Consider the following 55,261-nt stretch of genomic DNA (forward strand, 5'->3'; position numbering starts at 1 on the left):
ACGACCGGGAGACCGTCGAGGAGAAGTTCGCGGGCATGCTGCGCGCGTTCCGCTTCGGCGCCCCGCCGCACGGCGGTATCGCCCCGGGTGTCGACCGCATCGTCATGCTCCTCGCGGACGAGCCGAACATCCGCGAGACCATCTCCTTCCCGCTCAACGGCAACGCCCAGGACCTGATGATGGGCGCGCCGACGGAGCTGGAGGAGGCCCGGCTGCGGGAGCTGCACCTGTCGGTGCGCAAGCCGCAGCCGAAGTAGACGCCACTTTCCGAAGGGGCCCGAGACCGACGCCGGTCTCGGGCCCCTTCGCGTTCGCCCCCGCCGCCGCACAGCAAGCCACAGTCCGCTCCCACGCTCAGGACAGGCTTCTTACCTAGCTTCCATGTCCATGACGGGAAACCAGACGGACCATCAGCAGCCGGCCCATCAGCCGAAGCACAAGAAGGACCTGACGCGGCGCAAGGTCGTCGTCGCCGGAGCGGGCGCGGCCGTGGCGGTGGGCGCGGCGGGCACCCTCGCCGCGTCGGGTGCCTTCGCGGGCGAGACGAGCGCGAGCGCCGCCGCGAGCGGCAGCTCCAGTGCGTCGGAGGCCTGCTACAAGCTCACCTCGGAGACCACCGAGGGGCCCTACTACATCGACGCGGACAAACTCCGCCGGGACATCACCGAGGACAAGGAGGGCATCCCGCTCACCCTCGCCCTCAAGGTGATCGACTCCGAGACCTGCAAACCGATCGCCGACGCCGCCGTCGACATCTGGCACTGCGACGCGCTCGGCATCTACTCGGGCTACGAGGCATCGTCGACCGGTGGTGGCGGCACCGCCCCGACCGGCGCGCCCTCGGGCACACCGAGCGGGACCCCGACCGGTGCACCGCCGTCGGGCGCGCCGACCGGGGGCAGCGGTGGCGGTGTCCACCAGGAGCCCACCGACGACGAGCGCTATCTGCGCGGCACCTGGAAGACCGACAGGCACGGCCAGGTCACGTTCAAGACGATCTTCCCGGGCTGGTACCGGGGCCGTTGCGTGCACATCCACACCAAGGTGCACGTCAACGGCGAGTGGACGGACGCCGGTTACGAGGGCGGCAACACCTGCCACACGGGCCAGTTCTTCTTCGACGAGGAGTCCGTGCTGGCCTCCGCCGAGGTCGAGCCGTACTCCACCAGCACCACCGAGCGCACCACGCTCACCGAGGACACGATCTACGACCAGAGCGGCACCACCGGCGGCCTGCTCAAGCTGAAGTACAACAAGAAGGACATCGCCAAGGGCGTCATCGGCTCCCTCACGATGGGCGTCGACCCGGACGCGACGAACGACAACAACTGAGCCAACCCCGCGACCCACGTGGGAGAGCGCCCGGAACCCTTGCGGTCCCGGGCGCCCTCATTCGCGCCCCCCCTGTCCAGGAAAGTAACTCCGTCTAGGAAAGGAACTTGTAGCCCTGCCAGCCGGTCGAGATCTTCGTCCGTGCCCCGAACGACCCCTTCCCGTCACCGTTGTTGCGCCACAGCGTGCCGCCGGTGTCGCGGGAGACGAGGTCCGCCCTGCCGTCGTCGGTGATGTCCCCGACGCCGACGACGACGTTGTAGGAGCCGCCCCAGTTGGTGAAGAGCTTCACGCGGGCCTTGAAGGTGCCCGCGCCGGTGCCGTCGTAGCGGTAGAGGGTGTTGGACGTGTCCTGGGCGAGCAGGTCGCCGACGCCGTCGCCGTTGAGGTCGCCGGCGCCGACGATCTTCTTGTAGCTCTTCCAGTTGTCGTAGAGCTTCACGCGCGCGGAGAGCTTGCCGGTGCTGGTGCCCTTGTAGAGGTAGACCGTGCCGGTGGAGGTCCCCCGTGCGATCAGGTCGGGGCGGCCGTCGCCGCTGATGTCACCGGGCGAGGTCAGCACGTCGTACTGGTTCCAGCCGCTGGTGTTCAGCGTGGTGTACGACGTCGACGGCTTGACCGCGGATCCGCAGCCGGGCTTGTACAGGCGCAGGGCGCCGCTGCTCAGCCGGACCAGGACGTCGTTGCAGCGGTCGCCGCTCAGGTCGCCGAAGGGGATCGCCCTGATGGTGGTGGGCCAGCCGCCGGCACTGACCTTCTCGCTGAACCTGCCGGTCCCGGTGCCGCTCTGGAAGGTCAGGCCGCCGGAGGAGTTGAGGGTGAGCAGGTCGCCGCGGCCGTCCGGGCCGTCGGGGCTGACGAAGTCCCGGTGGACCGCCGAGCCGTGCAACAGGTAGCCCTCGCTGCTCGTCACCGTGACCGGGGCGGCGGTGCCCAGGCCGGTCGCCCTGAGCGTCCAGGTGAAGGCGCCGTTGGGGAAGGGGACCCCGCTCGACGTCTTGCCGTTCCAGTTCGCCGTCACTTCCGCCGAGGCGGCCCCGCCGGTGATCGTGCGGGTGGCCCTGCCGGTCGCGCCGCTCTGCACCGAGGTGAAGGTCAGGGACCAGGCGGTGACCGGACGGGACAGCTCCCACCGGCCGGTCCAGGCGGTCGTGGAGCCGGGCTCCACATAGCCCTCGGCCTCGGTGCGGAACGCCGTCACCGCGGACGGGGTGACACCGGTCGTGGCCACGTGCGTCTGCTCGAACGCGTCGAACCAGGCGACCAGACCCGTGTACTCGTCGACCGTCCACCGGAAGCGGCGATCCACGGCGAGCCCCGAGTCGGGCAGGCCGGAGGCGACCACGCGGGTGGTACCGGTCGTGGTGTCCGTCAGGACCAGCTGGTCGGCCTCGTGGTCGTGGCGGACCGTGAAGCCGTCGCCGAGCAGGACGTCACCGGGGGTGACGGGGACGGACTTGGCCGCCTTGGTGTCGTACACGCCCGCCGAAGCGCCCGAGCAGGACCAGTACACCCAGCGGCCCGCCGCCTGGAGCTCGCTCGGCACACAGCCGAGGTTCGGGACGTCGACCGTGGAGAGGGTCTTCCTCGTGGTCAGGCTGTACGAGGTCAGCCTGCCGGGCGTCGTGGTCGCGCTCCAGAGCGTGGAGCCGTTGAGGGCGGCGGCGCGGACCGAGCGCTTGAGCGGGTCGCCGTAGCCGAACTCGCCGATGTACTGCGTCGGGGTCGTACCGCCCGAGTTGTAGACGGCGTAGTTGTCGGAGACGTCGACGATCGCGCCGTCCGTGGTGCCGTAGGCCAACGTGTGGCCGGACCAGCCGTCGTGGAGGGCGACCAGCCGGTCGGCGTTCGGCAGACCGGTGCCGCCCTCGTTGGCGTCGTCGAACGTCTCAAGATGGACGTCCTCGGGGCTGTTGCCCCACAGGGCGGAGCAGGTGGTGCCCGGGTAGGGGCACTTCGCGGAGATTCTGTCCCCGTCCGTGGCCGCGGAGGCGGTCAGCTCGGTGCTGCCGTCGGTGGTGAGGGTGCGGACCGAGGTGGTGTCCATGGAGCTCGTGGAGCTGTCCTCGGCCACCCGCAGGCTGCCGCGGCTCAGGGCGATGCCCGTCTTGGCGTTCTCCAGCGGCGGCACCTTGACGATCTTCTTCAGCTGCGGGGTGCCGTCCGCGCCGGTGACGACTTGCTGGACCCACCAGTCGGCCGCGCCGGTGCCGCCGGTGACCAGCGCGGTCCCGTCGGGGGCGGCCAGCGGGGTGCCGTAGGACCGGGTCAGCAGCGTCTTCGTGGTGCCGCCGGCCAGGGAGACGGCCCGGACGGAGCCGCCGTTGGTGGCGAGGACCAGCCAGTCGCCGGCCAGGACGGGCACCGGGGTGCCGGGCAGGTCCTCGCCGGCCACCGGGGTGGTGTCGGCGGCGGAGAGGTCGGTGCGGGGCTTGAGGTGCAGGCCGGAGGCCTCGGTGTACCAGCCGACGCGGTCGTCGGTGAGCACGACCTCCGGCACCGTCTCCCGGGGCAGACCGGTGAAGGCCGGGGTCAGCTCGGCGGTGGCGAAGTCGAGGTAGCCGACGGTGTACGACGTGAAGTCGCCGTTCCCGTCGCGGACCGGGTAGGTGAGCAGTGCGCCCTTGGCGTCGCCGGTGCGCCCGAGGTTGCCCTCCCAGGTGCCGTCGGCGGGCAGGCCGGAGACCACGCGGTCGCGCTGCTTGCCGTCGACCAGGTCGACGAGGTGCAGCACATAGCCGTCCAGCTCCTGGCCGTCGACGACGCCGTTCCGCTCGACGGTGACGGTCGTCTCGCCGTACGTGCCCACGCGGGTGGCCGACTGGCTGAGGTCCACGGTCCTGAGGGCGCCGCCGCCCGGGCTCCACAGCGACACGGGGTCGCCGTAGGTGCGGTGCGGCAGGGCCACGGTGTCGGCGGCCTGCCCGAACACGCCCGAGGCGCAGCGCGCGGAGATGTCGTAGCAGCTGGTGGTGGTCGGCTGGTAGACGCCGGTCGGGCCCTCGACGGGGACGGTGGCGCCGTCCCCGTACCCCGTCCACAGGAGGCCTGCGACCCCTGACCTGCGGTGCAGGAAGCCGGTCGCGCCCGCGGCGAGCAGGCGGTCGGTGCGGGGGGTGTCGCTGCGGGGATCGTCCAGGACGATCTCGGTGGTGCCGGCCACGGCGGCTGTCGCCGCCTGCGCGCCGGTGTCCTCGGTGCTGGAGAACAGGGTGATCGAGCCGGCCGCCACCGCTACGGCCAGGGCGGAGACGAACGTGGCACGGCCCGCTCGTCCCGGGGCGTGTCTGCCCAACTGAGGGTCCTTTCCTATGAGTCAGCACACCTTATCCGCAGGTAAGAGAGGGGTGAAGGGCGGGTAAAGAGGTGCGGGTGGGGCGGTTGTGACACGTGTGCAAGAAAATTCGTGCGCTGCGGCAACCTCCCTGATTCCGGCGGCTACTTGAGGACGGAAGCGCCTTCACCGGTGCTCCACGAAACGCGCATGTCCCACCACCGCTCGTAAGGAATCCCCGTGGCTTCTGCCTCCCACCGCCGGTCTCTCCGCAAGCGCCGTACCCTCCTCGTCTCCGCCGCCGTGGTGGCCGCGGGCGTCGGCGCCGGTGCCGTCGTGATGAACGCGAACGCCCAGGCCGTGGACCTGCCCCACCAGACGCTCGCCGCGAAGGACGGCTGGGCGTCCTCCGGCACGGGCACGACCGGTGGCACCAAGGCCGACTCCGCGCACACGTTCACCGTCTCCACCCGGGCACAGCTCGTGAAGGCGCTGGGGTCCGCGTCCGACACCACCCCGCGGATCATCAAGGTCAAGGGCACGATCGACGCCAACACGGACGACGCCGGCAAGAAGCTGACCTGCGCGAACTACGCGTCGGGTACGGGCTACTCGCTCACCTCCTACCTGAAGGCGTTCGACCCGGCCACCTACGGCCGCTCGAAGCTGCCGTCGGGCACGCAGGAGACCGCTCGTGCGGCCGCGCAGAAGAAGCAGGCCGCGAACATCGTCTTCAAGGTGCCCGCCAACACCACGATCGTCGGGGAGCCGGGCACGAAGGCCGGGATCTCCGGTGGCATGCTCCAGATCCAGAACGTGGACAACGTCATCGTCCGCAACCTCACCTTCGCCGGCACCGAGGACTGCTTCCCGCAGTGGGACCCGACGGACGGCGACGACGGCAACTGGAACTCGAACTACGACTCGGTGACCCTGCGGGGCGCCACCCACGTCTGGGCGGACCACAACACGTTCACCGACGCGCCGCACCTTGACTCCGCCAACCCGAAGTACTTCGGCCGTGAGTACCAGATCCACGACGGCGCGCTGGACATCACCAAGAGCTCGGACCTGGTGACCGTCTCCCGCAACCAGTTCACCAACCACGACAAGACGATGCTGATCGGCAGCAGCGACAGCGAGCCGAGCGGCAAGCTGCGGGTCTCGATCCACCACAACGTGTGGAAGGGCATCGTCCAGCGGGCGCCCCTGTCACGCGTCGGCCAGATCCACATCTACAACAACTACTACGACGTCACGACCTTGAACGGCTACGCGGTGCAGTACAGCATCAACTCCCGCGCCAAGGCCCAGGTCGTCGCCGCGAACAACTTCTGGACGGTCCCGTCGAGCGTGAAGGTCTCCAAGCTGCTGTCCGGCGACGGCACCGGCGCCATCGCGGGCTCCGGCAACCAGGTCAACGGCACGGTGACCGACCTGGTCGCCGCCTACAACGCCGCGTCCTCGAAGGACCTGAAGACGACCGTGAACTGGACCCCGACCCTGACGACGGGCCTGGAGACCTCGGCCACCGCGGTGAAGAACCTGCCTGCGTCGCTGGCGACGACGACCGGCGCCGGAGTGCTCTCCTAGCTCACGTGTCGTAGGTCCCGTCCCAGGGTTCCGCGAAGGCGAGGCGGTCCGGGTAGAGCTCTGCCCACTGCTCGCCCTCGTCCTCGCGGATCACCAGGCCGAAGCGGACGCCGTCGTGGGTGACGCTGAAGGGACGGATCGCGATGTCCGTGTAGGAGCGGCGGGGGAGGCTGCGGAGCAGGGTCGCCCGGTGGACCTGGGCGCGGGTGAGGGGCGAGGCGTCGCCGCGCGGGTCGCGCTGCTGCTCGCCCCAGGTGCCGGCGCACCAGATGTCCGAGTCGCGGTAATTGCCCTCGGAATCGAAGGTGTGCAGAACCGCGTACAGGCGCTTCTGCTCTTCCCAGCCTTCCTCGAGGTGGAATCCCTCAGGGAAGGCAAATGTGATCGACGCCAGGAACTGACCCTCCGCATACCGCCCGATCGTCTCGGTGCGGTGCTTCGGCTCGTACGCGACAGGAATGACCCCGGGCACTGCCATGGCGCAAACCATACGGCTTGGCGCGGACACGGCAGTAGCGGGGTCCTTCCGATCGGTGTCCTCGGGCGATCTATTCGCCGCCGAAGCGCTCCTTGTACGTCTCCAGGTCCTCGTCCGTCAGCTTGGCGAAGAGGACCGGGGGGACGGTGAAGGGGACGCCGGGGGTGAGGGCGGTGAGGGCGCGGGCCTCGTCGGCGGAGATCCAGGTCGCGGTGTCGTCCTTCAGGGCGAACGCCTGGCGCATGGCGGACGACGTCGCCGGGATGAACGGCTCCGAGACCACCGCGTACAGGTGGATCAGGTTCATCGCGGTGCGCAGGGTCAGGGCCGCGCCGTCCTGGTCCGTCTTGATCTGCAGCCAGGGGGCCTTCTCCTCCAGGTAGGAGTTGCCCGCCGACCACAGGGCACGCAGCGCCGCCGCCGCCTTGCGGAACTGGAGCGCCTCCATCTGGGACTCGTATTCGGCCAGCAGTCGCGCGATCTCCTCGCCCAGCCTGGTCTCCGCCTCGCCCGGCTCACCGCCCGCCGGGACCTCCTCGCCGAAGCGCTTCTTCGAGAAGGACAGGACGCGGTTGACGAAGTTGCCGAGGGTGTCGGCCAGGTCCTTGTTCACCGTCGCCGTGAAGTGCTCCCAGGTGAAGGACGAGTCGTCCGACTCGGGGGCATTCGCGATCAGGAAGTAGCGCCAGTAGTCCGCCGGGAGGATGTCCAGGGCCTGGTCGGTGAAGACGCCCCGCTTCTGGGACGTGGAGAACTTCCCGCCGTAGTACGTCAGCCAGTTGAACGCCTTGACGTAGTCGACCTTCTTCCACGGCTCGCGCACACCGAGCTCGGTGGCCGGGAACATCACCGTGTGGAAGGGGACGTTGTCCTTCGCCATGAACTCGGTGTAGCGGACGGTGGTGTCGACGTCGTACCACCACGACTTCCAGTCGCGGTTCTCCGGGTCCAGGTCCGCCCACTCCTTCGTCGCGCCGATGTACTCGATCGGGGCGTCGAACCAGACGTAGAAGACCTTGCCCTCGGCCGCCAGCTCCGGCCACGTGTCGGACGGAACGGGGACGCCCCAGTCCAGGTCACGGGTGATCGCGCGGTCGTGCAGGCCTTCGTTGAGCCACTTGCGGGCGATGGAGGCGGCGAGCTGCGGCCACTCCTCCTCGTGCGCGGCGACCCACTCCTCGACCTCGTGCTGGAGCTTCGACTGGAGCAGGAAGAGGTGCTTGGTCTCCCGGACCTCCAGGTCGGTGGAGCCGGAGATCGCCGAACGCGGGTCGATCAGGTCCGTCGGGTCGAGGACCCGGGTGCAGTTCTCGCACTGGTCGCCGCGGGCCTTGTCGTAGCCGCAGTGCGGGCAGGTGCCCTCGACATAGCGGTCCGGGAGGAAACGGCCGTCGGTGGGCGAATAGACCTGGCGGATCGCCCGCTCCTCGATGAACCCGTTCTCGTTGAGGCGGCGGGCGAAGTGCTGGGTGATCTCGACGTTCTGCTCGCTGGAGCTGCGGCCGAAGTAGTCGAAGGCCAGCGCGAAGCCGTCGTAGACCGCCTTCTGCGCGTCGTGCGCCTGCGCGCAGAACTCGTCGACCGGCAGGCCCTGCTCCTTCGCGGCCAGCTCGGCCGGAGTGCCGTGCTCGTCCGTCGCGCAGATGTAGAGGACCTCGTGGCCGCGCTGGCGCAGGTAACGGGAGTAGACGTCCGCCGGGAGCATGGACCCCACCATGTTGCCCAGGTGCTTGATCCCGTTGATGTACGGAAGGGCGCTGGTGATGAGGTGTCGAGCCATCGGGGGCTGCTCCCAGGTTGGTCGTGCGGGTGAGTCGCTTCGCGAGTCTTGAAATCGTATCCGACATGGGTGGGCCGCCCGCTTCCCGTTTTACGGGGTGGGAAGCGGACGGCCCGGTGGTGCGCTGTGGTGATCTTCGGGCGTTACGGGCGCCAGTTCGCCAGGATGCCCTCGTAGATCTCCGCGTCCGTGAGTTCCTTCGGGGTCGCGCCCGCGAGGAAGTGGGACGTGTTGGGGAGCTTGAGCTTGCGGAGGTAGTCGAAGGCCTTGTTCTCCGGGTCACCGAAGGCGACGAAGGAGAAGAAGACGGCGGGGTGGGTCTTCGCCGCCTCCGTGAGGGCCTGGGTGGCCGGGGTCTTCGCGTCCGGGGCGCCGTCGGTCTGGAAGACGACCAGGGCGGGGGTGTCCGGGGACTCCTTGGTGTGGTGCGCGAGGACTTCCTCGACGGCCGCGTGGTAGCTGGTACGGCCCATGCGGCCCAGCCCGGCGTGGAGGTCGTCGATCTTGTTCTCGTGCTCGGCGAGGGTGAGCTCGCCGGTGCCGTCGAGTTCGGTGGAGAAGAAGACGACGTGGACCTTGGACTCGGGGTCCAGGTGCGCGGCGAGAGCGAGGGTCTGCTCACCGAGGGCCTGCGCGGAGCCGTCCTTGTAGTACGGGCGCATGCTCGCGGAGCGGTCCAGGACGAGGTACGTCTTCGCGGCGGTGCCGGTGAGGTCGTGGGCGGCGAGGGTGGAGGCGGCGGCGTCGTAGGCGGTGCGGAGGGTGGCGGGTACGGCGAGGGCGTCCCCGGCGGGACCGCCAGCGGGGGTCGCTTGCGGTTCTACGGCGGTCTCGGGCTCCGGAGTGGCGGCGACCTCGGCGACCGGCTCCGGCTCGGGTGCGGACTCGGTGGCCTGCGGCTCCGCTGCCTCCGCCGCCACGACGGCGGGCTCCTCTACGGCCGTGTCCTGCGCCACCGGTTCACCGGCGGCGGGCTCCTCGGCAACGGCCTCTTCGGCGACGGCTTCCTCGAGCGCGGTCTCAGCGGCCGGCTCCTCGGCCACGGGCTCGCCGGAAGGGGCCTCCTCGGAGGTCGTTCCCTCCGTGACCTGCTCCGAGGACGTGGCGTCCTCGGCGGGCGCCTCGGGTACAGCCACCGGCTCTTCTACGGCGGTGTCCTGGGCCACCGGTTCATCAGCGGCAGGCTCCTCGGCAACCGGCTCCTGGGCCACGGGCTCCTTGGCAACAGGCTCGCCGGAAGGGGCATCCCCGGCGACCTGCTCCTCGGCAACAGGCTCGGCGGACGTGGCGTCCTCGGTGACCTGCTGCTCAGCGGGCGCCTCGGGCACAGCCGCCGGTTCCTCCACGGCCGCGTCCTGAGCCACCGGTTCATCGGCGGCAGGCTCGTCAGGCGCCGCTTCCTCAGCGGTCGGCTTCTCAGCGGTCGGCTCCACGGTGGAAGCCTCGGCCTCTGCCGCCGGCTCGTCCGTGGGCTGCCCTGTCTCGGCCACCGGTACCTCAGCCACCGGTACCTCAGCCACCGGTTCCTCGGCTGCGGGGGTCTCGGCCACCGGTTCCTCGGCGGCCGGCTCCTCAGCCGCTGGTGCCTTAGACGCCGTTGCCTCGACCTCGGGCGTCTCGACCGCCGCCGCTTCCGCAGTCGCCTCATCCGCCCCCGCCGGAGGCGTCTGCTTCGGGACCGCTACGTGGTCGAAGGCGGCCGCGACCAGTTCGTGCTCGGAGTCGGTGGAGAGTGTGGCGGTGCGCGGCTCGGGGACCGTGGCTGCCGGTGGAGTCGGCTCCGGGACCGTGGCCGCCGGTGGGGTCGGTTCGGTCGCCGGGGACGGGAGCTTCGGCTCCGTCGCCTCCTGCGAAGGAACCGCACCCTCTGCCTCGGTGGCAGCGCCCTTGCGTGATCGACCGCCGAACGCGTTCCGCAGGAGAGTGAGAATGCCCATGTGCGCAACCCTTCGCATGAGTTGTAGCCCGTCAATCCCTGGCCAGGACGGACACGTAAGGTTAGCGGCCCCGGAACGCGATCTTGGGCAGGGGCAGGTGGCCGGGACCCCGGGCGTCAAGACCTACTTCCGGACTTCACTCGCGCGGGACGTCAACCGCATGGACAAACCCACGCCTACCGTGTCTGAACGGCCGGGGACTCGTGCAGCGTGACTTCCACCAGCAGGGCGCGGTGGTCGGTGTCCGCCAGGTCCAGGAAGCGGGCGTCGCTGGCGGAGAAGTCCGCCGACACCAGCACGTGGTCGATCTGCGCACCGATCGCCGGGGCGGTGCGGGCCGGCCAGGTGGACGTGCGGCCGGAGCCGGCGAGGCGGGCCGCGTCACGCAGTCCGGTGTCGAGGATCGCGCGGAAGGCCGCGTGGTCCTGGGAGGCGTTGAAGTCGCCGGCCAGGACGGTCGGGGCGTCACCGGCCGAGGCGGCGAAGTCCCTCAGCCGGCCCAACTCCCGCCGCCATAGGTCCAGTTGTCCGGGCAGCGGCGGCATCGGATGCGCGAGTTGCAGGCGTACGGCGTGCCCGCGTACGTCGGCGACGGCCCCCGGCATGCCCATGGTGCTGTTCTGGACCCCGGCGGCGGGCTTCAGCGGGAAGCGGCTGAGGACGACGGACCCCGTCGAGCCGGCGCCCTCCACGGACCGGCGGTACGGATAGCGCTCGGCCAGGGACCGCCGCAGCGTCGCCGAGCAGCCGTACTCGCACTCCTGTACGAACACGACGTCCGGCCTCTCCTCGCGGACGGCGGTGACCAGGGCGGCGGTGGCCCGCCCGAACTCGACGTTGGAGGTGAGGACCTCCAGTGAGGCGATCACCCGTCCGTCCGGTTCGGCGCTCTTGCCGTAGGGCGCGGGCGCGAGGAACCACGCCAGCAGCCCGAGGACGACCGCCGCCCAGATCGTCCCGGGCCACCAGCGGGTGAGCAGGGCGAGCGCCAGGCCCGCTGCGGCGGGGACAAGCAGCCACGGGAGGAAGGCGAGGAGCTGGGGGACGGGCGTGACGCCGTCCGTGTCGGCGAGCCGGCATCCGACGACCGCGCTCACGGCGGCGAAGAGCAGGGCTGCGGTCCAGATGCCGAGGCGCCGTCGGGTCACCGTCCCGAGCCTACGAGCGGGCGTCGACCTTCGCCAGGAACTCCCCGAGCACCGCGTTGAACTCCGCCGCCCGCTCCAGGTTCGGCAGGTGCGCCGCCCCCTCGAAGACGTGCAGCTGCGACTCCGGGAGCGCCGCGTGCATGGCCTCGGCGTCGGCGACCGGTGTGTAGGTGTCGTCGGCGCCCACGGCCACCAGCGCCGGGACCGTGACCCGGGTGAGCAGCTCCCGGTAGTCGGGGCGGGCGGCGCGGGCACGCAGGGCCGCCGCCGCGGAGGCGGGACGGGTGGCCGTCATCATGCGGTGGACGTGTGCCTTGACCTCGGGGGAGGCGTACGGCGCGACCATTTTCTCCAGCACCTCGTCGGCGTACCCGTGCATGCCCTCGCGCAGCAGCCGGTCCGCCATGGTGTGCCGGACCCGCACGCCCTCGGGGCTCTCCGCGGCCGGGAAGGTGTCGGCGAGGACCAGGCCCCGGATCCGCTCGGGGAAGAGCCGGTAGCAGTCCATGACGATCTGGCCACCCATGGACAGGCCCGCGAGAACGCAGGTCGGTACGTCGAGTTCGTCCAGCAGTGCCTCGATGTCCCGCGCGAAGCGCTCGAAGCGGTCGACCTCCTCGGTCGCCGCCGAGGCGCCGTAGCCGCGCAAATCCGGGGCGAGCACGCGGCGGGAGGCGGCGAACGCCTCGATCTGCGGGCGCCACATCGTGTGGTCGAAGGGGTGGCCGTGGACCAGGACCAGGGGGATCGCCGTCATGACGCCGACCCTAGGTCGGCCCGACTTCTCGGTGCAATAGAATCTTTGCCCTCAGTGCAATCAGGGGGTTCTCGTGCACGACTACCGGCGTATCGCCGACCGCATCGCCGCCGACATCACGACCGGGCGGCTCCGGCCGGGCGAACGCCTGCCGCCGCAGCGGAAGTTCGCCCGCCGGCACGGGATCGCCGCGTCGACGGCGGAGCGGGCGTACGGCGAACTCGTCCGGCGGGGGCTGGTCGTCGGGGAGGTCGGACGCGGCACCTTCGTGAAGGCCACCGCGCCCGGCCGGCCCGGCAGGGGGCTCATCGAGGACGCGGGCACGTCCGTCAACCTGGAGCTCAACTACCCCTCCGTCGAAGGCCAGTCGGAGCTGCTCGGTGACGGTCTCGCGCCGCTGCTGCGGCCCGACGTCCTGACCGAGGCCCTCCGTCCGGCCGCCGCCACCGGCACGCCGGCCGCGCGTGAGGCAGTCGCCGCTCTCCTCGCCACCCCCGGCTGGCGGCCCGACCCGTCCCGGATCCTGTTCACCGGCAATGCCCGCCAGTCGGTCGCCGCCGCCCTCGCCTCCCTGGTGCGGCCGGGCGGCCGGGTCGGCGTCGAGGAGCTGACATATCCGGTGGTCAAGGAGATCGCTGCCCGGCTCGGCATCACCCTGGTGCCGCTGGCCACGGACGAGGACGGCCCGCTCCCCGAGTCGGTGGCCGCCGCCCACCGCACGGCTGCTCTGTCGGCCCTCTATGTGCAGCCCACCCTGCACAACCCGACGTCCGTCACCATGAGCGCCGGGCGCAGGCGCCAACTGGCGGCCGTGGTGGGCGACTTGGACATTCCCGTCGTGGAGGACCGCATCTGGTCGTTCCTGGCGAAGGCCGACGATCCCTTCGCCGCGCACGCCCCCGCCCTCACCCACGTCGTCGACGGCCTGTCCAAGCGGGTCGCGCCCGGGCTCACCGTCGGCTTTCTCGTCGTACCGGAAAAGCGGGTGGACGCGGTGGCGGACGCCGTCCGGTCCGGGGGGTGGAGTGCGGGGCGGTTCGCGCTGGAGGCGGGGACGCGGTGGACGGTGGACGGGACGGTGGCGCGGCTGGTCGAGGCGAAGCGGGCGGACGCGGCGCGCAGGCAGCGGGTGCTGGCCAAGTGCCTGGACGGGTTCGCCGTACGGTCCGATCCGCGCGCGTACTACGCCTGGTGGGAGCTTCCGGTCCCCTGGCGGGCGGACACCTTCACGGCCGCCGCCGCGGCGCTCGGTATCGCCCTGACGCCCGGGCCCTCCTTCGCCGTCGACCCGAGCCGCACCCCGGACGCGGTCAGGCTCGGGCTCGCGTCGGTTGCTGTGCCGGATCTGGAACGGGCCCTGCGGTGCCTCGCCGGCCTCGCGGCCCGCCGTACCGGCCGGTGAGCCAGCAGGTCAGGGCCACCGCCAGGCCGACGGCCACGAGCAGCCAGGAGACCGTGCGCAAGGTGCCCGTCAGCGCGTCGTAGACGGCGCCCGCGGCGGGGCGGCGCACCGGGTCGGGCAGGTCCGTCAGGGTGAGGCGGCGGCCGACGGCGACGGCGAGGGCCAGCAGCGCGCCGCCGAGTGCCGTGCCGAGGGCGGTCGCGGTGAGGGCGCGGCGGCGGCAGGCGGCGACCGCGATACCGGCGACGGCGAGAAAGGCGGCCGAGACGGGCAGCCAGAAACCGGCGACTTCGAGCACGTCGTAGCCCTTCCGGAGACGATCGAGTTCGGGCGCCGGGAGCACGGCGACCTCGGTGCGGGGCAGGACGGCCCGGTGCTCCACCCGGGCGGCGATCGGGGCGATGTCGACGGTCACGTCCTGGTGGCCGCCCTCCCGGACGGCCCTCAGCACGGCCCGGTGGATCGCCCTGTTGCCGGCGTTCCACGCGGTGCCGAAGGCCGGCGTCCGGGTGAGGGAGCGGACCAGGGGCCGGACCGGATCGCCGACCTCGTCCCCCACCGCGTCGGCGACGCTGTCCCGCACGGCGGGGTCGGCGGCCAGCGGCGCCAGCGCCGTGACGTACCGGTCCGTGTCGGCGAGGCCGTACGCCGCCCAGGCCGCCGGCGCGCCGAAGGGCACGAGCAGACAGGCCAGGGCGATCAGGGCGGCCGACAGGGCGCCACGGACACGGGAGGTCACCCTTCCAGGCAAGACGGTCGCGGGCGGCCGCGCGAGTCGTGGAGCCGGGGATTGAGCCCTCCGGGGGAGGGCTCACCCGAACGGATGTCCCATGCCCCTACGGGCGTCTCGTGCTCCTAGCGGATCCGGTTCCCCTCCGCGTCCTCGTGCGTGTAGTAGCGGTAGAAGAACACGACGAAGATCCCCGCCGCGACCACCAGTCCCAGGGCCGTCGAGCGCAGCACGCTCTCCCCCGTCTGGCTGTACAGGAACCCGACGGCCGCTCCGGCGAAGCCGGACTTCACGGCCGAGTGGAGTTCCCGCTTCAGCAGCGGGGCGAACGTCGCCACGGCGATGCACAGCACGATGAACGCGATCGCCGTGACACAGCCGAACAGCACGTTCCAGCCGGTGATCGGCCCGCCGTCACGGCGGTTCGCCGCGGCCCAGTAGCCGTAGACAAGACCGAGCACGACCGGGACGCCGTACCTGGCGGCCTTGTGCACCGTGGCGCCGAAGACATCGGGTGTCCGGGCGAATCCGCCCGCGGGTGCCGTGTGAGCCATGAGAGCACTCCTCTCTGTCCACCCCGATCCGCCCCCGACTACCAGAGCACACCTGGGACGGGGCGCGGGCAAGTCGAATGGCGCCGGAAAGTTCCCCGTGTTTCGCTGACCCCATGAGCGGTGTCGGCCCGGGACAGGTGCTCCGCGTCCGCGACCGCAGCGTCGCCTGGGTGCCGCCCCTCCTGCTGCTCGCCGCGATCACCGTGATCGACTTCAACACGGGTGCCGAGTTCCGGATGCTCTCCTGGGTCGTGCTGACGCCCGGCATCGCGGCCGCGATCTGCGGCGTCCTCGGAACCGCAGCCTTCGCCGCGCTCGCCCTCGTCACCTACGTGGTCGCCGACAGCTTCTGGCCGCACCAGTACCGGTCGGGCCTGCCCGACTTCATCCTGGTCGCCGTCGGCGGCATCCTCGCCGTGCTGGCCTGCGCGGTACGGCTGCGCGGCGAGCGCAGCATGCTGCACATGCGGGACGTCGCCGCCACCACCCGCCGTACCGTGCTGCGCCCGCTCCCGCCGGTGTGGGGCGGCCTGGAGCACGCGGAGGTGTATCTCGCCGCCGACAGCGAGGCCCGCGTCGGCGGCGACTTCTACGACATCCAGCCCGGCCCGCACGGCACCCGCGTGCTCGTCGGAGACGTCCAGGGCAAGGGCCTGGGCGCGGTCGAGGCGGCGGCCGCGCTGCTCGGCACGTTCCGTGAGGCGGCGTACCACGAACCCGACCTCGCGACGGTCGCCGAGCGGCTGGAGATCCGGGTGAACCGGCACGGCGCCCATGTCACCGCGCTCGGCCGCGACGACGGCGACCGCTTCGCCACCGCCGTCCTGCTCGGCTTCCCCGAGGCCGGCACCGGCACGGTGGAGGCCATGGTCTTCGGCCACGAACCGCCGCTGGTGGTCGGCCCGTCGGGGGTACGGGCGCTGCTGGCAGCCGGCGGACTCCCGCTGGGCCTTTCCGCCCTGTCCGCCGACGGCCCGCCCACGGTCCACCGCGTGCCCCTCGACCCCGCCGAGACGCTCCTGCTGACCAGCGACGGCGTCACCGAGGCCCGCGACGGCACCGGGGAGTTCTACGCCCTCGCCGACGACGTGGCCCGCGCCCTCGCCGCCGACCCGCGTGCCGTCGAACCGAGCCGCCTGGTGGCCCTCGTCCGCGACGGCACCCTCGGGCACTGCGGTGGGCGGCTGCTCGACGACACCACGGTGTTCGCGGTGCGCCGGGCCGACGAGCGGGCAGGAAAGGGACGTTTGCCGTCCTGAGAACTCCCCTTCGCAGCCGCACCGGTTACCGTGCTGCCGTAAGTGATCGACGGGGGATGGGGAGGGACCGATGCCCGGAACCGTGCTGCTGCTCGCCGCCTCACCGGTGGGCAAGAGCCGTCTGGTGGACGCGGCGTCCGTGCTTCCCGTCCTCGCGGCCGTGCCGCCGGCCGTGCTCTCGGGCACCGACACCGCCAACGTCGTCGAGCTCGCCGACCCCCTGGAACCGCAGGCCGTCCTGACCCGCCTGCGTGCCGTTGCGGCCACCCCGGGCCCGCTCACCGTGTTCGTCACGGGTCAGTTGGCCCTGGACCGCCGCCAGCACCTGCCCCATCTCGCGCTGGCCCGCACCACACCGGCCACCGTGCGCTACACGGCACTGCCCTGGCAGTGGATCCGGGAGGAGTTCCGGCTGCGGTCCCCGGGGTCGACGACGCTCTTCGTCGATCTGCACGCCGACGCGGAGGCGTGGGGGTGGCTGCACACGCACGCGCTCGACTCCGGCCGCAACAACGCGGTGTTCGGGCGGATCGCGCCGCCGCCGTCCCGGCGCACGGTGGCCGGGCCGGCGTACATGAAGACGATCGCGACGATCCTGCGCAGCGGGTGGCGTCCGCCGGTCGAGCAGCTGCATCAGCAGGCCTTCACCAGGCTGGGCCCGGAGGCGTACGGGGACATCGTGCTGACGGTGCCGCCGGCTCCGGTGGCCGTCCCTGGGGGCTTCGCCGCGAGGCCCGCGTACCGGCCCGAACGGCCTCGACCACAGGGATCACAGGGATCACAGGGATCACAAGGACCACAAGGACCCCGAGTACCGGACGGGCCGGTGGCCCCCGCGCAACCTCCTCAGGCCCCTCAGGACCCGCACGCCTATATCGCCGCCGCTGTCCAGAACGACCGGCACCAGGACGCCGAAGCCGTCGCCACCGCGCACGAGGAGGCCGCCGCCCGTGTGCACGGCCCGGCCTCCGAGCAGGCCCTGCACTGGTCCGAGGTCCGCGCGGATCTCGCCATGTTCGCCGGGGACCCCGTGCGCAGTTGCCGGATCTGGCTGACCGTGGCCGAGGCGCGGCTCAGCGCCGGGCAGACCGTGGACTCCAAGCCGGTGGAGACAGCCGTCGACCGGGCCCATCACCAGTGGGCCCAGGTTCGTGACGTGGAGCAGGTCCGGCAACTGGGCATCGTGCTGGCGGGCCTGCGCATGCGGGTGCCGGGCCGCCGCCGGGGCGCCCTGGAGAACGTGCAGACACAGCTGCGCAGACTGCAGACGCAGAGCTGAGGTGCCGTACCGGCGCGTGCGCGGCTGAGCGTGCGGGCAGGTCGGCCCGGTCGGCTTGGGGGAACCTTTACTCGGGGCCGGGCGTTGCCGGGGTGAGATCACTCAGACGAGCACCGAGGTGACGGCAATGGCACTGTTCGACCGGCTCAAGGACCAGGCCAAGAGCCTCCAGCAGCAGGCGCAGGGCGGGCGCGGCACGACGAGCGCCGGGCACGGACACGGGCATGGCCAGGGCAGCTCGCGCGGCGGTTCGCGCGCTCAGCTCGTCGGCGTGCTGAAGACTCAGCTGGGCTCCCTCAAGACCGAGTTGAAGAGCGGCGCCTACCGGGACGCGAGCATGGCGATGTGCGCCCTGGTCGCGGCGGCGGACGGCCAGGTGGACGCGGCCGAGATCCAGCAGACGGAGTCGCTGATCCTCAGCAACGAGGTGTTGCAGAACTTCCCGCCGGAGCAGCTGCGCACGCGCTTCCACAAGCATGTGGACCAGCTCACCCGCAACTTCCCGCAGGGCAAGGCGGAAGCCCTCCAGGAGATCGCCAAGGCCGCCAAGAAGCCCACCGAGGCGCGCGCGGTGATCCAGACCGGCATCGTCATCGCCGGCGCGGACGGTCACTTCTCCCAGGCGGAGCAGGCGATCCTGAGGGAGGCCTGCGCGACCCTCGGCGTCTCGCCGGCGGAGTTCCAGCTCTGAGAGGCGGGTGTTCTGGACGGTTTCCACCCCATACGCCGCCCCACGTACGATGGGTCCGACCAGCGGCTCCCGAAGGAGATGGCGGGATGAGCGAGCAGACCGCCGCCTACCGGCATCTGCGTGAGCTGCGTGAGCACTTCACGCCGCCGCCCGGCTTCACGTATCCGGAGATCAGCGACGGGACGCTCGTCATGATGACGAGCCCCCGCCCCCGTCACCAGGTCACCGCGAAGGACGTCACGCGTCAGCTGGACCCGCAGCTTCCCGAAGGGATACTCACCTTCGAAGCCACCGACACCGACGACGACGTCCTGGGCAAGCTCCGGGTCCCGGACCTCATTGTCACCGCACGCGAATCCATGCTGACCGACGGTCCGCTGGACCCGCGGGAGATCTTCCTCGCCATCGAGATCGTCTCACCCTCCAACCCGAGCAACGACTACGAGGTCAAGAGCCGCGACTATCCCGCCATGGGCATTGGCCACTACCTCATCCTCGATCCCCGCGACGGCACCTGGACCTACCAGTGGGGCATCGACACCAGTGGTGGGCGCCCCTGCTACGCCAACCGTCTCCACAAGCAGCCGTACGGCACCCCGCTCGCCATGACGACCGAGCTCGGCACCTGGAAGCTCGACACTGGTGAGCTGCCGCTCTACAGCCGCAAGGACATGATGCTCGGCCCGGAGGTCGACGGGACGTGACGCTCCCGGCCGCTCTCATTCCGATGGGTGCGCGGTGATCCGCTGGACCTGGTCCGTGCGCTCCGCCGGTCTCTCCCCTGTCGCCTTCGCCGGTCCCGCGTTGGCCGCCAGGACCAGTGTGGCCACGGCCACGACGGCGGCGGCGAAACCCCTCGTGTAGCGCGCGGTGGTGCTGGTGCGTTCGAGCACGGCGACCTCGCAGCGGTGGCGGTGAGTACCCAGGGTGGTGACGGTGTATTAAGCACGGTTAATACGCCGTTTAACCTAGGGGCTGCGGGAGCCGAACGGCAAGAGGGGCTTGGGGAGTTGGCCATGTCGGAGCGGGACGACCCGGGCGTCATCGGGCGACGGGTGCAGCAGCTGCGGGTCCAACGCGGGCTGACACAGAAACAGCTGGCCGAACCGGCCTACACCCCGGCCTACATCTCCACCCTGGAGTCCGGGCGGGTGCGGCCCTCCGACGACGCGCTGCGGCATCTCGCCGACCGCCTCGGCGTCGGCTTCGAGGAACTGGCCACCGGCCGCCCGGCCCGTCTCGTCACCGATCTGCGCCTGCGCCTCACCGAGGCCCAGCGCACCCTCGCCACCGGGGAGGCCGAGGAGTCCGCCGCCCAGTACGGCCGTCTGCTCACCGAGGCCGAGGCGCTCGACCTCGACGAGGTGCGGGCCGCCGCCCTGCTCGGGCTCGGCGAGTGCGCGGTGGAGACCGGCGAACTCGCCGCCGCACGCGCGTACTTCGAGCGGGCCGAGAAGGCCCTCGGCGACGACGTACCCCTGCCCGCCCGGGTTCCCGCCCTGCGCGGACGAGCCCTCGCCCACTACCTCACCGGTGAACTCCGCTACTCCGTCTACCTGCTGGAATCCACCATCGACGAGCTCAACCGCGGTGGCCTGCACGACCCGGACGCCCTGCTCCTCCTCTACGCGAGCGTCATCGGCCCCTACATGGACATGGGCGCCCACGCCCGTGCCGCCCAGGCCGCCGAACTCGCCCTCGCGCTCGCCCCGCAGGTCGGCGACCCCGCCCTCGTCGCCCGGATGCACCGCTCCGTCGCCCGTACCCTGCTCGCCGAGGGCCGCCTCGCCGAGGCCGACGCCTCCCTCGCCAAGGCCGCCGAACTGTACCGGCAGCTCCAGATCCGCACCGAACTCGCCAACTGCCACTGGATGCGCGGCTACGTCTACGCCCAGAACGGCGAACTGGAGCGCGCCGAAGCCGAGTTGAGGCAGGCCCTCGCCATGCTCTCCGCCAAGCGGGCCGCCCTCTACTCCAGCCAGGCCGCCGTCGAACTCGCCGACGTGCTGCACCGGCGCGGCAAGTCCGACGAGGCCGCCGCCCTGCTCCACGACGTGCTCAGCGACCTCAGCTCCGAGCGCGGCGCGCTGCACTCCGCCGCCGCCCACCGTCTCCTCGGGATCATCGCCGAGGACGCCCGGGACACCGAGGCCGCCGAGGAGCACTACGTCCGCGCCCTGAGCCTCCTGGAGCGGGCCGGCGCCGTCGGTGACCTGGCCGACCTGTGCCGCCTCCTCGGCGATCTGTTCCGCCGTACCGGAAGGGTCGAGGCGGCACTGGACGCGTACCGGACCGGCCTCGGACACCGCACGGCCCCCGGCACCACCACGCTCGGACCCGCACCCGCACAGCCCCCTCTATGACGATTCCCGGCTTGTGCACAGGGGTGCCCGGTTAGCCTGCGCGGGGACATCACAGGGCGGGCGGGACAGGGCGCGTGGAGAACCAGAGGACGGTGGCCGGGCGGAGCGTGGCCGACGGGCTGCGGCTCCTCGCGTTCGGCCTGCGGGTGCTCGTGTACGTCGTTCTCGGCGGCGCCGCGCTGATCGCGATCGCCACCGTCGCCTCGGTCCTCGGACCCACCCTCGCCCTCGACCTCTACACCCCGCCGGTCGCCGCCTGGTGGACCGTCTTCACCGCGGTCGCGGTCCAGGGCGTGCCCTTCCTCCTGCTCGGCACTGGGTGCGAGTGCGCGTCCGTGCCGGTGGCGGGGAGTCTGATGCGGCGGGGAGTGGCCCCGGCGGCCGCGCTCGCCTTTCTCCTGTCCGCGCCCGCGATCAACCCCGTGGTGCTCGTCGCCACGTCCATCGCCTTCCCGGGCAGCCCCGCGATGGTGCTCGGCCGGCTGGTCGCCTCGCTCACCACGGCCGTGATGATGGGGTGGCTGTGGGCGAGGTTCGGGCGCGAGGAGTGGCTGCGGCTGCCGAAACGATCAACCGGGACGTCCGTCCGCGGCCTGCGGGCCTTCGGCGCCGGGCTCCAGCACGACTTCCTGCACGCCGGCGGCTTCCTGGTGCTGGGCGCGGCGGCCGCGGCGACCTTCAACATCGTCGTCCCGCGCTCGGTGCTCGACGTCTTCACCGGCTCGGCCTGGCTGTCGGTGCCGCTGCTGGCGGTCCTCGCCGTCGTGCTGTGCGTGTGCAGCGAGGCGGACGCGTTCGTGGCGGCCTCCCTGAGCGGCTTCTCGCCCACCGCGCGGCTGGCGTTCATGGTCGTGGGACCGATGGTCGACCTCAAGCTGATCGCCCTCCAGGCCGGTACCTTCGGACGGGCCTTCGCCGTCCGCTTCTCCTCCGTCACCTGGGCGGTGGCCGTGCTGAACAGCGTGCTCGTGGGGTGGTGGCTGCTGTGAGGCGCTACGGCCCCTGTCTGCTCCTCGTCCTCGTCGGCGCGGCGGTCCTGCGGATCTCGCTCTTCAGCGAGCTGTATCTGCGGTACGTGCAGGCGGCGTTGCGTCCCTACCTGGTGGTGTCGGGTGCGGTGCTGGTGGTGCTGGGGGCGGCGATGGCGTTCGTACGACGGACCGCGGACGACCACGAACACGGAGCGGACCACGAACTCGGAGCGGACCACGAACTCGGAGCGGATCACGAACACGGTGGCGCCGGACCCCGGGTCGCCTGGCTGCTCACCCTGCCCGCCCTCGCCCTGCTCCTGTTCCCGCCGCCCGCCCTCGGCTCCTACAGTGCCGGGCGCGAGGCGGCGCAGCGGGCGGCTCAGGGCGTGGGGAGCTTCCCGGCCCTGCCCGCCGGGGACCCGACCGAGCTCACCCTCGGCGAGTTCAGCTCCCGGGCGATCTACGACAGCGGGCGTTCCCTGAAGGGCCGTACGGTCCGGATGACCGGGTTCGTGACCCACGGCGACGACGGGACCTGGTACCTCACCCGGCTCCTCGTCACCTGCTGCGCGGCCGATGCCACCACCGGCAAGGTCGAGGTGCGCGGCGCCGCGGACGGGGCCCCGCCGGTCGACACCTGGGTCACCGTCACCGGCACCTGGCACCCCAGGGGCGAACTCGGTACCGACGGTGCCTGGCCGCCGGTCGTGGACGCGAGTGCGGTGCGGCACGTGCGGCAGCCGGCGGATCCGTACGAGAAGCGCTGAACGGGGTGCCGGGCCGGCCGCCGTCCTTCTTCGGTGGACGGCGGCCGCCCCGGTGGGACTCGTGCTGTGCCGCGCGGTCCCCCTGGAAGGTCCCCGGCCCGCTCGGGGCGGCGGGAGACGCCCCGGTCGGCATCGCGGAACGGGGACGAAGAGCACCGCACGCCCAGGTCGCCGGGGAGAGGGAGGACGAGCAGGGCACGCGGGCGGCTCCGGCACGGTTCGACGCCGTGCGGCCGCCCCCTGACCGTCACCGAAGACCGTGGTGAACCGGCGTGCGGTCTGTGAAGGGCACCCGGGGACCCGGCGTCGAGTCGGGCCGGGCGGGTCGGCACAGGGGTCCTGGTCCCGGGGTACGGGTCACGGGCGTTTCGCCCAGGGGACGAGGGGTAGCCGGGCGGTGCCCCCGGGCGGGTACGCCACGAGCGGCGCCCCCCACTCCCGGTGCGCCCTGCCCGGGGGCGACGACGGACAGCTCCGCGTCGACCGAAGGAGGCGGTGACCGTGGAGCCCAGAGACGCGCACGGTGATGCCCACGGTGACGAGCCCGGCTCGTACGGGCTACCGGGGCAGGGGCGGGAGCGCGGAGCCGGCCACGACTCCGAAGCCGGACCCCAGCCGCTGCGGGAACAGGTGCGGGCCGCCGAGGTGCTCGCCGCCGGGGTGCGGGGCGCCGAACCCGGGGAGATCCCGGGCAAGTTGTGCGTGGCCGCCGTCGAGTTGCTGCCGGTGACCGGTGCGAGCGTGTCGCTGCGCAGCGACGGCATGCCCGTCCAGCTCAGTGCCAGCGATGACCGGGCCGCCCGAATGTCGGACATCCAGGCCACGCTGGGGGACGGCCCGTGCACGTCCGCCGGGGCGACCGGCACCACCGTGTACGCCACCGATCTGATGTCCGAGCGGGACGCGGGCCGCTGGCCGGTCTTCGCCCAGCAGGCCGCCGCCGCCGGGATACGGGCGGTGTACTCGATGCCCCTCGGCAACGACACCGTGTGCGTGGGCACCCTCGACCTCTACCGCGACGTCCCCGGTGAACTCACCCGGCGCGAGGTGCGCCTCGCCGAGCTCGTGGCCGGCGTCATGACGGTGGCCCTGACGGCCCTGCCCCGGGGCGAGGAGGACGGCCCCGAGGGAGACGCCCTCTGGCTCAGCGGTCTGGCCCCCGCGCACGGCGAGGTGTACCAGGCCATCGGCGTGATCATGGTGCAGCTCGGCGTCGACTCGGACGAGGCGCTCGCCCGGCTGCGCGCGCACTCCTTCGCGCACAACCGCACCGCGCTGGAGGTGGCGCACGACGTGGTCCGCCACCACGAGCGGTTCGACCGGGACTGACCGGAACTGCTCACACCTCCACCCGCCCCTGCCTCCTCACCTCCGTGAGTCGGTCGGCGCCCAGTTGCACGGCCGTCTGCGTGGCCTGCGTCTGCACCTCGCCGAAGCCGCCGTTCGTCACACTGATCGCGCCTTCCCCCACGCGGAGGGCGGCGACGTCCAGCGTGAGCGTCGTCGGCCGGCCGTCCGGGGACTGTCCGGTCAGCAACACCCGCAGGCCCTGCCGGGCGTCCCCCACCTCCGGCAACGGCATCTCGCCGACCTGCACCCCCAGGACGGCTTTCGTGGTCGTGGTGGCCGCGAACTGCGCGCACGTCCGCGGCAGGCCTTTGAGCCAGGCCAGGGTCTTGTCGATCTCCGCGGGCGGACGCGCGAGCACCTGATACCGCATCTGCGCCTGGTTCCACTCGTCGTCCATCCCGACGACCGCACGGGGCTGCGCGTCGGCCCCGAACAGTTCGTCCGCGTACAGCGCGTCGAGCAGCCGCTGGCAGTCCGGCCGGTCGGCCTTCGCCTTCAGCACCCCGTCGTGCCAGGTGGCCACCCCCTGGCTCGGTGTCCAGGGCTCGCCGAGGTCCGCGTCGGTGACGAGCGCGGCCTGCGTCATGGCCTCGGTGAGGGCCGACGACGGGGCGGGGGACGCCTTCGGGGACGGAGGCGGCGCGCTGCTGGGCGGCGTGATCGGCGGCTTCGCAGCGGTGGGCGGCGTGGAGAGCGCGGAACAGGCGGTGGCGGCGAGGAGCCCGCAGAGGGCGAGAGCGGAGGCGGCGGCGCGGGGCGGGGTCATGCTTCAAGTGATCACCGGGTTCGCCGAGGTCACCAGCGGTCCGGGCCGTACGGGTTACGGGGTGCGCCGGTCCGCGCCTACGCCGAGCCCCGCCTACTTCGAGCCGCGGCTACGCCCCCTGCCCGCCGACCAGTGCGGTCGCCTCCTCGCGGGCGTACCCGATCGGGTCGGCGAAGACGCGCAGCCCGTGGGCGACCATCGCGCCCTCGTGCAGCAGCATGAGCGTGCGGGCGTGCTCGGGGGCCAGGTCGGTGAAGAGGCGGAGCATCCACTGCTTCTGGCCGGTGATGACGGCGTACGCCGGGTGCGCGGGGTCGCTGATCTCGGCGTGGGCGTTGACCATGGCGCACCCCTTGGGGCTGCTGTCGTCCATCCATTCCCGGGAGGCGTCGAAGACCGCGCGGACCCGCTCGACCGCCCCCGGTCCCGCCGCCTCCAGCCGCTCCAGGACATACGTCCGCCAGCGCTCGTCCCGGGCGGCGAGGTACTCCACGACGATCTGCTCCTTGGAGCCGAACCGGTCGTAGAGCGTCTTCTTGGTCACCCCGGCCTCGGCGGCGATCAGGTCCACGCCGACCGCATGGATGCCGCGCTCGTAGAACAGCCGGGACGCCGCCGCGAGGGCGCGCCGCGCGGCCGGGGTCATGCCGACCCGCCGAACCTGCCCTACGCCGTTGTCTCCGTTGTCTCCCACCCTCCCGACTATACCGATCTGTATAGTGGTCGAGGCAAGGAGGTATACAGATCGGTCTAGTCACGGGTGGTGACTTCCATGAACGTCCTCCTCTCCGCCGCCTTCGTCGTGTGCTGGAGCTCGGGGTTCGTCGGCGCGAAGCTCGGCACGCAGGACGCGGGTGCGACGACGCTCCTGATGTGGCGGTTCCTGCCGCTGGCGGCGGTCCTGGTCGCGTTCGCCTTCCACCGGGGCGGGGCGTCCTGGCGCGCACTGGCGCCCCGCGACCTCGGCCGCCAGGCCCTGATCGGACTGCTCTCCCAGAGCGGCTACCTGCTCACCGTCTACTACGCCATCCAGCTCGGCGTCTCCAGCGGTACGACGGCACTGATCGACGGCACCCAGCCGCTGGTCGCGGGAGCGCTCGCCGGCCCGCTGCTGCGCGAGTACGTCTCGCCCCGGCAGTGGCTGGGCCTGTGCCTGGGTCTCGGCGGAGTCGCCCTGGTCACCACGGCCGACGCGGCGGCGACGACGGGAGTGGCCTGGTGGACCTACCTGGTCCCGTTCGCCGGGATGCTCTCGCTGGTCGCGGCCACCTTCCTCGAACGGCGCTCCCGCACCCGGGTGACCCCGGCCGTGTCCATGACCGTCCACTGCGCCACCAGCGCCCTCGTCTTCACGGCCGTCGCGCTCGCCACCGGCACCGCGACCCCGCCCACCACCGGGTCCTTCTGGCTGGCCACGCTCTGGCTCGTGACCCTCTCCACCTTCGGCGGGTACGGCCTGTACTGGCTCGTCCTCCAACGCTCCGGAGTCACTGAGGTCAACACCCTCATGTTCCTCATGGCCCCGGTCACGGCCGTCTGGGGGGCGTTGATGTTCGGCGAGCCCTTCACCACGCAGACCGCGGTGGGTCTGGCGGTCGCCTTGACGGCGGTGGGGGTGGTGCGCGGGGCGGGTTCCCGCAGGGCGGAGGCGGAGGCAGAGGCGAAGGCGGAGGTCGCCGGTCAGTGACGGGTGGGTCGATAGATGAGCTCCTGGATGTGCCCGTCGAGCGTCCGGCTCTCCAGCAGCTCCAGGTCGAAGTCGGCCGCGTCCTGGAAGATCGGGGCCAGCCCGGTCCGTCCCGTGATGACGGGGAAGAGCGTCACGTGCAGGCGGTCGACCAGTCCCGCGGCCATCAGCGCCCGGTTCATCGCCAGACTGCCGTGCGAGCGCAACGGCACCTCGGACTCCTCCTTGAGCCGGGCGACGACGTCCACGGCGTCCCCGCTCACGACGGCCGCGTCCGGCCAGCCGAGCGAGTCCTCCAGGGTCGTCGACACCACGGTCGTCGGCAGGTTCCGCATCCTGGTGACCCACGGGTCCCGCACGTCGGACCCCTCGCTGCTCTCGGCCAGCATCTGCGCGAAGTCCCGAAAGGTGTGCGCCCCGAAGACCATCCGCTGCTCCGCGCCGTACACATCGAGACGACGGTCGAGCAACTCGGGGCCCTGCTTGCCCCAGTAGCCGGTCCAGTCCCCACCGGCGGCACCGTAGCCGTCGAGGCTGCAGAAGAAGTCGAAGGTGTAGGTGGCGGTCATGGGGCCCTCCTGGAGAACGGTCGATCGAGACGGGTGTGTCCGGGCGACCACTCCGAACGAACTCCGGCGACCGCCATATACGTAGACCCGGCCTGTACCTGAAACTCATCGGGCCGCGTCAGGACGTCACGACTGCGAGGCGCCCGGAGTTTCGCAGACCGCGCTCAGGGGCGGCTCGCCGTGTCGATGTACGCCTTGGTGACGTCGGTGATGAAGCCGCGGCTGCTGTCGGGGCTGAGGGCCAGGGCCTGGAGGTGCTCGTGCATCACGCTGTAGTGCTGCACGTCGGATGGCTTCTCCAGGTAGAGATCGCTGGTGAACCGTTCCAGATACACCACTCCGCCGGGGTTCTCGGCGAACGTCACGATGGAGAACTGCCCCGACAGGCCCGGATGGGCACCCGCGGTGTGCGGGAGGACCTGCACCGTGATGTGCGGTTCCGTGCCGAGCGCGTTCAGGTGCTCCAGTTGTTCACGCATGACGTCAGGACTGCCGACGACGCGGCGCAGTGCCGATTCGTCCAGAACGACCCACAGACGCAACGGGCAGGCCGGGTCGTAGATCCGGTGCTGCCGGCGCAGCCGCACCTTGAGGCGCCTGGCGGCCTGTTCGGCAGTGGGCTGAGGGATCGTTTCCCTGATGACGGCGTGGGCGTAGGCGGGAGTCTGCAGCAGGGCGGGGATCGTCATGGGCTCGTAGGTGTGGAGGACGGCGGCGTCGGTCTCCAGTGCGATGTAGACGCGCTGGGGGATGTCGCCGTAGGCCTGCCACCAGCCCTGCTGTCCGGACTCCTTGGCCATCTGGAGCAGGGAGTCGATGACCTGCTGGTCCGTCACTCCGTAGATCGTGCACAGGTCGCGTACGTCGCGGGGGCTGATGGCACGGTTGCCGTTCTCCAGATGGCTGATCTTGGGCTGGGAGACCATGAGCCGCTCGGCCGCTTCCGTGCTCTTCAGCCCACTGGCCAGGCGGAGCCGGCGGAGCTCGGCTCCCAGACGGCGTCTCCTGAGGGTGGGATTGGTTGTCGCCGCCATGAGCGGTGTACCTCCGGCTCCAAGTCATCGTGCTGATGCGCAGATTGCCAGGGAGCGAAGATTGTTGATCAAGCGCCATGCCGTCATGTTCGACGGTCAACCAAGACGGACCGTGACCTTGTCATTTGCCCGGCGGCCGACGTGGTGCGTCCTGCCGGAGGCGCGGATGATGCGGGCCCGGCAGCGGAGGACCTCAGCCCTCGGGCATCGGCGAACCGTTTGCGGACTTCGGGCCGGACGGCGGCCGGCCATCACGATCGCCTGCCGGGCGGGGCACCGGCCTGGACTCCTTTCGGCTGTCCGGGCGGCCGCCCTGCGGAGGGACGGATCCGAGCCCCGTTGCCTGACCGGGTGCCAGTGCCGGCACGCCGCATCGCGGGGTACCGCGCCGAAGGAGCTGAGGCAGCAGCGTGTAGAAGCGGTCGGGAAGGAACACGGCGTCCGCGACGATCATCGTGCCCGAGAAGAGAGGCAGTCCCAGGACCACCGCGATGGCGACGTGCATGCCCAGAAGCAGGGCCAGGACGGGGTACTTGAGTCGGCCGAAGAGCACGAACGGGAAGGCGACCTGGGTAAGAACGGTCAGGTAGCCGACGGCCGCCATCGCGAGCGGGTACTGGTCCATGGCGTGGGAGAGCGCGGGCCACGGCTGGAAGAGCTCCAGGTTCAGCACGTAGTGGAGCGCGGTGCCGTCGTCCCAGAAAGAGCCCTGGACCTTGTAGAGACCGGCCGATCCGTAGAGGAAGCAGACCTGTGCCGCGATCACGAAGACACCGCAGTTGTGCACCACGGCGACCAACGTGGTGCGGGCCGCCCGCAGGTCCTGCGCGGCAGCGCTGCGCGCCCGCGGCGGTACGCCGTCCGCACGGGCCGCCTTGATCCGTGCTCTGCGCGCGTCCAGGGACCAGCGCCGGCCGCACGCGGTGAGCGTGAGGTAGAGGGCCATCAGCAGGAGGAGGTTGTCGCCTCCGTCCGTCATGAAGACCGACCTGGCGTGGAAGGAGGCCACTACGACGGCGAAGAGCACGGAGGTGGCCCGGGTCCGCCAGCCCAGCATGAACAGCGCGGACGTCACGAGGGCCAGCGCATAGCAGAGCTCGAAGTAGGCACGGCTGTCCGACAGGATCAGGAAGCTGTACCAGCCCGTCTGGTCGAAGAGCTGTGCCGCCAGTGCAGGTGTCCACGGGGAGCCGGGACCCCAGATCTCGGACCGGTGGGGGAACTCCCGCAGGAGGAAGACCAGGTAGAGCAGCCCGTAGCCGATACGCAGAACCGACGTGGCGTACAAGGACACCGGCCGGCCGGTGAGCATGTCCCAGAAGGCGGCGGCTCGGGCGAGTAGCAGACGGCGGACTGCGTCCGAGGCCGCCCCTGCCCCGCCCACGGACCTGCCCGGTGCGGTCTTCGTGGCCGTCGTGGCCGTCGTGGCGGGAAGTTCGTGGATCTGCTCATTTCCCATGCGGGGTCACCTTCCACCAGGGCAGGAGCCGGTTGTCCACCGGCGTCGGCGGCCGACGCCCGGCCGCGGTGCCGGGCGCGGCGACGGGCAGAGTGACGACCCGGAGCTGGATGAACTCGAACGTGCCTGCGCGGTGACCGGCGACGCGCTCTGCGGCGATGTTGCTCAGGTACTTCTGCATCATCACGGCCCGCGGCGAACGTGACGTGTCGTCCGTTCCGTGGGTGTCGGCGTAGGAGGCCCAGGCGCGGCGCAGGAGGTTCTGGGCCGTGTGGCTGGGAAATGGATCGTGTGCCACGGCGGCGCGGTCCAGTGCGGTCAGATCGATCCAGGGGCTGACCCTGACCGATCCGCCGGGCGCGGTGTGCGCGGTCCTCGCCATGACGCGTCGGTTGACGGAGTCGGGGTTGGGGGCGAAGAGCCGCCAGTTCTGCTCGAAAAGGGGGTACACCCACGCGTCGACCTGACGGCTGTACCGCTGCGAGACGGGATTGGCCGGCGCCACATGGAGAAAGACGGCACCGACATGGACCAGGGTCGCCACCAGACACATGAGGACGACTGTGTGCAGCCCCGCTCTCAGCGCCCTGGCACCCCCTGTCCGCTTGCCGGGTGGGTCCGCGCCCTCACGCTGCTTCCCCGGCAACGGGCCGGCATCGGACCGTCGGCTCTCCGGCACGTGTGTTGAACCAATTCCGCTCGACACCGCCCACCTTGCTTTCTCGTGTCCGCGCCTTCTTGTGTCCGCTGCCCGGCGTCCGGGGTTGTGGTGGACCGGCACCGGCGGCGCGCGGCGGAATCGAGATCCCGTCGCGCGCCGTCATCCGGTGGTCGGACCTTTCGCGACCTGCCGATCAGCTCTTGTCGTGGACTTCCTGGCCGTCGAACTTCGGTGCGTCGTCGTAGCCGTAGTTGTCCGAGCCGTAGTCGTCCGAGCCGTAGTTGTCGGAGCCGGTGTGGTCGCCCTTGCCGTGGCCGTTGCCGTGCCCGTTGCTCTCATCGGGCCGATCGCCATGGTCGTGGTCCGGCTTCCCGGGCGCACCCTGGTATTCGTCGCCCGGCTTGCCGTTGTGGTCGGGGCCGCCACCGTGGTCCGCTCCGCCACCGTGGCCCGGCCCGCCGTGCTCACCCGGGTTGCCGCCGTGCTCACCGGGTTGGTCCGCGGGCTGTCCCGCGGTGTTTCCGGCTGTGTTGCCCGCGGTGTTCCCGGCCGTGTTGCCAGTGGTGTTGCCAGACGTGTTCCCGGAGGTGACGTTGTTGCCCGCCGTGCTCCCGTCACCGGTGCCGCCCGTGACGCTGACGACGGGCCCGCCCAGGAGACCACCGCTGACCAGCCCACCGCTGGTCAGCCCACCACCGATCAGACCGGCGGTGGTGCCGGTCGTCGATCCAGGCGTGGGGCCGTTCGGGGTTCCAGCCGTCGTTCCAGTGGTCGTTCCGGTGGTCGTTCCGGTCGTCGTCGAGCCGGTGGAGCACGAGTTGAGGAAGATCCGGTTGGTGTCGAGCGTCACGGCGCCGTTGCGGGCGAGCGCCCGGCCCTCGATGTTCGTCCCCGTGGTCACGTGAATGTCCGTCAGCGCCATGATGGTGCCCACGAAAGTGGAATTCGTCCCGAGGGTGGCCGAACTGCCGATCTGCCAGTACACGTTGCACGGCGAAGCGCCGTTCGTCAGGAGCACCCGGCTGGAGGACGCCGTCGTCAGGGCTTCCGGAATCTGGAAAACCCAGACGGAATTCGGATTGCCCCCTGCGTCCAGGATCAGGTCGCCGGTGATCCCGACACCGGAGGAAGCCTTGTAAACGCCCGGAAGCAGTGTGGTGCCAGTTCCGATGCCCGCCGCGAGGGCGAAGTCCACGGCCTGCCCTGCCGCCTGGTTGTATGCCGTGACCAGGTCGGACTTGGCCTGCAGCGCCACGGCGTCGGCGGCGTGCACGGCGCCGAGCACCTCGCCGGGCGGGAAGCCGGTGATGGCCGGGTTCGGATGGGTGCCGAGGTCGTGGCTGATCACGGTGGGGCCGGTGTTGGTGACTCCCGCGCCCGCGAGCACCGAGAAGCTCGCCGCCGTGGCCAGCGGTACCGGCGTGGCGATGGCGACTGCCTGGGCGGGCGACAGGACGACCAGCGCGGCGGCGACCGTTGCGGCGAGGGCCGAGGCCAGTACGCCGGGCAAAGTGCGGCGGCGAGCCATTTCAGGGATCTGCAACTTCATCAAGATGCCATTTCCTGTGGGAGGCGTGGCGTGCCGGGCCCTGAACAAACGCCCGGGGAGCCTTGATCTGACGGTGCATATTACGGAGGAATCTTCGGAAGGTGGCATAGGACGAGGGAGAGTTGCTTTATCAAACGCCAATCCCTCGAATGCGGGGCATCTATTGGGGAATTCGTATTTCCGATTATCCGGCGTATTGAGCTTCTTTGAGCTTCTTCGAGCTGGCCACCGATCAGGTGACGGTCCACGAAGCGCAACGAGCGAGGCCCGTGGGTCCCAGCGCGCGATGGTGGCACTGGTGTACCTGCGTGAACACACCACCCTGGCGAAGATCGCTGCCGGGTTCGGGATCAGCGAGTCCACCACCCACGCCTACACCAGTGCGGTCATTCGCCTGCTTGCCGGACGGGCGCCGGGTCTGCTGAAGGTCCTGCGCGAGGCCGATGCGGACTTCGTCCTGCTGGACGGCACGCTCGCCGAGTGCGACCGGGTCGGCGACGGACGGGCCGACTACTCCCACATGCACCGCCGGCACGGGGTGAACGTGCAGGTGATCACCGACCCGGGCGGCCGACTTCTGTGGCTCTCACCCTCACTGCCGGGCCGAGCTCACGACCTGACCGCAGCCCGCAGCCCGCACCCACCGGATCATCCGCATCTGCGAGCGCCAGGGCGTCCCCATCCTGGCCGACCTCGCCTACCAGGGCGGCGGCCCCTGGGTGACCACGGGCATCAAACGCAGGCCCCTGCAGGAACTCACCCTCACCGAGAAGACCGTCAACCGGTCCCTGGCCGCGGCCCGGGCACCGGTCGAGCGCGGCGTCGCGCGCCTGAAGTCCTGGCGGATCTCCCGCAGATCCCGGTGCAGTCCAAACCGCATGACGTCAATCGCCAAAGCCGTCCTCACCCTGGAGCGGCAACGCTGAAGAAGCTCAATGTTCTTCGTCTCGTGGTGGTACACGCGAAGCTCCTGCTCTGAGCTGCGGAAACGAGCCCGCTGTCGGCGGTCGATGGCAGCTTGGTCCGGAAATGGCCCGGATCTTGATCTCGGGCACCCGATCCGGACCGTCCCCGGGCGTTCAGCAATTCGGCGATGCGTTCACCGACAGGTCCTGCCGCTTTGTGGCGCGCCCGTGCTGCGATGGCGCGAAGGGACCGTGCGTCTATGACCGGGTGGCTCCGCAACTCCAGCCGGTCGATGGCCTTCAGGGCGGCCTGCCGGTGTACCGAAACAGGCGCTGATTCGCCGGAGCACCGGGAGAGCCCGGGGATCCCCGTCGCCGGGGACGGGTTCAGCATTGCTGTCAACCGACGTCGAAGAGATTCGGCAGTCGAAGGAGGTAACGGGTGCGGTCGTGGCGTTTGATCCACTCGAACTCGGGGGGCCGGTACAGCGGGGTGACGGTGCAGCGTTCCGCGGCCGAACCGATCCCGTCCAGCAGGGCGTTGACGGCCAGCCGGGCCGAGGTGTTGGCGCCTTCCATGGTGGCCAGATCGATGGGCACGGCCACATAGTCGCCGGACAGGAAGAGGTTGGGGATCTTCGTAGCCGATCGCGGACGGTGGTGGAAGGTCCCTGTCGGATGGATGAGCAACTGCTCCTCGTTGACCGGGTTCGGAGTGCCGAGGCCGTCGACGGCCGGGTCGAGGAACCAGGAGTGCAGCACGGAGTCCTTCAGGACCGTACGGCCGCTGTCATTGAGCGCCGCCTTCAACTGCGCCCACACCTCGCGGGCGACTTCGGCGCGGGTGCACTGCTTGGCGGTCTTGCCGTACAGGATGCCCGGCTGGTCCCACTCGGAGACGTCCACGGACAGACAGTCCGCGACCGTGCCGTCGCCGAAGTCGGCAGGGAAGTCGTGTCCCGGCCAGTGCTGGGCCTGGGCGATCGCGGTCAGCGACCAGGGGGAGTCGATGAGGTCGAGGTGGCCGTGCAGTATCGGCGTGCGTTCGGTCAGATAGAACTGGATGCCGGTCATCCAGTCCGTCTCCAGCCGGTCGCACTCGGCCAGTTGGGGATCGGCGGCGCGCACGGCGGAGTTCCAGGTGCGGCGCGCGTGCTCGACCGGCATGGCCGAGATGTAGTGGTCGGCGGTGACAGTCCGGCGGGCACCACCCGGGTCCTCCACGACGGCGCCGGCGATCCGGCCCGTGTCCAGGATCAGGTCCCGCACGGTCCAGCCGATGTGGAACTCGACCCCGAGTGACTTCAGGTACGTCACCCAGGGGTCGATCCAGGCCTCGTTGGTGGGCGCGTTGAGGATCCGGTCCAGCGGTCCGTCCGCGCCCCGCCCGAGGAGGTTGAAGGCGAAGGCCTCCAGCAGGGTGGCGACGGTACGGGTGCTGGCCTCTTCCGCCTTGGTGGCCACGATGTTGCGGGTGATGCCAATGGCGAGGATCCGCTGGTAGTCGTACGACATCCGTTCGGCCCGTACGAACTCCCACCACGGCATCTGCTCCCAGGTCTCGTCGCGGCGTTCATCGCAGCTGGTGAGGAAGACCAGGAAGCGGTTGGCGAAGTAGAGGGCCTCGTGGAGGGGGAGGTTGAAGGCGGTGTCCAGGACCGAGGTGAGGGCGCGGCGGATCTCGTCGGGGGTGAGTTCGGCCGGGGTGTTGCCGGGCCACGGAAGCGGGATCCGGATGTCCTCGCGGCCGCCCGACCGGGCGAACAGCATCTCCTTGGGGGCGACGAGGTTGTCGTGGACTCCGTTGGGGTTGCCGGGGAAGGGGATGCGCCGCATGGTGTCGGGCAGGTTGTGGTAGATGCCGGGGATGAAGCGGAAGCCGTGCTCCCCGGGCAGGGGCCCGCGGCCGCCCGTGCCGCTGTCCGGTACGTCCATGCTGCGGGCCTTGCCGCCCAGCGCCTTGCGTTCGTAGACCGTGACCCGGAAGCCCCGTTCGGCGAGTTCGTGGGCGGCCGTGAGCCCGGCGACGCCTCCGCCCAGTACGGCCACGGTCTGTGCGGCGGCGCCGTTGCGGGCCGCGGCCCGTTGGGGGGTCGCGAGGGCGACCCCGCCGCCGGCGGCCGCGGCCGAACCCAGGAACCCTCTGCGTGTGGTGCCGCCCATCGCTACCCCTTACCGTAGGTAACCACCGGCGCACGAGGATATGGGCGACGCACCGATCCCGGAAGACGGCCAACGGAGCTTTGGCCTCTTTGGCTTGATGCCGCATCACCTCGGCGCACCCGACGGCGCGCGGCCAAGGCGTTCCAGATCCCACTGCGGCCAGCCGCATGCCGAGAGGCGGGGAAGTGTTGAGGGAGCGAATTTCATCCTGAATGCGGGCACGTGGTCCGGAGATTCGGGGGCGCAGTCGCCCCGGGCCTCGGTCCGGACGGCCCCGCGCGGAGCAGCCGGTGGTGGGCGCGCTGTAGAACGGCGGCGACCGAGGTCGGGTAGGGCTGTGGCGGCGGCTGGAGCGTCGGGGGCAGCGGTGTAGACGAGGACGGTCGCGCCGTCCAGGTCCAGGTCTCGGGGGGAGGGGGACTTCCGGGCCGTCAGCGAAGAACTCCGCGGTGACTACTCATCGTGCTTCGGGAGGTCCAGTTCCGCCCACACCGTCTTGCCGACCGTGAGTCTTTCCACCGCCCAACGTCCCGCCAGTACGCGGACGATGAGCAGCCCCCGCCCGAACTGGTCGTCGGGGTGGGAGGGGCGGGTGCCGGGGAGGCGTTCGCCTCTCGGGTCGGTCACCGCGATGCGGAGGGCGGTGGTGGTGAGGGTCGTCTCGACGCGGAAGAGGCGGTCTCGTAGGCAGCCGTGCAGCAGGGCGTTCGTGCACAACTCGCTTGCCACCAGGGCTGCGTCGCCGGCGAGGGCGGGGTGGCCCCAGTCGACGGCGAGTGCGGCGACGCGTCTGCGGGCGAGGGGGATGCTGTGCGGGTACGGGGTGTAACTGACCTGGTCGTGGCGGTCGTAGGACTTGGGTGGGCCGGGAGGGCAGGCGTCGGTCACGGGTTCCTCCGGGGGCGGGGGAGCGGGCGAGTTGGGGTGGCTCCGCCATGCGGGCAGCACGGTGCACTTCCGCCAACTGAATTCGCTGTGTGTGCGGTCGAGTACTGAAGGTAGTGACGTGCTGAACCGTCGCGCAAGCGGTCTCGGGGAAATATGTCTCCGATTTCGCTTGTGTTGTGGCTCCGGTGAACCTCACACTGACCACGATCAGGAGGTGACCCGAGGTGTCCACAGGCCGGTTCACGCGCGGAACCCGCGTATCCACAGTCCTGGCGCGCAAGTTGGGCGGTGAACTGCTGAGGCTGCGGGACCGGGCCGGCCTGACCCAGCCGCAGGCTGCGGAGGCGCTCTCGGCGACGGCCGCCAAGGTGGCCAAGATGGAGCGCGGGTGGGTGCCGTTCCGCGATCCCGACATCAAGATCCTGTGCGAGCTGTACGGCGTGGCCGAACCGAAGGCCGTGGAGAGGCTGTTGAGCCTCGCCAGGACCGACCGGGAGCGGCGCAAGGCCAAGGGGTGGTGGAACCAGTACCCCGAGTTGCGATCCCTCGTGGAGTACGTCGCCCTGGAGGACATCGCGACCGGCGTCCGGACCTGGCAAGGGGCCTTCGTCCCCGGCCTCCTGCAAACGCCGGACTATGCCAGGGCGCTGGCGATCGGCAACGCCGACTGGGACGAGCCGGGTGAGATCGAGCGGTTCGTGGAGGCGAAGGTCGCCCGGCAGGGGCGGCTGAAGGACAGCAGCCCGCTCGATCTATGGGCCGTGGTCGGCGAAGGAGCGCTGCGTCAACTGGTCGGCGGCCGTGAGGTCATGCGTGCCCAACTGACCCACCTCGTCGAGGTGTCCCGGCTCCCCAACGTAAAGCTTCAGGTGGTCCCGTTCCTCGCGGGCTCCCACCCCGGCATGACCAGCGCCTTCAGCGTCGTCTCCTTCGCCGAACCCGGCGCGATGGACGTGGTCTACATGGATACGACCTCGTCTACGCTGTGGCTGGAGAGCGAGGCGGACGCCGCACGGCACAACACCAAGTTCGAGCGGATCGCAAGGAACGGACTCGCCCTTCACGATTCCGTCGAGTTGATCGAACGCATCCGCAAGGAGCTGTGACCGTGCCGCACTTCGAGTTCGCCAAGTCCAGCCACAGCAGCGGCAACGGCGAGTGCGTCGAAGTCGCCCGCAACCGCCCCCACACCGTCGCCGTCCGCGACTCCAAGACCCCCCACGGGCCGATACTCCAGGTCGTCCCCGACACCTGGACCACCTTCATACGTGCCCTGCACCACACTCACCCCTGACCAGACCCCATGTCCTGGACCGAAGCCGAATACCTCGACCTCCTCCAGGCCGGTCCTGGGCCGCGGCACTCGACTGGTACCCCTACGAACCCGCCGACGAGCCCTACCGCGGCCTGGTCTTCCACGACGAGGCCTGGCACTGGGCCATGAGTCGGATCTACGGGGAGCGTTACACCGTCGAGCATCCCGAACTGGCCGATCCGTCCCCCGAGTAACCGGCCCTGACCTGACGCCCACACCGCCAGGTCACCGCTGCCCACGGACTCGACCTGCCGGAACCCCATCCCACCCAAAAACCGGTCGCCCCACCCCCACCCCTCCCCCTACCCTCACCCCATGCAGCGCGCCCAAGCCAGAGCCATCCCCTCCATCACGACGACGCCGGAGCAGGTCCCGGCGCGCTGACAGCTGACGCAGTCCGAAGCCCCGGGGCGAGTGCCCCGGGGTTTTGTCGTTCCCGTCGGTTCCTCGCCCCCCGATGAGCGAGGGAGACCCCCATGAAGTCCTTGGAGCCCATGCACGACCACCGTCGGCTCGGCCGCGCGCTGGAGCTGTTCGACACCGATCCCCTGATGGGCGCGGGGCTGCCGTACTGGCTGCCCGACGGGGCCGTCGTACGGCATGTCCTGGAGGAGTACGTCAGGGAGGTGGAGCGGGCCGCCGGATACCGGCACGTGTACTCGCCGGTGCTCGGGAAGCGGGAGCTGTACGAGATCTCCGGGCACTGGTCGCACTACGGCGACGACATGTTCCCGCCGATGCGGCTCGGCGGCGAGGAGGTCGTGCTGCGGCCCAGCCTCTGCCCCCACCACGCCCTCATCTATCGTTCACGGTCCCACAGCTACCGTGAACTGCCCCTGCGCATCGCCGAGTTGGGCGGCATGTACCGCTCGGAACTGTCCGGCGTCCTCGGCGGCCTCACCCGCGTCCGCTCCATCCAGCTCAACGACGCCCACATCTTCTGCACCCCGGAACAGGCCGTGGCCGAGGCCCGCGCCGCCCTCGACCTCATCCGGCGCGCCTACGACGACCTCGGCATCCGAGCGGCCAGGTACCGACTGTCGCTCCCGGGAGACTCCGGCAAGTACGTCCCCGACCCGCAACTCTGGCGCCGCGCCACCGCCCTCCTCGAAGAGGTCCTCGACGGCGTCGACCACGAGTCCGTCGAGGGCGAGGCCGCCTTCTACGGCCCCAAGATCGACGTGCAGATCACCGACCCCGCCGGCCGCGAGTCCACCCTCTCCACCGTCCAGATCGACTTCCACCAGCCCGAACGCTTCGACCTCCACTACATCGGCCCCGACGGCGCCAAACACCGCCCGGTGATGGTCCACCGCAGCATCATCGGCAGCGTGGAGCGGGCGGTCGCCCATCTCATCGAGGCACACGGCGGCGCCTTCCCGGTGTGGCTCGCCCCCGTGCAGCTGATGGTCCTGCCGGTCGCGGAGGCACAGGAGGAACGGGCCCATGAGCTCGTACGGCGGGCCGAAGCACGCGGCATCCGGGCCGAACTCTCCGCCCCCGGCCACGGCACCCTCGGCGCCCGCGTCCGCGCCGCACGCCTCGTGCCGTACCAGGCGGTGATCGGGGAGCGGGAGGCCGACGCGGGCTGTGCGGCCGTACGGCTGCGGGACGGGCGTAGGCCGGGAGCCGTGCCGGTCGGCGAGCTGCTGGAACAGATCGCTGCCCGCCGCGGTGATCGCGGGGCCGAACTCTGGGCGGCTGCGTAAGGTCGATCCGTACCGCCAGTGACGAAAGGACCCCGCCGTGACCGGTCAGCCCATCCCGGTGATCATCGACTGCGACACCGGTGTCGACGACGCCCTGGCCCTGCTGTTCGCCGTACGGCACCCGGCCATCGATCTGCGCGCGGTCACCTGTGTCGCCGGGAACACCGACGTCGACGGCGTCGTGCGCAACACGCTGACCGTCCTTGAGCAGGCCGGGGCCGGGGACATCCCCGTCGCCCGGGGTGCCGCGCGGCCGCTGATCGAGCCGGTGCGTGCCGCGCACCACGTGCACGGGCTGGACGGCATGGGTGACCTGGGGCTGCCCGCGCCGACCCGGGTCGCGGTGGACGTCGACGCCGTGACCCTGCTCAGGCGGGAGATCCTCGCCTCCCCGACGCCGGTCACCCTCATCCCCACCGCGCCCCTGACGAACATCGCCCTGCTGCTCCGCACCCACCCCGACGTGGTGCGGAACATCGAGCGGATCGTGTTCATGGGCGGCGCGGTGGCGACCGGGAACGCCACCCCCGTCGCGGAGTTCAACGTCTGGCACGACCCCGAGGCGGCCGCCGTGCTGCTCACCGCCGGGGTCCCGATCACGATGTACGGCCTGGACGTGTTCGAGCGGGTCATCGTCCCCGCCGCCGACGTCCAGCGGCTGCGGGCGAGTTCGGAGCCCAGCCTGCGCATGGCCGGGGACCTCCTCGCCCACCGCGACCCGGCCACCTCCGGTGACCCCACCCCCACCGGTGGCCTCGGCGACGCGGGCGCGGTGTGCGCGGTCGTCGACCCGGAGGGGCTGACCACCGAGCTGCTGCCGGTGGAGGTGAGCCTCGCCCCCGGCCCGACGCGCGGCCAGACCGTCGTCGACCGCCGCCGCCGTCCCGGTGAGTCCGAGATCCACGAGGGCGAGCGTGAAGTGACCCTCGTGGACGTGGCGTTGGGCGTCGACGTGGAGCGGTACGTGAAGCTGTGGCTGACGGCGGTGGAGGGGGCCTAGCCTCTCGCGGCGCGGTCCCAGCGGTCCCTCAGGAACTGCTGACGCTCCACCGCTGCTCCACCTTCGCGAGCCGCCAGTAGGCGATCGCCGCCGCCCACACCACCACGAACAGGCCGACGATGACGTAGCCGACGTTGTCGAGGTCGATGTCGGCGATCCAGGTGGTGAGGGCGTCGGTGAGGTCGAGCTTGTCGTGCAGGACGCCGACGAGCTCGATCGTGCCGATGAAGAAGGCGACCGCGATGGACAGCCCGGTGATGGCGAGGTTGTAGAAGACCTTGCGGACGGGGTTGGAGAAGGCCCACTGGTAGGCGAAGTTCATGAACGTGCCGTCGAGCGTGTCGAACAGGCTCATGCCGGCGGCGAAGAGCAGCGGCAGGCAGAGGATGGCGTACCAGGGAAGGCCCGCGGCCGCCCCCGACCCGGCCATCACCATCAGGGTCACTTCCGTGGCCGTGTCGAAGCCGAGCCCGAACAGGAAGCCCAGCGGGAACATCTGCCCCGGCCGGGTGATGGACTTGGTGAGCCGGCCGAGGATCCGGTTCATGAAGCCGCGCGAGTCGAGATGCTGCTCCAGCTCCTTCTCGTCGTACGTCCCCGCCCGCATCGCCCGGAAGACCTTCAGGATGCCCAGCAGGGCGACCAGGTTGAGGGCGGCGATGAGATAGAGGAACGACCCGGAGACCGTCGTACCGAGAAACCCGAGCACCTGGTGGGTACTTGACCCCTCGTTCATGACCTTGCCGGCCAGCTGGGTGCCGCCGGCGATCAGCGCGGCGAGCACGACCACGACACTGGAGTGCCCGAGCGCGAACCAGAACCCCCCGGACACCGGCCGCTTGCCGTCCGCCATCAGCTTGCGCGTGGTGTTGTCGATCGCGGCGATGTGGTCGGCGTCGAAGGCGTGCCGCATCCCGAGGGTGTAGGCGGTGATGCCGAGTCCGATGCCGAAGGCCTTGTCGCCCACCTCGTAGTGCTCGGGGACGACGAGCAGGAAGAGGATGCCGAAGGCGACGACGTGCAGGGCGGCTATCGCGGCCATCAGACCGACCGTCTTGACGGTGTCCTCGCGACGCCAGCGGAAGGAGACGGGGGCGGCGGCGGTCTCGTGCAGGGCGGTCTCGGGCCGCGCAGTCTCGGGCAGCGCAGGATCAGTCATACGGTGGTCACTCCAGCACCTCGTGGATGAACGCGTGAGCTGCCGTGGCCGGTCTCCTGGCTTACGGGTCGTACGTTTCCCTGCCCGCCTTCCCGGCCTGATGGTGAGGGCCAGTGGCTGTCCCGTGAGGGACGTGGGAGGGGAACTCCCCGATCACAGTGGCGAGGGCCGCACCGGAATGGACCTTTGAGGGGTCGTCACCGGCTTCCCGAGCACCACGGCCCGCCCACCGTAGGCGGGGACGGGGGTTCCTGCATAGCTGCACACCTGCGCAGGTATGGAAGATCACACAGAGCCGCCTGCGAGGATGTGCGCCATGCACCTCGTCCCGGCCGACCGAGCCGACCGCCGCACGATCGACGGACACCGGGTGTGCGACGCCATCGCCGCGATCGGCGACCCGGGACACGTCCGCACCTGGTCCGACCGCTTCGCCCTCCTGGCCGACCCCAACCGTCTCGCCCTGCTGCTCGCCCTGTACCGGACCGGCCCCCTGGCCGTCTCCGACCTCGCGATCGCGACCGGCATGAACGACCCGGCCGTGTCCCAGGCGCTACGGCTGCTGCGGGCGGCCGGGGTCGTGGCGGGCGAGAAGGAGGGGCGGGTGGTGCGGTACCGGGTGGTGGACGAGGCGGTACGGGGGCTGTTGCAGCAGGTGTCGTGAGGGGGCGGGGCAGGCGAGGCCCTGGGGGACGACTCCGGATTCCTGTGGGGCAGGGGCAGTTCAGCGGCACTGAAAGACCGGGCATCCGTCACCATGCCTGTGTACCGTGCCCCTATGACCGACAACCGAAAGGGCCGTGCCGCGTAGGCGCCCCTCAGCCCTGAGGGCTGAACTGCCGATCCGTCGCGTGAGCCCGCGACGGTACCCGGCCATCGACGGCCTCTCCGCACGCTGCATGGCCGATCTGCGCCGCCTCGAACGATCCCGCTCCTTCCTCGAGGACACGGTTGAAGCGTTCCGGCGCTGGAAAACTCTTGCCCACGGACCGCTCAGGCTGATCGCGGACCCGACGACAGCGCAGCGATGCGGCATTCCCGGCTGTTGTGACGTGGGCTACTTCCGCGATCACCTCGAAGCCGTTCTGCACGCCCTGCCCAAGAAGAGCGCCCGAGAGTTGCGCGCTGTCCTGACCCCCCTCGACGACGAGATTCTGCGGCGGGCGAAGGTCATCCAGGTCGACAATCTCGGCGTGCCGTGGTGGCGGGACCAGCTCTAGTCCAGGAGGCGTGAGCGCTGCTCAACTCGCTTGACACGGTGGTGCCGCCGTGAGGTGATCCATGCACCGTGATCCTTTGGGGGGACCTTGTCGTACGTGGCCGTGACGCTTGCTGGTGCCGACACACCGGGTGAGCATCTCCAACTGGCGGCCTTCACGGCCATGGCCGCGATCGTCTTCATATGGCTGGGGCGACGGCAGCGCAGCACGGGGCGCAACGTGCTCGCACCGAGCGAGACGATGAGGGCCGGTGACCGGCTCATCCCGGCACCACCCCCGAGCCGCGGGCACCGTAGAGCAGGGTGGGTGTGGATCGCCTTCGGCTGCGTCTTCCTCCTGCCGGCGGTGTTCAACCTCCTGGCGGCGATCCGTGAACTCATCGACTGACAACTCGCCGCCGTGGGGGTGGCATCGACAGGAGGACCCGCGTCGCTGAGGATGCCGGGGTGACCGATGACGAACTGGTCCTGGCGGTCCGTACGCATGTGGCCGGCAGAGAGCTGCCCGGCGGCTGCTGAAGCGGATGTATCTCGAGGTCGCCAACGGTGGCTTCGGGCCCTGGCGGGCGGTGTCGCCGACCGTGCGTCCGGGCCGGGCCGCCGAGACCCGGAGCAGTCGGCCGCGGTCGTCGGTGAGCGCGATGACGAGCAGGCCATGGCATTTGCCCTTGTCGGAGTGGTTCTTCCGGTTCTCTTTGCCGGTGCGCCGCCGGGTGCGGATCAGCGTGCCGTCCAACGGCACCACCCCGCCACCACAGCGCAGTACCGCGAGCACGATGGCGGCGGTCTTCCCCGAGGGCAGGGCCGCCACCGTGAGCTGATCTTCTCGCAGTGGCCGCGTATCAGATCGGCGAGCCAGTTCAGGGTGGCACTCGACAGCGGCAGGCGGGCGGTGTGGACAAGGCCGCCGTCGGGACGCTTGTGCAGCCGGCCGCGGTCGGCGAGCTTGGTCATCTTCGTCCGCAGCGGCTCCAGCTTGCCGCGCACCGAGGCGTCCAGGCCCAGCCGTTCGCCGACTGCCCTGACCTGCACCGGGCCGTCGGCCTCCCGCACGATCGCCTGGATCTTGCGGTAGTCGCCGGGCAGCGCCCTCATGGGCCGCGTCGCTGCGGTGCGGTGCGGTGCGGGATGAGCAGGACTGCTCGCCCGGCCACTCGCACCCAGCTCGGCGAGTTCTCGACGCTCCCCGCACCACAGACGACCGCTCTGCCCCTCACGCCAAAGGCCCGTACAACCACGGGACTTGAAGCCGCCTGGTTTCAGCCTGCGAACGTTTCTGCCCGCGAGTTCTGCGAGAGGTATTGACGCTGATCACCGGAACCCTATTATCCAGTTGCTCGAAACTTCGACCCATGTTCGCCATGTCGAACACCGGAGTCGCTTGCTCAAGGATGACGAGGTCCTTATGCACAGACGAATTTTCAGCCGCAGACGTCCGCCTGCGGTGCTCGCTGCCGTGGTCGCGGCCCTGGCCGCGCTGGCCGCGCTGCTCGCCACCGGCCCGGCTCAGGCGGCCACCACCAGCGACGTGCGCGGTGTTGATTCCGGCAAGTGTCTCGATGTGTCGGGCTTCAGCCAGGCCGACGGCGCGAACGTGCAGATCTGGGACTGCCACGGTGGGATCAACCAGCAGTGGACGTTGACGGACAGCAACCAGCTGACCGTGTACGGCAACAAGTGCCTGGATGTCCGGGGCGGCGGTACCACGAACGGGACCCCGGTGCAGATCTGGTCGTGCAACGGCAGTGACAACCAGCAGTGGCGGGTGAACGCCGACGGCACGATCGTCGGCGTGCGGTCCGGGCTGTGCCTGGAGGCCGCGGGCTGGGGCAAGGCCAACGGCACGGCGGTGCAGATCTGGTCGTGCCACGGCGGCACCAACCAGAAGTGGACCGGCTTGGCCGGGGCGAGCAACTCGTGTGCTCTTCCGTCGACCTACCGGTGGACATCGACCGGCCCGTTGGCGCAGCCGAAGGCAGGGTGGTCCGCACTGAAGGACTTCACCAGCGTCGTCTACAACGGCAAGCACGTCGTCTATGCCACGTCGCACAACAACCTCGCCGGTAACGACGGTCGCTGGGGACTGGCGACCTTCAGCCCCTTCACGAACTGGTCCGACATGGCCACCGCCACCCAGACCACGATCCCCTTCGACGGCATCGCGCCAACGCTGTTCTACTTCGCCCCGAAGAACCTCTGGGTGCTCGCCTACAACGGGGCTTGGCCCTACAGCTTCTCCTACCGCACCTCGACCGACCCCACCAACCCCAACGGCTGGGGCCCGCAGCAGGATCTCTTCACGACCACCCTCCCGGACGTTGTGAATCCCGACGGCACGACGCGGAAGAGGGGCCCACTCGACGTGACCCTCATCGGCGACGACACGAACATGTACATGTTCTTCGCTGACGACGAGGGCGGCATCTACCGCGCCAGCATGCCCATCGGCAACTTCCCGGGCACCTTCGGTTCGTACACGAAGATCATGAGCGAATCGTCGCTCGACCTGTTCGAGGCGCCGGAGGTCTACAAGGTCCAGGGCCAGAACCAGTACCTCATGATCGTCGAGGCCCAGAATTACACGGGGTACGGTCGCTACTTCCGCGCGTTCACGGCCACCAGCCTCAACGGCACCTGGACACCGTCAGCGCAGGCCAACACCGTGACCAGCCCCTTCGCCGGCAAGGCCAACAGCGGCGCGACCTGGACCAACGACATCAGTCACGGTGATCTGGTTCGCACCAACCCCGACCAGACCAAGACCATCGACCCCTGCAATCTGCAGTTCCTCTACCAGGGGCGCGACCCTAGCACCGACGGCGGGGACTACGGCCTCCTGCCGTACCGGCCGGGAGTGCTGACACTGCAGCGCCAGCCGGTGGCGTGACACAGGTCCGGCTCCGGTCCTGAGGTTCGCGGGCAACGACGTACGCCGAACAGGGTGAGCGTCACAGCGAGCGATCAGGAACGGGTGGAGTTGGAACGGCGGGCTCGGTGCAAGGCCGAGCCCGCCCGTGCATGTGGAGAACCCGGAGGGTGGCGGTTTCGTCCTGGTCGACCACGAGACGCGGAACGTGGCAAGCCTGGTGAGTCGGGACCGGCGAGCGTGAGGAGTTGTGCGACTACATCGACGAGTCGCTCACCGAACACGGCGTCGTCGTAGTCGCGCTGACGACCCGCCACGGACTGGGGCGATACCAGCTCACGGACAAGTGGCGTAAGTGGTAGGTCCGTTCGCCAGGAAGCAACGCCTCACTCTTCCCGGTACTCCGTGATTTCGGCCTGGGCCTCACCCCTCCACCCCCCACCACTCCGGTCCGCCCCCCTTCCACTCGATCCACGACGACTGCGCCACCTCCGCCGCGTCGATCTCCAGGCCTGCCCTGCGGAGGAACTCGGCGACGTCGGTCAGGTTGTGGGCCAGGCCGAGGATCTCGCCGTCCACGCGGACGCGGCGGCCGCCGGTGGGGGACGGGGGGTGCACGATCACGCGGATCGGTCCGGACATGTCTTCAGGATCGTCCGGGACGTACGGTCCCGCATGTCGATCCGTCATCGGTCGAGCCGTTCGCCGATGTCCGCGACGGACGGGCGCCCCGGATCGCGCAGTTCCCGCCACTCGGCCGGGCGTGGGCGGCCCCGCTGCCAGTGGGGATGGAAGAACACCTGGGCCGACAGCCGGTACAGGCGTCGGCGCAGCTCCGTGCGCCCGGGGCGCTCGGCGAGCTGCCGGTAGGTGGCACTCCAGTCCCGCTCTGCCCGGGCGAGGTCGTCGGGGAACGATCGCATGCCCGGATTCAATCATGTGTTCGATTTATTGAGCCATGGCGGGCCTATCACGGTCCATGGCGGTCCGTGGAAGAGTCCCGGCACGCCGAAGGGCCGCCCACACCGCGAACGGTGGGACGGCCCCGGTCGGACAGGGATCAGGCGCGCGAAGCCTTGCGGCGACGCGTGGCCAGGACGATGCCCGCGCCGCCCGCGAGCAGCACCGCCGCGCCGCCCGTGATCAGCGGGGTGTTGCTGCTGGCGCCGGTCTCGGCGAGGTTGTCACCGCCACCGCCGTTCGGGGTGGGGGCGGCCGGAGTCGTGGTGGACTCCGAGGCCGAGGGGGTCGGGGTGCTCGTACCCGGGGTCTCGGACGCCGGGGGCGTGCTCTCGGACGCCGGCGGGGTGGACTCGGAGGCCGGCGGGGTCGACTCCGAGGCCGGCGGAGTGCTCTCCGAGGCCGGAGGCGTCGCCGGGGGCGTCGTCGGCGGGGTGGCCGTGCAGTCCTTCGTGCCGCCGTTCCAGGCCGCGATCAGCTTGTCCTTGATGACCGGGTGGTCCGGGCCCTTGGGGAGGTCGCCGTGCGGAAGGCCGTCCTTGGCGTCGAGCTGGCCGTCGAACTTGGTGTTGCCCCGGTAGAGGTCGATCTGCGCGTAGCAGCCGACGTCCGGGATCGAGATGTCGAGGGAGTCGACGGAGCCGGCCTTGACGGTCACGGTGTCGAAGTCGTGGAAGACCTGCTCGCCGGAGGTGGCGAACGTCGGGCCGTGCGCGCGGTAGGACGCGAGAGAGGCGGTGCAGGTGGACGCGTCGCCCGCCGCACGGACCTTGACGTGGACCTTGCCGTCATCGGTCGGCTTCAGGTTCAGGTCGTCGACCTTGACCGAGGCGAAGAAGTTCTTGCCGTCGAGGGAGAACTCGCAGCGGTCGGTCTCGGTCTTGGAGCCGGCGCCCGTACCCGGCTTGTAGCTTCCGCCGTCCTGCCAGCCCTTGCCACCGGGGCAGTCGGAGGCCGAGGCGACGGAGGCGAGGGCAGCGGAGAAGGCGAGCGTCGCGGCGCCCGTCCCCAGCAGGCGCCGCATGGTGACACGTCTCGCTATGGACATACGTACCCCGTCAGATGAGAGTGAGTGGTAACAGCAAGCATTCGAAACACTGGGCTCATTGGTCACACGCGCCACGGTGTTCGCACATCGTGGATCTCCTTGCGGAATGCTGTCAACCTGCGGCGATACAACGAGGGTTCTGGGGTCATCACAATTTCGACACACAGGGAACGATCCACTCCGCAAAACCCCAGGTTCACTTTTCCGGCGGCGTGGACAGATATCCCCTTTGTCGTCTTCATGGACCGCACCCGCATTCCAGAGGAGCCCGCGTGATCGCCCGCACCACCACGCCCGACCTCTCCAGCAGCGACCCCAACTGGTGGCGGCAGGCCGTCGTCTACCAGGTCTATCCCCGCAGTTTCGCCGACGCCGACGGTGACGGCCTCGGGGACCTCAGGGGCGTCACCGAGCGCCTCACGCACCTGGCCGCCCTCGGCGCCGACGCCCTGTGGCTGAGCCCCTTCTACCCCTCCGAGCTCGCCGACGGCGGCTACGACGTCGCCGACTACCGGGACGTCGACCCGCGCCTCGGGACGCTCGACGACTTCGACGCGATGGTCGCCGAGGCCCACCGGCTCGGCCTGAAGGTGATCGTCGACCTGGTGCCCAATCACACCTCCCACCAGCACGTGTGGTTCCAGGAGGCCCTCGCGGCCGGGCCCGGCTCCGCGGCGCGCGAGCGGTACGTCTTCCGTGACGGCCGCGGCGCGCACGGCGAACTCCCGCCCACCGACTGGCAGTCCGTCTTCGGCGGCAGCGCGTGGCGGCGGGTCGCCGACGGGCAGTGGTACCTGCATCTGTTCGCCCCCCAGCAGCCCGACCTCAACTGGTCGAACGACGAGGTCCGCGAGGACTTCCGCACCACCCTGCGCTTCTGGTCCGACCGCGGGGTCGACGGCTTCCGCGTGGACGTGGCGCACGCCCTGGCCAAGGACCTGACCGAGCCGCTGCGCGACCTCGGCCACCTTCCCGGCGTCGCGGAGGAGGCCCTGCACCACCTGCCGCCGGGCGGCCATCCCTACTGGGACCGCGACGAGGTCCACGAGATCTACCGCGACTGGCGCACGATCCTCGACTCCTACACCCCGCCCCGCACGGCCGTCGCCGAGGCCTGGGTCCCGGACGCCCGCCGCGCGCTGTACGCCCGCGCGGACGAACTCGGCCAGGCCTTCAACTTCGAGTACCTGCAGACGTCCTGGGACGCCGGCGAGCTGCGCCAGGTCATCACCGACTCCCTCGCCACCGCCCGCGCGGCCCACGCCTCGGCCACCTGGGTGCTCTCCAACCACGACGTCGTACGGCACGCCTCCCGCCTCGTGCTGCCGCCGGGCACCGACGAGAACGCCTGGCTGCTGTCGGGCGGCCACGCGCCCGGGATCGACCTCGCCCAGGGCCTGCGACGCGCTCGCGCGGCCACGCTGCTCATGCTCGCGCTGCCGGGATCGTCGTACGTCTACCAGGGCGAGGAACTCGGGCTGCCCGAGGTCGCCGACCTGCCCGTCGAGGTGCTCCAGGACCCGATCTGGGAGCAGACGGGACGGGTCCGCAAGGGGCGCGACGGGTGCCGGGTGCCGCTGCCGTGGACGCGGAGCGGTCCGTCGTACGGCTTCGGCGCGGGCGGTGCCTGGCTGCCGCAGCCGGAGTGGTTCGCGGAGTACGCCGTCGAGGCCCAGGACGGTGTCGAGGGCTCCACGCTGGAGCTGTACCGCACCGCCCTGCGCCTGCGCCGCAAGCTCCTCCAGGGGGAGGAGCTCACCTGGACGGAGGAGGGCCCGGCCGGCGTGCTGGACTTCGTCCGCCACGAGGGCTGGCAGTGTGTCGCCAACCTCTCGGACACCGCCGTCCCGCTCCCGCCCGGGGAGGTGCTCCTGACCAGCAGCCCGTTGCAGGACGGGCTGCTGGCACCGGACACGACGGCCTGGCTGGGCTAGGAACGGGCTGCTGGTCAGGGCTACCCGATGGTCGGCGTCGGGGTCGCGCCCGCGCCCGTCGCCGGGGTGGCGCCGTTCGCGTTCTCGCCCGGGACCGCGAGCGGCGTCGACGTCGGGTTCGGCGGCGGGGTGAGCACGACCATCGGCGCGCCGGGCTGCGGGGCCGGCGGAGTCAGGTCGCTGGCGGGCAGCTTCGGCGGAGTGGTCTGCATGAAGAGGGCCTGGTCGAAGTTGACGAAGCCGGTCTTCTCCATGACCGTCATGTGGTCGAGCACCGTGTCGTTGGCCATGTCGGCCAGCGACCGCACCAGCGAGTTCTTGGTGGTGGAGCGGATCTTCGAGATCGCGTTGAAGATCGAGCCGTGCGTCACCCGCAGGATGTTGGCGAAGTTCGTGTCGAACTGCTGGCCGCTGCTCGACTCGATCGTGTTCACGAAGCCGACCTGCTGCGGGCTCGCCACGTTCGGGATGCTGATGTTGAGCATCGGGGCGATCTTGCGGCAGGCGTCGTCCAGGGCAGCGTGTCCGTCGATGAGATGCTTTCCGGCCTCCTTCACCTCCGGGGTCGTCCCCTTCTGCTGGGCGACCTGCCCCAGCGGGTACTCCCACAGACCGGCCGCCCGCACCTTGACGACGAAGTCGCGGTCCTGCTCGGTCAGCGGGCCCCACTGCGTCTGGGCGATGATTCTGTCCTGAGCGGTCGCAGCCTGACTGACACCCAGCATGGACGGGTACGCGAGCGCGCCCAGCGTCAGTGTGAGGGCTCCGCCCACGAACAGCGTTCCCATCGCGTTGCGCGAGAGTGGCACCGTGCCTCCTGCCCGGTAGGGGTTTCCCGCCAGGAGGCGGGTCGGACGCACAGGAGTACGCACGCGGGGCCGGAGTTGTTCATCACCTCTTCCGGAGGATGACCGGGCTCACAGACGCTCCGTCAGAACAGATGCCCGGCTGCAGGTTGACCGTTCGTTGACCGGTTCGCGGGGAACTCCGGGGGAAATCGCGGGAGAGACCTGACTGGTCCCGGACCTAGATTCGCCGCATGTCCATGCCACAGCGGTCGCAGCGGTCCCCGCGGCCCCTCCCCGTCCTCCCGTACCGCAAGCCCACCAAGGGCCGCGACTATTGGGTGATCGACGACGTGCTCCCGGACGCCGACGCCGTACGCGAGCGCTGTCTCGCGAAGGACGACTGGGCCAAGGGATATCCGTACACCTCCGAGACCTGGCCGGGACTGCGGACCATGCCGGGGCTCGAACCCGGTGAACTCGCGGGCCTGGAACGGCTGGTGAGGAAGGCGACGGGGGCCGGGAAGCTGTGGGTGCAGCGGGCACCGGGCGGCGGCACCCTCAACCACAACTGCGTACAGGTCGTCGGCGAGGGCGAGAGCGAACCGAGGCCGCACACCGACTCCCGGGCGCTGTGCCGGTACGCCGCCGTCCTGTATCTGAACCCCGGCGTCCCCAAGGACTGCGGCACCAGCTTCTACCGGCAGTCCCTGCCCGGCGGGCGGCTCGGCGGCAACGTCGTGCAGGCCCCGCACAACAACCTCGTCGAGGCCCTCGGCACCCGGTTCGTCGCGCCCGACGCCTTCGAGGAGGACGTACGGGTACCGCACAAGTACAACCGGCTGCTCCTCTACAACGCCAACCTCGTGCACAGCGCGACCGGTTACTCCGGCGGCACGCTGGAGGAGAAGCGGATGACGGCCGTCTTCTTCTGGATGGCGTGAGCCCCGCGGGTCAGTAGCGCACCGCGCGGGACACCTTCGCCCGCACGTCCCCCGCGTTCCCCGGCAGGTCGTGCGTACTGCGGGCGGCGCCCTTCCCGGTGCCGCCCGCCGGGACGTCCCGCACCGTCACCACCACCGTGTCCAGCAGCTTGCCCGACCCGTCGGTGAAGTCGACCTGGACGGCGAAGGACTTCGCCGAGTCCGCGCTGTTGGCGGCGGTGACGGCGACCGTCGTACGGCCGTCGGAGGCGGCCGCGGGCGTGCCGAGCCGTACGTCGTCCTTGGCGTCGACGCCGTTCTTGATGTCGTCGAAGCGTTTTCCGGCCTCCGCCGTCGCCGACGCCACCGCGTCCCCGGCGCGGGAGGCGGCCGACGCGACCTTGCTCGCCACCGACGACGGGCTGTCGCCGTCGGAGCAGGCGGTCAGGCCGGTGAGACCGGTGAGGGCCAGGGCTGTCAGCAGCGCGGCCGTCGTCCAGCGGGTCATCTCGCCTCCCGGGTGCGGTTTCTTCCAGTGAAGGCCCCCCGCGGTACGGCCGCACGCCCCGTGTCACCCGAACGGCCCCCTCCCGTGGTGGCCGGGCCCGCCACGCCCGATGGTCGAAGCACATCGACCATCCGAAAGGTGGGACACGGCCATGACGCAGCAACCGCACGCCACCCAGCCGACCGCCGGCACGACCCCGACGTCGCCGCAGTCGTCGACCCCGTCCTCGGCCCCGGGCTCCGGGCCCACGCCGACCGAAGGCTCGTGGGCCGCCGGCGGGGTGGTCTTCGCCGGTGTGCTGATGCTGATGAACGGCATCCTGGCGATCTTCCAGGGCATCTCGCTGCTCGCCAAGGACGACGTCTGGAGCCGCGTCGGCGACTACGTCTACAAGATCAACCTCACCGGCTGGGGCGTGATCCTGCTCTGCCTCGGGGTGCTCGCCGTCGTCACCGGCGCGTTCATCCTCAGGGGGGCCGCCTGGGCCCGGATGACCGGCATCTTCCTGGCCTCGCTGAGCATGCTCGCCCAGTTCCTCTTCCTGCCCTACGCGTCGTTGTGGTCGGTCATCATGATCGGCCTCGACTTCTTCGTCATCTGGGCGCTGGCGGCGTACCGGCCGGGCATGCGGGCCTGAGCCGTCGGCGGTGCCGGGGTCCGGTCACACGTGTCCGATGCCGCCACTGCCGAAGCCGCCGCTGGAGCCGGGCAGCCAGCGTTTGCGTTGCTGGTCCTTTCCTCGTCTGCTTCCCGAGTGGTGGAGCTGGTACGGCATCAGCCGTTCCCGCCCCACCGCCGGAGCCGGCAGCTCGTCCGGCTCCCGCATCTCCCGGATCTCACGGATCGGTCCGGTCTCCGGGAGATGCGGCTGCTCTTCACTGAGCGGCCGTGGAAGCTCCCGGTCCTGGACCCGCATGCCGAACTGCACGGCCCATACCAACGCGCCGGCGATGAACAGCCCACCGGCGAAGGCGGCGATCACGTTGAGTACTTCGCTCGACGTGGCCGCCAGGACAAACGTCGCCGTACTCATGGTCCGATTATCGCCGATTGCGACTGGATCGGCGCGAAAGGGGTTTTTCGGGGGTTGTCGTGCCCCGGCGACGCCACACGCGACGGGACGGACGGGTGGGCGGGCGCCCGCCAGGTTCCCCTGTGTCTCCCCACCGAGCCCACCTCTCTGCGCCCCCGCGGGGTTTCCGTGCGTCCACCGGCTCCGCCGGGAGAGCCTCGCGGGGCCGGCCGGGGTTCTCGGCGGTTCCCTGCTCGGGCCGGGGGTTTCCCTCCGGGCTGGCCGGGCTCTCTGCTTTTCGCGGGGCTCGTCCTGGTCCCCTTCCCGCCGGACGCGTGGCTGTCCTGCTCGGGCCGGGGGTTTCCCTCCGGGGCGGTCGGCTGCTGTCCTCGTACGGGGCCTTCCCGGTTCCTGTCGGCCTGTGGTGGTGTCTTGTTTCCGCCGGGGGCTCGCTGCCGGGCTCTCTACTTTCGCGGGGCTCGTCCGGCTCTCCTTTCCCTCAGGCCCGCCGCGGTATTTCTGCTCAGGCCGAGGGTCTCCCGCCGCCCTGGCCGGGTTGCTGCCCTCGTACGGGGTTCCTCGCTTCCCGCCACGCCCCCCTGCCCCGCCACGTCCCGCCAGAACTCACCGGCGCCCGCCCAACCCCTCCCGTCCCTCCATCTGATCCGCCCAGCCCCCCGTCTCTCCATCTGGCCCACCCAACCCCCCGTTCTCCATCTGGCCCCCCCCGCGTGAACCGATCGCCCCGCTCGGGACGATGAGAGGGTGAACCGATCTTTTTGAAGGGGGACCTCCGTGAGGGAGAACGTCGTCCGGCCCGCTCTGTGCAGCGTGCGTGGATCCGCCCGGCTCCTTGAGGTGGGGCTCGGGCTCGCCGGGGGTGCCTGGGCGTTGCGGGCCCTGTGGCACGTTCGGCTCGCCGTGGCCGGGGAGCCCGCCTCGGGGCCGCCGGACCAGGGCGAGGGACGGCACCGGCCGCTGACCGCCCTGGAGGACTCGTACCACCTGGTCAGCATGGCCGGAAGCATCCTCACCCTGCTCTGCGCGGCCCTGTTCGTCGGCTGGCTCGGGCGGATGCGGGACAACGCGCGGGCCCTGTCCGGCGAGCCCCCGCGCTACGCCGGCATCTGGGTCTACGTCTCCTGGTTCGTGCCGCTCGCCAACCTCTGGATCCCGCGCGGCATCGTCGCCGACATCCACCACAAGAGCGCCCCGGACCGGAAACTGCCCGCCGTCGTGAACGTGTGGTGGGCGCTGTGGCTGATCGGCATGGTCACCGGGGTGGGGCTGATGTACGACGGCGACACGGACGACGTCATCGCCCGCGCCTACCACGGCGTGACCACACTCCTGGTCGCCGATCTCGCCGTCGTCGGCGCGGCCGTGGCCGGGATCCTCATGGTGCGCGCCCTGACCGCCGTACAACTTGTGCACATCGACACCCAGTTGCGTACGCCGGGTGGTGATCCCTTGAAGGAAACCGTCAGGGCGTTTGATCGGGATTGAGGGCACTTACTGTTGCGCCTACGTGACAGCCCCCACCCACAGGATCGCCATGCGTACCGTCCCCTCCGTCATGGCCGTCTGCGCGTCGGCCCTTCTGCTCACCTCCTGCTCAGTGGGCAGCAGCAACACCTCGGTGAGCCCCAAGAAGGGCGACGACATCAACCTGGGTCTGCTGCTGCCCGACCGGGACACCAGCCGCTTCGACCGGTTCGACTTCCCCCTCATCAAGAAGCAGGTGGCGACCCTCACCCACGGCAAGGGCAGGGTCACTTACGCCAACGCCGGGGCGAGCGCGAAGCGGCAGAGCCAGCAGTTCGAGCAGATGGTCGCCGACAAGGTGGACGTGATCCTGGTGGACGCGGTCGACGCCAAGGCGATCGGACCGGACGTCCGGAAGGCGAAGGACGCGGGCATCCCCGTCATCGCCTACGACCGGCTCGCCCAGGGGCCGATCGACGCCTACGTCTCGCACGACAACGAACTCGTCGGCGAGGTACAGGGCCGGGCCATCGTCGAGGCGCTCGGCGACAAGGCCGAGACCAGCAAGATCGTGATGATGAACGGCTCGCCCGCCGACCCCAACACCGCGCTCTTCAAGAAGGGCGCGCTGGACGAGCTCAACAGCAAGGTCGTCATAGCCAAGCAGTACGACACCCGGGAGTGGCTGCCGTCGGTCGCCAAGGCCAACATGAAGGCGGCGATCGCCTCCTTCGGGCTGAAGAACATCGCCGCCGTGTACTCGGCCAACGACGACATGGCGGGCGCGGTCATCGACGAGCTCAGGGAGGCGGGAGTCACCAAGATCCCGCCGGTCACCGGGCAGGACGCGACCCTCGCCGCCGTGCAGCGGGTGGTGTCGGGCGAGCAGTACATGACCGTGTACAAGTCGTTCCTGCTGGAGGCGACCAACGCGGCACAGATCGCGGTGTACAAGATCCAGGGCCGCGACCTCCAGTTCGACGCGCTGATCCGCGACAAGGTCGACAGCCCCGACCAGAAGGACATCCCGTCGCTGCTGGTGCCGGTGGTCGCGCTGACCAAGGACAACATCGAGCAGACGGTGGTCAAGGACGACGTCTACACCGTGCAGCAGATCTGCACCGCCGAGTTCGCGGCGGACTGTGCGGCGATCGGCCTCAAGTAGGGGTGGAGGTACAGCAGGCTGTACTTTCCGCCTCCTGGCCGTACTGCGAACTCCTTTTCCGCCTAGGGTCGTTCTCCTCAAGCCCGAGGGGGTTCGCATGGCCACCGCCGACGTCAAGGGCCTTGTCGTGGGCACCGCGACCACCGCGGCCGCCGCGCTCGGCCAGCTGGTCTCCGGACTCGGTACGGCGGTCCTCACCCCGTTCGTGCTGCTGTGGCTGGTGCTGGCGCCCGGCGGGGTGCGCGTGCTGCACGCGCTGGCCGGCATGGAACGCGTCCGGCTCGCCCGCTGGGGCCCCGAGGTCATCGCCCCCACGCCGCCGCCGACGCGGCTGCGGGACGCCCTCGGCGATCCCACGACCCGGCGCGAACTGTTGTGGCTGGTCCGGCATCTGGCTGTGGGGCTGCCGCTGGGCCTGGTCGGCTTCGTCCTGCCGGTGCTCGCCCTGCGGGACACCGCGTTCCCGCTGTACTGGCGGCTCGCCCCGAAGGACTCGACCGCCACGTCCATCGGGATCGGCGTCGCACACTCCTGGCCGGACGCCCTCGCGGTGTGCCTGCTCGGCGTGGGCTGGATCGCCATCCTCCTGGGGCTCACGCCCGGCATGGCACGGCTCCAGGCGAAGCCGGGGCGCCGGCTCCTGTCGGCCGGTCCCGACGCCGATCTGTCCCTGCGCGTCGCCGAGCTGACCGCGACCCGGGCCGCCGCGCTGGACGCCCATGCCACCGAACTGCGGCGCATCGAACGCTCCCTGCACGACGGCACCCAGAACCGGATCGTCACCGTGACCGTGCTGCTCGGGGCCGCCCGCCGGATGGTCGCCC

At 70.6% G+C, this 55,261-nt stretch carries 53 protein-coding genes, 1 pseudogene and 1 riboswitch (2 of these 55 only partly in view); of the genes and pseudogenes, 28 read left to right on the plus strand and 26 right to left on the minus strand.

Features of this window, described 5'->3' with window-relative positions; translation table 11 throughout:
• Window positions 1-257 carry the end of an aspartate--tRNA ligase gene (gene aspS / locus ACZ39I_RS21490; protein ID WP_467245940.1) on the plus strand. Its footprint begins 1,507 nt before the window's first position, so only the last 257 of its 1,764 coding nucleotides appear in the window; its start codon lies off the left edge, out of view; the stop codon is at window positions 255-257.
• Between the two features lie 130 nt (window positions 258-387).
• Entirely contained in the window at window positions 388-1,332 is a 945-nt protein-coding gene (locus ACZ39I_RS21495; protein WP_467246259.1) for an intradiol ring-cleavage dioxygenase, read from the plus strand.
• 94 nt (window positions 1,333-1,426) lie between these two features.
• Here ACZ39I_RS21495 and ACZ39I_RS21500 read toward each other — a convergent pair whose 3' ends face one another.
• Window positions 1,427-4,627: an FG-GAP repeat domain-containing protein gene (locus ACZ39I_RS21500; protein WP_467245942.1), complete on the minus strand. Its 3,201-nt coding sequence runs from the start codon at window positions 4,625-4,627 to the stop codon at window positions 1,427-1,429.
• A 219-nt stretch (window positions 4,628-4,846) separates the two neighbouring features.
• On the opposite strand from ACZ39I_RS21500, the gene ACZ39I_RS21505 reads away from it, so the two are divergent.
• Complete coding sequence (locus ACZ39I_RS21505; RefSeq protein ID WP_467245943.1) at window positions 4,847-6,199, plus strand: pectate lyase family protein; 1,353 nt, start codon at window positions 4,847-4,849, stop codon at window positions 6,197-6,199.
• 1 nt (window position 6,200) lies between these two features.
• Here ACZ39I_RS21505 and ACZ39I_RS21510 read toward each other — a convergent pair whose 3' ends face one another.
• From ACZ39I_RS21510 to ACZ39I_RS21530, 5 genes are all read right to left on the minus strand, one after another.
• Window positions 6,201-6,677, minus strand: a complete 477-nt coding sequence (locus ACZ39I_RS21510; protein WP_467245944.1) for a hypothetical protein — start codon at window positions 6,675-6,677, stop codon at window positions 6,201-6,203.
• Window positions 6,678-6,747: 70 nt separating this feature from the next.
• Window positions 6,748-8,457: a methionine--tRNA ligase gene (metG, locus tag ACZ39I_RS21515; protein WP_467245945.1), complete on the minus strand. Its 1,710-nt coding sequence runs from the start codon at window positions 8,455-8,457 to the stop codon at window positions 6,748-6,750.
• A 143-nt stretch (window positions 8,458-8,600) separates the two neighbouring features.
• Window positions 8,601-10,394, minus strand: a complete 1,794-nt coding sequence (locus ACZ39I_RS21520) for a VWA domain-containing protein (protein WP_467245946.1) — start codon at window positions 10,392-10,394, stop codon at window positions 8,601-8,603.
• Between the two features lie 176 nt (window positions 10,395-10,570).
• On the minus strand, window positions 10,571-11,542 hold the full coding sequence (locus tag ACZ39I_RS21525; RefSeq protein WP_467245947.1) for an endonuclease/exonuclease/phosphatase family protein: 972 nt from the start codon (window positions 11,540-11,542) through the stop codon (window positions 10,571-10,573).
• A gap of 10 nt (window positions 11,543-11,552) precedes the next feature.
• The gene (locus ACZ39I_RS21530; RefSeq protein ID WP_467245948.1) at window positions 11,553-12,299 is read right to left on the minus strand and encodes an alpha/beta fold hydrolase; all 747 of its coding nucleotides are present in this window, start codon (window positions 12,297-12,299) and stop codon (window positions 11,553-11,555) included.
• A gap of 73 nt (window positions 12,300-12,372) precedes the next feature.
• Here ACZ39I_RS21530 and ACZ39I_RS21535 point away from each other — a divergent pair, with 73 nt between their 5' ends.
• Window positions 12,373-13,701 carry an aminotransferase-like domain-containing protein gene (locus tag ACZ39I_RS21535; RefSeq protein WP_467245949.1) on the plus strand — a complete coding sequence of 443 codons (1,329 nt, stop codon included), beginning with the start codon at window positions 12,373-12,375 and terminating at the stop codon, window positions 13,699-13,701.
• Here the strand turns inward: ACZ39I_RS21535 and ACZ39I_RS21540 are convergent.
• Together ACZ39I_RS21540 and ACZ39I_RS21545 are read right to left on the minus strand one after the other, a co-directional pair.
• The gene (locus ACZ39I_RS21540; protein WP_467245950.1) at window positions 13,610-14,440 is read right to left on the minus strand and encodes a hypothetical protein; all 831 of its coding nucleotides are present in this window, start codon (window positions 14,438-14,440) and stop codon (window positions 13,610-13,612) included. The genes ACZ39I_RS21535 and ACZ39I_RS21540 overlap by 92 nt on opposite strands.
• Window positions 14,441-14,556: 116 nt before the next feature.
• Window positions 14,557-14,985 (minus strand): hypothetical protein, encoded by a 429-nt coding sequence (locus tag ACZ39I_RS21545; protein WP_352387368.1) that lies wholly within the window; start codon window positions 14,983-14,985, stop codon window positions 14,557-14,559.
• A 113-nt stretch (window positions 14,986-15,098) separates the two neighbouring features.
• Here ACZ39I_RS21545 and ACZ39I_RS21550 point away from each other — a divergent pair, with 113 nt between their 5' ends.
• From ACZ39I_RS21550 to ACZ39I_RS21565, 4 genes are all read left to right on the plus strand, one after another.
• On the plus strand, window positions 15,099-16,244 hold the full coding sequence (locus ACZ39I_RS21550; RefSeq protein ID WP_467245951.1) for a PP2C family protein-serine/threonine phosphatase: 1,146 nt from the start codon (window positions 15,099-15,101) through the stop codon (window positions 16,242-16,244).
• Window positions 16,245-16,314: 70 nt separating this feature from the next.
• Window positions 16,315-17,523 (plus strand): hypothetical protein, encoded by a 1,209-nt coding sequence (locus ACZ39I_RS21555; protein ID WP_467245952.1) that lies wholly within the window; start codon window positions 16,315-16,317, stop codon window positions 17,521-17,523.
• 127 nt (window positions 17,524-17,650) lie between these two features.
• Window positions 17,651-18,214 (plus strand): tellurite resistance TerB family protein, encoded by a 564-nt coding sequence (locus ACZ39I_RS21560; RefSeq protein ID WP_467245953.1) that lies wholly within the window; start codon window positions 17,651-17,653, stop codon window positions 18,212-18,214.
• An 86-nt stretch (window positions 18,215-18,300) separates the two neighbouring features.
• Window positions 18,301-18,918 carry a Uma2 family endonuclease gene (locus tag ACZ39I_RS21565; protein ID WP_467245954.1) on the plus strand — a complete coding sequence of 206 codons (618 nt, stop codon included), beginning with the start codon at window positions 18,301-18,303 and terminating at the stop codon, window positions 18,916-18,918.
• A 15-nt stretch (window positions 18,919-18,933) separates the two neighbouring features.
• Here ACZ39I_RS21565 and ACZ39I_RS21570 read toward each other — a convergent pair whose 3' ends face one another.
• Entirely contained in the window at window positions 18,934-19,107 is a 174-nt protein-coding gene (locus ACZ39I_RS21570) for a hypothetical protein (protein ID WP_467245955.1), read from the minus strand.
• 123 nt (window positions 19,108-19,230) lie between these two features.
• On the opposite strand from ACZ39I_RS21570, the gene ACZ39I_RS21575 reads away from it, so the two are divergent.
• The 4 genes from ACZ39I_RS21575 (at window position 19,231) to ACZ39I_RS21590 (ending at window position 23,647) form a co-directional block, all read left to right on the plus strand.
• Window positions 19,231-20,577 (plus strand): helix-turn-helix domain-containing protein, encoded by a 1,347-nt coding sequence (locus ACZ39I_RS21575; RefSeq protein WP_467245956.1) that lies wholly within the window; start codon window positions 19,231-19,233, stop codon window positions 20,575-20,577.
• A 74-nt stretch (window positions 20,578-20,651) separates the two neighbouring features.
• Complete coding sequence (locus ACZ39I_RS21580) at window positions 20,652-21,566, plus strand: permease (protein ID WP_467245957.1); 915 nt, start codon at window positions 20,652-20,654, stop codon at window positions 21,564-21,566.
• Entirely contained in the window at window positions 21,563-22,318 is a 756-nt protein-coding gene (locus ACZ39I_RS21585; protein ID WP_467246260.1) for a TIGR03943 family putative permease subunit, read from the plus strand. Before ACZ39I_RS21580 ends, ACZ39I_RS21585 begins: the two co-directional genes overlap by 4 nt.
• Window positions 22,319-22,819: 501 nt before the next feature.
• Complete coding sequence (locus tag ACZ39I_RS21590; RefSeq protein ID WP_467245958.1) at window positions 22,820-23,647, plus strand: GAF and ANTAR domain-containing protein; 828 nt, start codon at window positions 22,820-22,822, stop codon at window positions 23,645-23,647.
• Window positions 23,648-23,657: 10 nt separating this feature from the next.
• Here ACZ39I_RS21590 and ACZ39I_RS21595 read toward each other — a convergent pair whose 3' ends face one another.
• Complete coding sequence (locus tag ACZ39I_RS21595; RefSeq protein WP_467245959.1) at window positions 23,658-24,434, minus strand: hypothetical protein; 777 nt, start codon at window positions 24,432-24,434, stop codon at window positions 23,658-23,660.
• 109 nt (window positions 24,435-24,543) lie between these two features.
• On the minus strand, window positions 24,544-25,080 hold the full coding sequence (locus ACZ39I_RS21600) for a TetR/AcrR family transcriptional regulator (protein ID WP_467246261.1): 537 nt from the start codon (window positions 25,078-25,080) through the stop codon (window positions 24,544-24,546).
• 126 nt (window positions 25,081-25,206) lie between these two features.
• Between ACZ39I_RS21600 and ACZ39I_RS21605 the strand changes: the two genes are divergently transcribed.
• On the plus strand, window positions 25,207-26,121 hold the full coding sequence (locus ACZ39I_RS21605; protein WP_467245960.1) for a DMT family transporter: 915 nt from the start codon (window positions 25,207-25,209) through the stop codon (window positions 26,119-26,121).
• Here the strand turns inward: ACZ39I_RS21605 and ACZ39I_RS21610 are convergent.
• The 5 genes from ACZ39I_RS21610 to ACZ39I_RS21630 all read right to left on the minus strand — a co-directional run bounded on the left by ACZ39I_RS21610 (window position 26,115) and on the right by ACZ39I_RS21630 (window position 31,393).
• Entirely contained in the window at window positions 26,115-26,690 is a 576-nt protein-coding gene (locus ACZ39I_RS21610; RefSeq protein ID WP_467245961.1) for a dihydrofolate reductase family protein, read from the minus strand. The two genes, ACZ39I_RS21605 and ACZ39I_RS21610, sit on opposite strands and share 7 nt — an antisense overlap.
• Before the next feature lie 164 nt (window positions 26,691-26,854).
• Complete coding sequence (locus ACZ39I_RS21615) at window positions 26,855-27,724, minus strand: helix-turn-helix domain-containing protein (protein ID WP_467245962.1); 870 nt, start codon at window positions 27,722-27,724, stop codon at window positions 26,855-26,857.
• Between the two features lie 193 nt (window positions 27,725-27,917).
• Complete coding sequence (locus ACZ39I_RS21620; protein ID WP_467245963.1) at window positions 27,918-29,183, minus strand: HTTM domain-containing protein; 1,266 nt, start codon at window positions 29,181-29,183, stop codon at window positions 27,918-27,920.
• Window positions 29,173-29,736 (minus strand): DUF5819 family protein, encoded by a 564-nt coding sequence (locus tag ACZ39I_RS21625; protein WP_467245964.1) that lies wholly within the window; start codon window positions 29,734-29,736, stop codon window positions 29,173-29,175. The genes ACZ39I_RS21620 and ACZ39I_RS21625 overlap by 11 nt, the downstream gene beginning before the upstream one ends.
• Window positions 29,737-30,037: 301 nt before the next feature.
• On the minus strand, window positions 30,038-31,393 hold the full coding sequence (locus ACZ39I_RS21630; RefSeq protein WP_467245965.1) for an ice-binding family protein: 1,356 nt from the start codon (window positions 31,391-31,393) through the stop codon (window positions 30,038-30,040).
• Between the two features lie 268 nt (window positions 31,394-31,661).
• On the opposite strand from ACZ39I_RS21630, the pseudogene ACZ39I_RS21635 reads away from it, so the two are divergent.
• Window positions 31,662-32,319 (plus strand): annotated as a pseudogene (locus ACZ39I_RS21635) (transposase); the annotation flags it as partial.
• A gap of 378 nt (window positions 32,320-32,697) precedes the next feature.
• On the opposite strand, the gene ACZ39I_RS21640 reads toward ACZ39I_RS21635, so the two are convergent.
• Together ACZ39I_RS21640 and ACZ39I_RS21645 are read right to left on the minus strand one after the other, a co-directional pair.
• The gene (locus ACZ39I_RS21640) at window positions 32,698-34,461 is read right to left on the minus strand and encodes a hydroxysqualene dehydroxylase (protein WP_467245966.1); all 1,764 of its coding nucleotides are present in this window, start codon (window positions 34,459-34,461) and stop codon (window positions 32,698-32,700) included.
• 453 nt (window positions 34,462-34,914) lie between these two features.
• Window positions 34,915-35,349, minus strand: a complete 435-nt coding sequence (locus ACZ39I_RS21645) for an ATP-binding protein (RefSeq protein WP_467245967.1) — start codon at window positions 35,347-35,349, stop codon at window positions 34,915-34,917.
• 224 nt (window positions 35,350-35,573) lie between these two features.
• Here ACZ39I_RS21645 and ACZ39I_RS21650 point away from each other — a divergent pair, with 224 nt between their 5' ends.
• The 4 genes from ACZ39I_RS21650 to ACZ39I_RS21665 all read left to right on the plus strand — a co-directional run bounded on the left by ACZ39I_RS21650 (window position 35,574) and on the right by ACZ39I_RS21665 (window position 39,373).
• A complete protein-coding gene (locus ACZ39I_RS21650) occupies window positions 35,574-36,455 on the plus strand; it encodes a helix-turn-helix domain-containing protein (RefSeq protein ID WP_467245968.1) in 882 nt (293 codons plus the stop codon).
• 2 nt (window positions 36,456-36,457) lie between these two features.
• Window positions 36,458-36,643: a DUF397 domain-containing protein gene (locus ACZ39I_RS21655; RefSeq protein WP_467245969.1), complete on the plus strand. Its 186-nt coding sequence runs from the start codon at window positions 36,458-36,460 to the stop codon at window positions 36,641-36,643.
• 515 nt (window positions 36,644-37,158) lie between these two features.
• A complete protein-coding gene (gene thrS, locus ACZ39I_RS21660; RefSeq protein WP_467246262.1) occupies window positions 37,159-38,373 on the plus strand; it encodes a threonine--tRNA ligase in 1,215 nt (404 codons plus the stop codon).
• A gap of 37 nt (window positions 38,374-38,410) precedes the next feature.
• Entirely contained in the window at window positions 38,411-39,373 is a 963-nt protein-coding gene (locus ACZ39I_RS21665) for a nucleoside hydrolase (protein WP_467245970.1), read from the plus strand.
• Between the two features lie 28 nt (window positions 39,374-39,401).
• Here ACZ39I_RS21665 and nicT read toward each other — a convergent pair whose 3' ends face one another.
• Window positions 39,402-40,532 (minus strand): Nickel transporter NicT, encoded by a 1,131-nt coding sequence (nicT, locus tag ACZ39I_RS21670; RefSeq protein WP_467245971.1) that lies wholly within the window; start codon window positions 40,530-40,532, stop codon window positions 39,402-39,404.
• Window positions 40,533-40,561: 29 nt separating this feature from the next.
• A riboswitch (cobalamin riboswitch) is annotated at window positions 40,562-40,767 on the minus strand.
• A gap of 81 nt (window positions 40,768-40,848) precedes the next feature.
• Here nicT and ACZ39I_RS21675 point away from each other — a divergent pair.
• The 3 genes from ACZ39I_RS21675 to ACZ39I_RS21685 all read left to right on the plus strand — a co-directional run bounded on the left by ACZ39I_RS21675 (window position 40,849) and on the right by ACZ39I_RS21685 (window position 42,139).
• The gene (locus tag ACZ39I_RS21675; protein ID WP_352387403.1) at window positions 40,849-41,196 is read left to right on the plus strand and encodes an ArsR/SmtB family transcription factor; all 348 of its coding nucleotides are present in this window, start codon (window positions 40,849-40,851) and stop codon (window positions 41,194-41,196) included.
• A 187-nt stretch (window positions 41,197-41,383) separates the two neighbouring features.
• Window positions 41,384-41,752: a hypothetical protein gene (locus tag ACZ39I_RS21680; protein WP_467245972.1), complete on the plus strand. Its 369-nt coding sequence runs from the start codon at window positions 41,384-41,386 to the stop codon at window positions 41,750-41,752.
• A gap of 96 nt (window positions 41,753-41,848) precedes the next feature.
• Window positions 41,849-42,139, plus strand: a complete 291-nt coding sequence (locus tag ACZ39I_RS21685; RefSeq protein ID WP_467245973.1) for a hypothetical protein — start codon at window positions 41,849-41,851, stop codon at window positions 42,137-42,139.
• A gap of 332 nt (window positions 42,140-42,471) precedes the next feature.
• Here the strand turns inward: ACZ39I_RS21685 and ACZ39I_RS21690 are convergent, their stop codons facing one another.
• Window positions 42,472-42,846 carry a hypothetical protein gene (locus tag ACZ39I_RS21690; protein ID WP_467245974.1) on the minus strand — a complete coding sequence of 125 codons (375 nt, stop codon included), beginning with the start codon at window positions 42,844-42,846 and terminating at the stop codon, window positions 42,472-42,474.
• Window positions 42,847-43,156: 310 nt separating this feature from the next.
• On the opposite strand from ACZ39I_RS21690, the gene ACZ39I_RS21695 reads away from it, so the two are divergent.
• Complete coding sequence (locus tag ACZ39I_RS21695; RefSeq protein ID WP_467245975.1) at window positions 43,157-44,638, plus strand: non-reducing end alpha-L-arabinofuranosidase family hydrolase; 1,482 nt, start codon at window positions 43,157-43,159, stop codon at window positions 44,636-44,638.
• A 402-nt stretch (window positions 44,639-45,040) separates the two neighbouring features.
• Here ACZ39I_RS21695 and ACZ39I_RS21700 read toward each other — a convergent pair whose 3' ends face one another.
• From ACZ39I_RS21700 to ACZ39I_RS21710, 3 genes are all read right to left on the minus strand, one after another.
• Window positions 45,041-45,259 (minus strand): hypothetical protein, encoded by a 219-nt coding sequence (locus ACZ39I_RS21700; RefSeq protein WP_352387409.1) that lies wholly within the window; start codon window positions 45,257-45,259, stop codon window positions 45,041-45,043.
• Between the two features lie 44 nt (window positions 45,260-45,303).
• Window positions 45,304-45,540 (minus strand): hypothetical protein, encoded by a 237-nt coding sequence (locus tag ACZ39I_RS21705; RefSeq protein ID WP_467245976.1) that lies wholly within the window; start codon window positions 45,538-45,540, stop codon window positions 45,304-45,306.
• Window positions 45,541-45,677: 137 nt separating this feature from the next.
• Window positions 45,678-46,625, minus strand: a complete 948-nt coding sequence (locus ACZ39I_RS21710; protein ID WP_467245977.1) for an LAETG motif-containing sortase-dependent surface protein — start codon at window positions 46,623-46,625, stop codon at window positions 45,678-45,680.
• Window positions 46,626-46,897: 272 nt separating this feature from the next.
• On the opposite strand from ACZ39I_RS21710, the gene ACZ39I_RS21715 reads away from it, so the two are divergent.
• Window positions 46,898-48,559, plus strand: a complete 1,662-nt coding sequence (locus tag ACZ39I_RS21715; protein ID WP_467245978.1) for a glycoside hydrolase family 13 protein — start codon at window positions 46,898-46,900, stop codon at window positions 48,557-48,559.
• Window positions 48,560-48,579: 20 nt separating this feature from the next.
• Here ACZ39I_RS21715 and ACZ39I_RS21720 read toward each other — a convergent pair whose 3' ends face one another.
• On the minus strand, window positions 48,580-49,347 hold the full coding sequence (locus ACZ39I_RS21720) for a DUF4142 domain-containing protein (RefSeq protein WP_467246263.1): 768 nt from the start codon (window positions 49,345-49,347) through the stop codon (window positions 48,580-48,582).
• 251 nt (window positions 49,348-49,598) lie between these two features.
• Here ACZ39I_RS21720 and ACZ39I_RS21725 point away from each other — a divergent pair, with 251 nt between their 5' ends.
• The gene (locus ACZ39I_RS21725) at window positions 49,599-50,288 is read left to right on the plus strand and encodes a DUF6445 family protein (protein WP_467245979.1); all 690 of its coding nucleotides are present in this window, start codon (window positions 49,599-49,601) and stop codon (window positions 50,286-50,288) included.
• Between the two features lie 10 nt (window positions 50,289-50,298).
• Here ACZ39I_RS21725 and ACZ39I_RS21730 read toward each other — a convergent pair whose 3' ends face one another.
• Window positions 50,299-50,775 carry a hypothetical protein gene (locus ACZ39I_RS21730; RefSeq protein WP_467245980.1) on the minus strand — a complete coding sequence of 159 codons (477 nt, stop codon included), beginning with the start codon at window positions 50,773-50,775 and terminating at the stop codon, window positions 50,299-50,301.
• A gap of 151 nt (window positions 50,776-50,926) precedes the next feature.
• Here ACZ39I_RS21730 and ACZ39I_RS21735 point away from each other — a divergent pair, with 151 nt between their 5' ends.
• Complete coding sequence (locus ACZ39I_RS21735) at window positions 50,927-51,412, plus strand: DUF7144 family membrane protein (RefSeq protein WP_467245981.1); 486 nt, start codon at window positions 50,927-50,929, stop codon at window positions 51,410-51,412.
• Between the two features lie 24 nt (window positions 51,413-51,436).
• Here the strand turns inward: ACZ39I_RS21735 and ACZ39I_RS21740 are convergent, their stop codons facing one another.
• Window positions 51,437-51,808, minus strand: a complete 372-nt coding sequence (locus tag ACZ39I_RS21740; protein ID WP_352387422.1) for a DUF6479 family protein — start codon at window positions 51,806-51,808, stop codon at window positions 51,437-51,439.
• Window positions 51,809-52,582: 774 nt separating this feature from the next.
• Here ACZ39I_RS21740 and ACZ39I_RS21745 point away from each other — a divergent pair.
• The 3 genes from ACZ39I_RS21745 to ACZ39I_RS21755 all read left to right on the plus strand — a co-directional run.
• Complete coding sequence (locus tag ACZ39I_RS21745; RefSeq protein WP_467245982.1) at window positions 52,583-53,293, plus strand: DUF4328 domain-containing protein; 711 nt, start codon at window positions 52,583-52,585, stop codon at window positions 53,291-53,293.
• A gap of 49 nt (window positions 53,294-53,342) precedes the next feature.
• Entirely contained in the window at window positions 53,343-54,437 is a 1,095-nt protein-coding gene (locus ACZ39I_RS21750; RefSeq protein WP_467245983.1) for a sugar ABC transporter substrate-binding protein, read from the plus strand.
• A 97-nt stretch (window positions 54,438-54,534) separates the two neighbouring features.
• Window positions 54,535-55,261 carry the 5' portion of a sensor histidine kinase gene (locus ACZ39I_RS21755; protein ID WP_467245984.1) on the plus strand. Its footprint extends 479 nt past the window's final position, so the window shows 727 of its 1,206 coding nt (coding positions 1-727); the start codon lies at window positions 54,535-54,537; its stop codon lies off the right edge, out of view.

It is taken from the genome of Streptomyces sp. NPDC024687 (assembly GCF_055559055.1).

What these genes read in the sequence shown, in the direction of transcription:
- ACZ39I_RS21495 (WP_467246259.1), top strand. Translation starts at nt 388, where the DNA reads ATGACGGGAAACCAGACGGACCATCAGCAGCCGGCCCATCAGCCGAAG.
- ACZ39I_RS21510 (WP_467245944.1), bottom strand. Translation starts at nt 6,677, where the DNA reads ATGGCAGTGCCCGGGGTCATTCCTGTCGCGTACGAGCCGAAGCACCGC.
- metG (WP_467245945.1), bottom strand. Translation starts at nt 8,457, where the DNA reads ATGGCTCGACACCTCATCACCAGCGCCCTTCCGTACATCAACGGGATC.
- ACZ39I_RS21520 (WP_467245946.1), bottom strand. Translation starts at nt 10,394, where the DNA reads ATGGGCATTCTCACTCTCCTGCGGAACGCGTTCGGCGGTCGATCACGC.
- ACZ39I_RS21530 (WP_467245948.1), bottom strand. Translation starts at nt 12,299, where the DNA reads ATGACGGCGATCCCCCTGGTCCTGGTCCACGGCCACCCCTTCGACCAC.
- ACZ39I_RS21545 (WP_352387368.1), bottom strand. Translation starts at nt 14,985, where the DNA reads ATGGCTCACACGGCACCCGCGGGCGGATTCGCCCGGACACCCGATGTC.
- ACZ39I_RS21550 (WP_467245951.1), top strand. Translation starts at nt 15,099, where the DNA reads ATGAGCGGTGTCGGCCCGGGACAGGTGCTCCGCGTCCGCGACCGCAGC.
- ACZ39I_RS21555 (WP_467245952.1), top strand. Translation starts at nt 16,315, where the DNA reads ATGCCCGGAACCGTGCTGCTGCTCGCCGCCTCACCGGTGGGCAAGAGC.
- ACZ39I_RS21560 (WP_467245953.1), top strand. Translation starts at nt 17,651, where the DNA reads ATGGCACTGTTCGACCGGCTCAAGGACCAGGCCAAGAGCCTCCAGCAG.
- ACZ39I_RS21565 (WP_467245954.1), top strand. Translation starts at nt 18,301, where the DNA reads ATGAGCGAGCAGACCGCCGCCTACCGGCATCTGCGTGAGCTGCGTGAG.
- ACZ39I_RS21575 (WP_467245956.1), top strand. Translation starts at nt 19,231, where the DNA reads ATGTCGGAGCGGGACGACCCGGGCGTCATCGGGCGACGGGTGCAGCAG.
- ACZ39I_RS21595 (WP_467245959.1), bottom strand. Translation starts at nt 24,434, where the DNA reads ATGACCCCGCCCCGCGCCGCCGCCTCCGCTCTCGCCCTCTGCGGGCTC.
- ACZ39I_RS21600 (WP_467246261.1), bottom strand. Translation starts at nt 25,080, where the DNA reads ATGACCCCGGCCGCGCGGCGCGCCCTCGCGGCGGCGTCCCGGCTGTTC.
- ACZ39I_RS21605 (WP_467245960.1), top strand. Translation starts at nt 25,207, where the DNA reads ATGAACGTCCTCCTCTCCGCCGCCTTCGTCGTGTGCTGGAGCTCGGGG.
- ACZ39I_RS21610 (WP_467245961.1), bottom strand. Translation starts at nt 26,690, where the DNA reads ATGACCGCCACCTACACCTTCGACTTCTTCTGCAGCCTCGACGGCTAC.
- ACZ39I_RS21615 (WP_467245962.1), bottom strand. Translation starts at nt 27,724, where the DNA reads ATGGCGGCGACAACCAATCCCACCCTCAGGAGACGCCGTCTGGGAGCC.
- ACZ39I_RS21620 (WP_467245963.1), bottom strand. Translation starts at nt 29,183, where the DNA reads ATGGGAAATGAGCAGATCCACGAACTTCCCGCCACGACGGCCACGACG.
- ACZ39I_RS21625 (WP_467245964.1), bottom strand. Translation starts at nt 29,736, where the DNA reads ATGTGTCTGGTGGCGACCCTGGTCCATGTCGGTGCCGTCTTTCTCCAT.
- ACZ39I_RS21630 (WP_467245965.1), bottom strand. Translation starts at nt 31,393, where the DNA reads ATGAAGTTGCAGATCCCTGAAATGGCTCGCCGCCGCACTTTGCCCGGC.
- ACZ39I_RS21640 (WP_467245966.1), bottom strand. Translation starts at nt 34,461, where the DNA reads ATGGGCGGCACCACACGCAGAGGGTTCCTGGGTTCGGCCGCGGCCGCC.
- thrS (WP_467246262.1), top strand. Translation starts at nt 37,159, where the DNA reads ATGCACGACCACCGTCGGCTCGGCCGCGCGCTGGAGCTGTTCGACACC.
- nicT (WP_467245971.1), bottom strand. Translation starts at nt 40,532, where the DNA reads ATGACTGATCCTGCGCTGCCCGAGACTGCGCGGCCCGAGACCGCCCTG.
- ACZ39I_RS21675 (WP_352387403.1), top strand. Translation starts at nt 40,849, where the DNA reads ATGCACCTCGTCCCGGCCGACCGAGCCGACCGCCGCACGATCGACGGA.
- ACZ39I_RS21690 (WP_467245974.1), bottom strand. Translation starts at nt 42,846, where the DNA reads ATGAGGGCGCTGCCCGGCGACTACCGCAAGATCCAGGCGATCGTGCGG.
- ACZ39I_RS21695 (WP_467245975.1), top strand. Translation starts at nt 43,157, where the DNA reads ATGCACAGACGAATTTTCAGCCGCAGACGTCCGCCTGCGGTGCTCGCT.
- ACZ39I_RS21700 (WP_352387409.1), bottom strand. Translation starts at nt 45,259, where the DNA reads ATGTCCGGACCGATCCGCGTGATCGTGCACCCCCCGTCCCCCACCGGC.
- ACZ39I_RS21705 (WP_467245976.1), bottom strand. Translation starts at nt 45,540, where the DNA reads ATGCGATCGTTCCCCGACGACCTCGCCCGGGCAGAGCGGGACTGGAGT.
- ACZ39I_RS21710 (WP_467245977.1), bottom strand. Translation starts at nt 46,625, where the DNA reads ATGTCCATAGCGAGACGTGTCACCATGCGGCGCCTGCTGGGGACGGGC.
- ACZ39I_RS21720 (WP_467246263.1), bottom strand. Translation starts at nt 49,347, where the DNA reads ATGGGAACGCTGTTCGTGGGCGGAGCCCTCACACTGACGCTGGGCGCG.
- ACZ39I_RS21725 (WP_467245979.1), top strand. Translation starts at nt 49,599, where the DNA reads ATGTCCATGCCACAGCGGTCGCAGCGGTCCCCGCGGCCCCTCCCCGTC.
- ACZ39I_RS21730 (WP_467245980.1), bottom strand. Translation starts at nt 50,775, where the DNA reads ATGACCCGCTGGACGACGGCCGCGCTGCTGACAGCCCTGGCCCTCACC.
- ACZ39I_RS21735 (WP_467245981.1), top strand. Translation starts at nt 50,927, where the DNA reads ATGACGCAGCAACCGCACGCCACCCAGCCGACCGCCGGCACGACCCCG.
- ACZ39I_RS21740 (WP_352387422.1), bottom strand. Translation starts at nt 51,808, where the DNA reads ATGAGTACGGCGACGTTTGTCCTGGCGGCCACGTCGAGCGAAGTACTC.
- ACZ39I_RS21750 (WP_467245983.1), top strand. Translation starts at nt 53,343, where the DNA reads ATGCGTACCGTCCCCTCCGTCATGGCCGTCTGCGCGTCGGCCCTTCTG.